This window comes from Saccharopolyspora elongata (assembly GCF_004348985.1).
GTDB lineage: Bacteria > Actinomycetota > Actinomycetes > Mycobacteriales > Pseudonocardiaceae > Saccharopolyspora > Saccharopolyspora elongata.
Genome location: NZ_SMKW01000050.1, coordinates 1 through 57671, shown reverse-complemented (window position 1 = coordinate 57671; position 57671 = coordinate 1). Strand labels below are relative to the sequence as shown.

35 protein-coding genes and 2 pseudogenes (1 of these 37 running past the window's edge) are annotated in these 57671 nt (G+C 67.3%); 14 read left to right on the top strand and 23 right to left on the bottom strand.

Annotated features, from left to right (window positions below):
- A protein-coding gene (locus E1288_RS30265; RefSeq protein ID WP_132491115.1) for a scabin-related ADP-ribosyltransferase crosses the window boundary here: on the top strand, window positions 1-15988 show its 3' portion. The gene continues 5405 nt to the left of window position 1, outside the view; 15988 of the gene's 21393 nt are visible here — the last part of the coding sequence; its start codon lies off the left edge, out of view; it ends in the stop codon at window positions 15986-15988.
- A 314-nt stretch (window positions 15989-16302) separates the two neighbouring features.
- Here E1288_RS30265 and E1288_RS30260 read toward each other — a convergent pair whose 3' ends face one another.
- The 3 genes from E1288_RS30260 to ribA form a co-directional block, all read right to left on the bottom strand.
- Entirely contained in the window at window positions 16303-16932 is a 630-nt protein-coding gene (locus tag E1288_RS30260; RefSeq protein ID WP_132491112.1) for a response regulator transcription factor, read from the bottom strand.
- Between the two features lie 104 nt (window positions 16933-17036).
- Window positions 17037-17750 carry an NADPH-dependent F420 reductase gene (npdG, locus tag E1288_RS30255; protein WP_235883899.1) on the bottom strand — a complete coding sequence of 238 codons (714 nt, stop codon included), beginning with the start codon at window positions 17748-17750 and terminating at the stop codon, window positions 17037-17039.
- Window positions 17738-18388: a GTP cyclohydrolase II gene (gene ribA / locus E1288_RS30250; RefSeq protein ID WP_328592504.1), complete on the bottom strand. Its 651-nt coding sequence runs from the start codon at window positions 18386-18388 to the stop codon at window positions 17738-17740. The genes npdG and ribA overlap by 13 nt, the downstream gene beginning before the upstream one ends.
- Before the next feature lie 174 nt (window positions 18389-18562).
- On the opposite strand from ribA, the gene E1288_RS30245 reads away from it, so the two are divergent.
- The 5 genes from E1288_RS30245 (at window position 18563) to cofH (ending at window position 24832) form a co-directional block, all read left to right on the top strand.
- Window positions 18563-20122 (top strand): AMP-binding protein, encoded by a 1560-nt coding sequence (locus tag E1288_RS30245; protein ID WP_132491106.1) that lies wholly within the window; start codon window positions 18563-18565, stop codon window positions 20120-20122.
- Window positions 20123-20132: 10 nt separating this feature from the next.
- Complete coding sequence (locus E1288_RS30240; protein ID WP_132491103.1) at window positions 20133-20924, top strand: nitroreductase family protein; 792 nt, start codon at window positions 20133-20135, stop codon at window positions 20922-20924.
- Between the two features lie 71 nt (window positions 20925-20995).
- Complete coding sequence (locus E1288_RS49090) at window positions 20996-21334, top strand: hypothetical protein (RefSeq protein ID WP_235883898.1); 339 nt, start codon at window positions 20996-20998, stop codon at window positions 21332-21334.
- Window positions 21322-22302 carry a 2-phospho-L-lactate transferase gene (cofD, locus tag E1288_RS30235; protein WP_235883897.1) on the top strand — a complete coding sequence of 327 codons (981 nt, stop codon included), beginning with the start codon at window positions 21322-21324 and terminating at the stop codon, window positions 22300-22302. Before E1288_RS49090 ends, cofD begins: the two co-directional genes overlap by 13 nt.
- 160 nt (window positions 22303-22462) lie before the next feature.
- A complete protein-coding gene (cofH, locus tag E1288_RS30230; protein WP_132491097.1) occupies window positions 22463-24832 on the top strand; it encodes a 5-amino-6-(D-ribitylamino)uracil--L-tyrosine 4-hydroxyphenyl transferase CofH in 2370 nt (789 codons plus the stop codon).
- Between the two features lie 68 nt (window positions 24833-24900).
- Here cofH and E1288_RS30225 read toward each other — a convergent pair whose 3' ends face one another.
- The 3 genes from E1288_RS30225 to E1288_RS30215 all read right to left on the bottom strand — a co-directional run bounded on the left by E1288_RS30225 (window position 24901) and on the right by E1288_RS30215 (window position 28322).
- Window positions 24901-25602 carry a response regulator transcription factor gene (locus E1288_RS30225; protein WP_132491094.1) on the bottom strand — a complete coding sequence of 234 codons (702 nt, stop codon included), beginning with the start codon at window positions 25600-25602 and terminating at the stop codon, window positions 24901-24903.
- Between the two features lie 75 nt (window positions 25603-25677).
- On the bottom strand, window positions 25678-26034 hold the full coding sequence (locus E1288_RS30220; protein WP_132491091.1) for a response regulator: 357 nt from the start codon (window positions 26032-26034) through the stop codon (window positions 25678-25680).
- Window positions 26034-28322, bottom strand: a complete 2289-nt coding sequence (locus E1288_RS30215; RefSeq protein WP_165968327.1) for an ATP-binding protein — start codon at window positions 28320-28322, stop codon at window positions 26034-26036. The genes E1288_RS30220 and E1288_RS30215 overlap by 1 nt, the downstream gene beginning before the upstream one ends.
- Window positions 28323-28472: 150 nt before the next feature.
- Between E1288_RS30215 and E1288_RS47255 the strand changes: the two genes are divergently transcribed.
- Both E1288_RS47255 and E1288_RS30210 read left to right on the top strand, forming a co-directional pair.
- The gene (locus tag E1288_RS47255; protein WP_165968326.1) at window positions 28473-28763 is read left to right on the top strand and encodes a hypothetical protein; all 291 of its coding nucleotides are present in this window, start codon (window positions 28473-28475) and stop codon (window positions 28761-28763) included.
- A gap of 547 nt (window positions 28764-29310) precedes the next feature.
- A complete protein-coding gene (locus E1288_RS30210; protein WP_132491085.1) occupies window positions 29311-31548 on the top strand; it encodes a hypothetical protein in 2238 nt (745 codons plus the stop codon).
- Between the two features lie 32 nt (window positions 31549-31580).
- Here the strand turns inward: E1288_RS30210 and E1288_RS30205 are convergent, their stop codons facing one another.
- Window positions 31581-34283, bottom strand: a complete 2703-nt coding sequence (locus E1288_RS30205; RefSeq protein WP_132491083.1) for an AAA family ATPase — start codon at window positions 34281-34283, stop codon at window positions 31581-31583.
- Window positions 34284-34588: 305 nt separating this feature from the next.
- Between E1288_RS30205 and E1288_RS30200 the strand changes: the two genes are divergently transcribed.
- The 3 genes from E1288_RS30200 (at window position 34589) to E1288_RS30190 (ending at window position 41303) form a co-directional block, all read left to right on the top strand.
- On the top strand, window positions 34589-37165 hold the full coding sequence (locus tag E1288_RS30200; RefSeq protein WP_132491080.1) for a LuxR C-terminal-related transcriptional regulator: 2577 nt from the start codon (window positions 34589-34591) through the stop codon (window positions 37163-37165).
- Window positions 37166-37210: 45 nt separating this feature from the next.
- Window positions 37211-39670 carry a right-handed parallel beta-helix repeat-containing protein gene (locus E1288_RS30195; protein WP_132491077.1) on the top strand — a complete coding sequence of 820 codons (2460 nt, stop codon included), beginning with the start codon at window positions 37211-37213 and terminating at the stop codon, window positions 39668-39670.
- A gap of 1024 nt (window positions 39671-40694) precedes the next feature.
- The gene (locus E1288_RS30190; RefSeq protein WP_165968325.1) at window positions 40695-41303 is read left to right on the top strand and encodes a hypothetical protein; all 609 of its coding nucleotides are present in this window, start codon (window positions 40695-40697) and stop codon (window positions 41301-41303) included.
- Between the two features lie 437 nt (window positions 41304-41740).
- Here the strand turns inward: E1288_RS30190 and E1288_RS50490 are convergent, their stop codons facing one another.
- From E1288_RS50490 to E1288_RS30160, 6 genes are all read right to left on the bottom strand, one after another.
- Window positions 41741-42160, bottom strand: a complete 420-nt coding sequence (locus E1288_RS50490; protein WP_408014089.1) for an IS3 family transposase — start codon at window positions 42158-42160, stop codon at window positions 41741-41743.
- A 41-nt stretch (window positions 42161-42201) separates the two neighbouring features.
- Complete coding sequence (locus E1288_RS30180; protein ID WP_132491068.1) at window positions 42202-42459, bottom strand: transposase; 258 nt, start codon at window positions 42457-42459, stop codon at window positions 42202-42204.
- Window positions 42460-42621: 162 nt separating this feature from the next.
- Complete coding sequence (locus tag E1288_RS30175) at window positions 42622-44133, bottom strand: AMP-binding protein (protein WP_132491065.1); 1512 nt, start codon at window positions 44131-44133, stop codon at window positions 42622-42624.
- On the bottom strand, window positions 44130-45371 hold the full coding sequence (locus E1288_RS30170; protein WP_132491062.1) for a thiolase family protein: 1242 nt from the start codon (window positions 45369-45371) through the stop codon (window positions 44130-44132). The genes E1288_RS30175 and E1288_RS30170 overlap by 4 nt, the downstream gene beginning before the upstream one ends.
- Entirely contained in the window at window positions 45368-46252 is an 885-nt protein-coding gene (locus E1288_RS30165; RefSeq protein WP_207954643.1) for a fumarylacetoacetate hydrolase family protein, read from the bottom strand. The genes E1288_RS30170 and E1288_RS30165 overlap by 4 nt, the downstream gene beginning before the upstream one ends.
- 91 nt (window positions 46253-46343) lie before the next feature.
- Window positions 46344-47135 (bottom strand): cyclase family protein, encoded by a 792-nt coding sequence (locus E1288_RS30160; protein WP_165968324.1) that lies wholly within the window; start codon window positions 47133-47135, stop codon window positions 46344-46346.
- A 220-nt stretch (window positions 47136-47355) separates the two neighbouring features.
- Between E1288_RS30160 and E1288_RS30155 the strand changes: the two genes are divergently transcribed.
- Window positions 47356-47967, top strand: coding sequence for a TetR/AcrR family transcriptional regulator (locus E1288_RS30155; protein ID WP_165968323.1), 612 nt, complete (start codon window positions 47356-47358; stop codon window positions 47965-47967).
- 456 nt (window positions 47968-48423) lie between these two features.
- On the opposite strand, the gene E1288_RS30150 is transcribed toward E1288_RS30155, so the two are convergent.
- Complete coding sequence (locus E1288_RS30150; protein ID WP_132491050.1) at window positions 48424-48873, bottom strand: GNAT family N-acetyltransferase; 450 nt, start codon at window positions 48871-48873, stop codon at window positions 48424-48426.
- Window positions 48874-49455: 582 nt separating this feature from the next.
- On the opposite strand from E1288_RS30150, the gene E1288_RS49085 reads away from it, so the two are divergent.
- Entirely contained in the window at window positions 49456-49710 is a 255-nt protein-coding gene (locus E1288_RS49085; protein WP_235883896.1) for a hypothetical protein, read from the top strand.
- A gap of 249 nt (window positions 49711-49959) precedes the next feature.
- Here the strand turns inward: E1288_RS49085 and E1288_RS30140 are convergent, their stop codons facing one another.
- From E1288_RS30140 to E1288_RS30135, 3 genes are all read right to left on the bottom strand, one after another.
- A complete protein-coding gene (locus E1288_RS30140; protein WP_235883895.1) occupies window positions 49960-51084 on the bottom strand; it encodes an integrase core domain-containing protein in 1125 nt (374 codons plus the stop codon).
- A 103-nt stretch (window positions 51085-51187) separates the two neighbouring features.
- Complete coding sequence (locus tag E1288_RS47250; RefSeq protein WP_165968322.1) at window positions 51188-51343, bottom strand: hypothetical protein; 156 nt, start codon at window positions 51341-51343, stop codon at window positions 51188-51190.
- 183 nt (window positions 51344-51526) lie between these two features.
- Entirely contained in the window at window positions 51527-52627 is a 1101-nt protein-coding gene (locus E1288_RS30135; RefSeq protein WP_165968321.1) for a hydantoinase B/oxoprolinase family protein, read from the bottom strand.
- Window positions 52628-52779: 152 nt separating this feature from the next.
- On the opposite strand from E1288_RS30135, the gene E1288_RS30130 reads away from it, so the two are divergent.
- Window positions 52780-53619, top strand: coding sequence for an acyl-CoA thioesterase (locus E1288_RS30130; protein ID WP_132491045.1), 840 nt, complete (start codon window positions 52780-52782; stop codon window positions 53617-53619).
- An 82-nt stretch (window positions 53620-53701) separates the two neighbouring features.
- Here the strand turns inward: E1288_RS30130 and E1288_RS30125 are convergent.
- The 6 genes and pseudogenes from E1288_RS30125 to E1288_RS30105 form a co-directional block, all read right to left on the bottom strand.
- Window positions 53702-53848: pseudogene (locus E1288_RS30125) on the bottom strand (acyl-CoA dehydrogenase family protein); the annotation flags it as partial.
- Between the two features lie 197 nt (window positions 53849-54045).
- Entirely contained in the window at window positions 54046-54207 is a 162-nt protein-coding gene (locus tag E1288_RS47245) for a hypothetical protein (RefSeq protein WP_165968320.1), read from the bottom strand.
- A 44-nt stretch (window positions 54208-54251) separates the two neighbouring features.
- Window positions 54252-55070 carry an SDR family NAD(P)-dependent oxidoreductase gene (locus E1288_RS30120; RefSeq protein WP_132491042.1) on the bottom strand — a complete coding sequence of 273 codons (819 nt, stop codon included), beginning with the start codon at window positions 55068-55070 and terminating at the stop codon, window positions 54252-54254.
- Between the two features lie 98 nt (window positions 55071-55168).
- On the bottom strand, window positions 55169-56035 hold the full coding sequence (locus E1288_RS30115; protein WP_132491039.1) for an SDR family oxidoreductase: 867 nt from the start codon (window positions 56033-56035) through the stop codon (window positions 55169-55171).
- 86 nt (window positions 56036-56121) lie between these two features.
- Window positions 56122-57237 carry a CaiB/BaiF CoA transferase family protein gene (locus tag E1288_RS30110; protein WP_132491036.1) on the bottom strand — a complete coding sequence of 372 codons (1116 nt, stop codon included), beginning with the start codon at window positions 57235-57237 and terminating at the stop codon, window positions 56122-56124.
- 15 nt (window positions 57238-57252) lie between these two features.
- A pseudogene (locus tag E1288_RS30105) lies at window positions 57253-57552 on the bottom strand (acyl-CoA dehydrogenase family protein); the annotation flags it as partial.
- Window positions 57553-57671: the final 119 nt, after the last annotated feature.

The window sequence follows — 57671 nt, the reverse complement described above, 5'->3', positions numbered from 1 at the left end:
CGGGGCGAAGTACGAGGCTGGTTGGAAGGTCTCGGAACTCTCCAAGCAGTACAAAATCAGCGAAATGAAGATCTATGGCCTGCTTGACGATGCGGGTATCAAGAGGACGAGGTTCCGGAGTGCGCCCTCCACCGAGGGTGCGACGGCCGGTGCAGGTTCCAGAAAGCGGCCGAGAGCCAAAACCTCTGCACATCTTCCCCCGAAGGGAACCGTCGAGCGCTTGGACCTCGCGAAGAAGGTCAGTGCGGATAAACACAAGGGTGCCTCGTGGCGGGACCTTGCCGACAAGTACGAGATCAGCGAAAGAAGTCTGCAGAGACTTGTTGATGGGGTCCAGAAGCAGGGTTTCCAAGTAGAATCTGAAGCGCAGTTCGTCGAGGACGCGCCGGCTTCCGGTGGGAGCAGTTCGTTCGGGCCGGACCAGCCGATGGAGATCGGTGACTTCGGTGAGCACTGGAGAGCGGCCCTGAGGAAGGCGTTCGGTCGCGAGTTTACCGACGAGCAGTACGCGGCGTCGCAGAATTACGCACATGCTCGGGAGATGCGTGATGTGCTTGCGGCGAATCCTGCACGGTCTGCTGTCGGTGGTTCGCAGAACGTGCAGAGTTTGTTGCAGAGTGCTAGAGAGGCTGATGCGGAGCTGGCGGATGCGCAGGAGCAGCTGGATACCGCTAAGCACCAGCTTCAGGAGCTGCTTCCCGATCTGGACCAGGATGCGCTTTACATCGACCACCAGAATGAACGTGCCAAGTACTACGCCAGTCGCGGCCGTGCCCCTGGTGGGAGCCCGTGGCCTGTCGGGTCTCAGAGCGTCGATGCTGGGCAGCTGACCGGGGCCCCGGGGGGCGAAGCCGGGTCGTCGAACTACGCAGCGCAGTCCACGTTAGACACTGCTGCGAATCATCAGCTGGACTACGTGAGCATCGACATGGGCACGGACGCCATCGAGCTGCAGGAGCTTCACCACGACACCGCGCCCCCGGCGAGTCCGGAGACGCAGCACAAGCAGGACCTGGTGGCCACCAACCTGGTCAAGGCTAGCGATGTCGACGGGACGAGGCTGCGTGCCGACCTGGACAGCGCCATGACCGAGCTCGGGGTGGACGAGCGGACGCGGAATGCGTTCAAGGCGGCTTTCTCGGACGTGCAGCTCAAGGACGACTTCACCACGCTGTCCGAGGAGGGCGTGACCAAGTCGATCGGTCACGGCCCGGAGGCCGTCGAGGTCACCGTGCGCACCCGGCTGGTCGGCGAGGAGTCGCCCGTCGCCGGGCCGGTGCCGGGCGAATCGCAGCACGAGGTGGAAACCTCCGGTGACTACGGTAAGACCTCCGACGAGAGCGCTTCGACGGTGCGACGGGAGAAGGGCGTCGACCTCACCGGCATGTTCGGGCTCGGCACCACCAATCCGATGGGCGCGGTGGAGGCCGGCGGCAGTGTCAAGGCATCTGCGGTGCCGGGGTGGAAGTTCGGCACCGATTCGGCGCTCCAGCACTCGGCGGAGTTCGAGCTGTCCGCCAACACCCGCTCGACCCGACACGACCTGCGGTACGAGATCACCGTCACCTGCCACGACGGAACGTCCACCACGCGAAGCGGTACGCAGGAATCCGGGGTTGAACTGACCACGCCGGAGTCGCTGCGCACGGCAACCGAACCCACCCCCGCCACGGAGGCACGCGTCCCGCATCCGCAGCACGTGCACACCGCGCACGTGCGCGGCGACAACGGCCTCTTCGGCAAGATCACCGGCGCGCTACCAGAGAACTCCCCGCTGCGGCGCGAAATCGGCACCGTCGGCTCGACGGCACGCGGTCAGCTTCGCGAGGCGGTCAGCGGTGGCGGGCTGTCGCTGCGGGCCGGTGACCTGCTCGGCGGTCGGACGATAACCAAGACGCTGCAGTACGAACACCTTGGCCAGACGCGCACCGCCAACGTCCACATCACCGCCCGGCCGCACTCCCCGACGCGGCTGGACGCGTCCGATGTGACAGTCACCGACCGCAGCGGTGCGAAGACCGAGCACGCCGCATCGGAGCTGACCAAGCAGAGCACCGACGTCCGCTTCGGCGGTGGGGCTCTGGTCGCGATTCCTCGTGCGCAGGACGCGAGCTTCGCGGCCGGTGCCCGCGGCGACGTCAACGTGCAGGCGAAGGTCGGCGGCACCGGTAGCGACGAGCACACCGCGAAGAACACGACCGGTGTTGCTTCGGCGTCCGAGCACAGCGGCTCGCTGCGGGCCTACCGGACGGCGTTGGACTACGACGTCCACGTCGACTTCGATGATGGAAACAGCGTGCACGTCGGTGCGCACACCGTCGAATCGGGTGCCACGGTTTGGATGAGTCCTGAGCACGCCGCCGCCAATGGCTGGGATTCTCCGGTGCAGCACGCGGAATCGTCCGGTACGCGGTCGAATGCCCCGGAGTTGAGCACCATCACGCCGTTGAGCGTGTTCGGCAGCCGGATCGAGTTCGGCGGGGTGGACCAGATGGCCACCGAACTGCACCAGATCCTCGACGGCGACTCGCTGCCGCCGCACGATGGCCTGGGCCACCAGCCGCCGCACATCAGCAAGAACGTCGACCGGATCAACGCGCTCATCACCCCCGACTCCTTCGCCGCGCACGGCGCCGATCTCGTCGGCGACGGCTGGTCGTTCGTGCTGCCCCGCGAGACCCACCTGGGTACCTCCACCGGCACCGAACACGTGTGGGTCCGCATCCGGGCCATCCCGGGGCGCTACGAAGCGTCGCCGGTGCCGCTGCCCGACGGCGGCGAGCTCAAGGGAGAGCTGACCGCTTCCGCGCTCGACGAGCACACCGCCAAGACCAAGGGGAACTGGCTCGGCACCGGTGGTTTCGGCGGGGTGATCCCCACCGACCCGAACTTCCCGCTGCGCACCGCGCAGATCTCCGGCAGCTACACCCGCAAGATCGGCGACTTCGAGCGGACCGTGACGGTGACCGCCGGGCACGAGAACACCTCGTCCTGGCAGACCGGCACCCGCTACCAGAACACCCAGCGGGTGCACTACCACATCGAGGTGTTCGGACCGAACGGCCGCATCGGCGAGCGTTCCTTCGCCGCCGACGCGACCTCCGAAGTGCCCGTCGGATCGCGACCGCCTGGCGGACAGGCGGGGGAGCCCCCGTCCACGCCTGCCGCGGAGTTCCGCGACCACAACAGCTCCACCCCGCTGCGGCCGAACGGCTGGAAGCAGGCCGCGCTCTCCGACGACTACGCCGTGCACAGCCTCAACCTGCCGCACGGCATGGCCGAGAAGCTGATGCGCGAGATCAAGGCGTTCGACGGTCTCGGCGACGACGCGGCCGCCAATGACCCACTCGGGCACCTCGGCGAGGACGGGGTGATCGCTGCCAACCGGGTGCACACCTTCGCCGGGCCGACCGAGGTCGGGGCCAACCTCGACCGAGCGGTCACCGGCACCTACCACGCGCAGGTCGAGCGCTACCGGCAGGGCGAACTGGTCACCGGCTATTCCAACAGCCTCGGCGAGGCCGCGATGAACCTGTCGCTGAGCAACGCCAAGGTGATCGACTACGCCGAATCCGTCAGCCTGGAACTGACCGCGAAGAACCAGGGTTCGACCACTCGCAGCGAGTTCGCCAAGACCGCGTCGGACACCTCGCTGGACGGGAGGTCCAACGCGCGGCTCAACCAAACCGCAACCACGGTGCCGCAGTGGACGCATACCACCGCCGAAGAGTCCGGGGCGGGTAACGCGGCCTCCCACGCGCACGAGAGCGCCAAGACGCGCACGTACCGCGGGCCCGGCTATCTCGTCTCCTTCGACGCCAGCATTGTCCTCAGCGGACGAAACACCGAGCATGCTGTCGCGCTGGTGGGCGACTCCTACAGCAAGTCGCAGTGGACGCATTCCCAGGTGGACGCCTCAGACACGATCCGGGTGTGGGTGCCGGCCGACCAGATCCACCAGATCGGTTCGGACATCGAGTGGCACGTCGAACGCCCGCAGCACGACGATGCGCCGCTGCAAGTCGAGGGTGGGCAGTTCACCGAGCCCGACTACGCCAAGCTCGGCGACGGTTGGGTGAACGTGCGCCCCGAGGTGACCCGAAACCTGGTGTCCGGCCTGGCCGGCGCGCTCGGCACGCTCACCCACGACCAGCTCCCCGAGGCAGTCCGGACCAGCTTCGTCGCCACGCTCTACCACTCGGCCGCCAACCTGGTGTCCTCGGCGTACTCGTGGCTGATGGACCCGAGTGCGGGGCGGCTGGACTCGATGGTGCACTCGCGGCTGCTGCCCGCGCTCGCGCCGTCGGGGTTGAGCGCACTGCACGCCGACATCGTCGGTGGCGGGCTGCGCACCACCTACCACTACGTCGGACCGCTCGGCCGCAGTGACATCATGATCACGATCAAGGGCACCGAAAAGCCGGGTCGGGTCGAGGGTGTCTCCGACCACTGGACGCTGAGCGAGGAGTCCAAGAGCACCGGCAAGCTCACCGAGCAGCGCACCACCGCGACCACGCACACCGAGCAGGGCCAGGCGGTCTTCAGCGTCTTCCCGGAAGGGCAGATCCAGCGCAACCCCGGCACGGCCGCCGTCGGCGAAATCAGCCACAAGTCGCAGGTCACCGTCGAGGACTCCACCAGCACCGAGACCACGCACACCAGCGAGCGGACCGGGCGCACCGTGGCGTTCGTGCACGACCTGGACCTGACCATCACGATCGAGAAGACCTCCGGTTGGGGCCGCCTGCCGCAGAGCCTGTCCTTCGGCGTGCTGGACCGGCTGTTCCCGGCCACCACCGCGGAACCGATCAAGGTGGACGTCGAGATCAGCGACGCGGTGCGCCGCCTCGTCCCGGAATCGGACTCGCTCGGGCTCGAGCAGCTCCACAACTCCGGTATTCAATCCACAGTGGATTGGGCGGCGCCCAAACACGAGCTGTCGTCGGGGAGCCGCGCGATCGTTCGGGCGACGGGCGTTCGCGCGGAGATCGACGCGCTACTCGCCGGTGGACTGGGGGCGGGTTCGGAGGGCAGTCCGGCGCCGTCGCTGTCGGCCGGTGCGACCGACACCCGCCACTGGATTTCGGCGATGACCACGCAGAGCGCCCTGTCCGCGGACCTCGCGGCGGCGATGAGCGAGGGCGGCTACCGGATCGAAGGACTGGACGCGGACCGCTACTTCGAGGCGGGCGCGCTCAACCACGGCCAGCTCAAGTCGTTGACCCTGCACGCGGAACTGCGCAATCCGAAGATCACCGCCGCGCAGGAAGGCAGCTTGTTCGACAGCAAGCAGACCAGCAGCTCCGCCCTCAAGGTCGAGCAGAGCAAGACGCTCGCCGGTGGCACTGCGGTGCGCATCGGGATGGGTGGGCTGCTGTGGAACGCCAACCCGGCCGGCCCCGGCCCCGGGCAGATCGGGCGCATGGCCGGGGAGTTCGCCATCAAGGGCCCGGCGGCGCAGAAGGTGGTCACCGACACCAGCGAGGTCGGCGGCAAGACCGCCGAGCAGGAGCACTCCCTGGTCGGCAAGACCTACCTGGTCACCAGCGACGCGACCTGGTCGATCACCCCCGAGTACCGCGGCTCCAACGTGCCGGAGCACTGGACGGATCCGCGGGTGGTGCGCGAACCCGGCGGAGCGGTGTTCTGGACCGACGAAGCGGGCCTGCGCTCGCTGGGACTGGAACCACCGGAGCTGCACGCCGAGTCGCAGCCCCTGCCACACGAGGAAACCGCCGCTGAGGATGGGGCCACCAGTCAGGATTCGGACGATGCGGTGCACGAGGAGAACAAGGCCGATGGCGGCGAGCAGCCGCACGAAGTCGAGGACGGCAGCAGCGATCAGCAGCAGCCGGTGGAGCACGACTCGGGCGTGGTAGCCGAGTCCGCCGGCCAGCCGTCACTGATTTCGGATTCCTCCGATGCGGCGTCGACGTCGATGAGCGACTTCCTCGCGCCGCAACGCGCCGACGACGCATCGACCGGACAACCTCACGCGGACGAGTCGCCACAGCACCAGGTCGATCACGGACCGGAAGAGCACACCGCGGAATCGACCGCCGAGCACCAGTCCCAATCGAACAAGGGCAAGCAATCGTGGAACCCGGCTCAGGACGCGGATTCCACGCGGTCCGACGAAGCACCAGCCACTTCGGATCACGGCGGCTTGGTCGAGGCGGAGACCGGTGACGCCGCGTGGCACCAGTACCTCGAAACGCTAGGACGGGAACACCCGTCGGAGGCGGGGGCACCGGCTACCAAGGCCGCTGCGTGGGCCGCCTACGTCACCGCGATGGCCAAGCAGAACCTGGCTGCCTACGACCCCGCGTTGCGGGGTGTGGGCGGTTCGCACACCGCCCCCATCGAGATGGCGCGGGCTCAGCGCAGCGTGGCGCAGGCCGAGACCGACCTCGCGGCAGCCGAGCGCGGAATGCGGGCTTGGGGGCTCGATCCGCACACTCTGCTGGCGGAATGGGAAGCCACGCGGCAGAACCACGGCGATGTCCTACCGACGGGCTCCTCGTCAGTTCCGGACGAACCGCAAGGCCCGGCCGAGCGCACTGAGCAGGTTCCCGGCACCGACCACGTGCTCACCACCACGCTGCACGGTAGCCGCGCCGGGGAGTACGTCCTGAGCGATCGCGACGGCACCGTGCTGGTGCAGCGGTTCAACCTGTTCGAACAGGGGGAAGCCGCCGGTTATGTGGCCGTGGACCACCGGGGTGGAAGTCCCACCGCCTGGCTCTTCGCGGCCGATGACGCCAACCCGGTCGAACTCGGGTATTCCGAGGCGAATCACGATTTCGGGGCGACCTTCCGGCTGACCGAGCTCGCAACCGGTGATTTCCGGGAGTACGACCTGGCGACCCGCACCGTGGTGCACCAGTACTTCGGGCTGCGCGGGCAGGAGACCTTCGGCGGCATGTGGCACGACCTCAGGACCGGCCAGGTGATCGTCACGGACGGGCTCGGGCGGGCGCACGTCGGACTGGGACGCAAGCAGACCAATGGCAACATCTACGTCAAGCTTCCCGACGGGGATTTCGTGGCAGATCCCGGCAACGGCGCGGTGGTCGCACAGTACCTGAGCGACGCCGTGCACCTGGGCACCCCGAGCGAGCACCCCAGGCCGTTCTGGGCCGACGGCCACGATATCGACGTCGAACCGGCGGAGCGGTGGCAACCGGCCTTCGTCGATCCCCATGGCCGATTCACGCAGCTCAGCGCGGATTCGCGCTGGTGGCGATTCGTCGATCCGCAGGGACACGTGACGCTCTCCCAAGTCGTGCGCCCAGGCGAGCAGACCAAGCTGGTCGGCAAGCTGGTCCGGACGATCGAGGCGGTAGAGGACGGCGGACCGCCGGAAATCCACGTGAAGTACGAGTGGTACCGGGTCGACCTCGGCACTCCGGAAGCTCCCGCCACCGCCTTCGTCGGCGTTTCGGATGCCGGGGCATCCCATCCGCTGTGGCAGCACGAACCTACCGCGGCGCCTGAATTCGACCCGTTGCAGGCGGCGGTTCAGCGCCCGTCCGAGGCCACCCAGATCGTGCCGTCACCGCTGTGGCGCGCTGACCTCGACCTGTTGCGGCGCTTCGATCACCGGCCCTTCGAGACCATCTTCGAAGAGGGCTTCGCGCCCCTGCGGCCGGAGAACTCGTGGCCACTCGGAAATGGCCGCAGCACGGAAATCGACCTGGTGACTTACTCCGCGCAGAACCACGTCCGGTCGATGTTCGTCAGTACCACCCGGTGGCCAGAAGGGATCGAGGATCATCCCGGCACCCTCTACGACATCGACGCTCCGGGCGGGGTGGATGTGAACGCCACTTTGGGCGCGGCGTCGCGCTACCCGGAAGAATCCGAAATCGCTTTCCCCGGCGGGCTCAGGCGGCAGTTCATCATGGGCGCCGAAACCCCGGACGAACCGGAGTGGTACCTGGTCAACAAGCACTACGACCCGCTCGGTCCGGCCGCGCCGCTCTTCGGCGAGCCACCGATCATCCAGCTGGAGAACCTCGTCACCAGCGAAGGACCCGCCAAGCCGTCGACCGGGATCGAGGCGTGGGAGCAGTACGTGCGGGCCCGCGCCGAGGTGGATCGCTGGACGAACGATCCGGCGTGGCAGGAGGTCGGCGAGTCCAGCTCGGGTTCGGTCGCGAAGCAGCGGGCGCAGCAGGAACTGGACGCGGCGCGAGCCAGGTTGCGCGAGGCCGAGCAGAACCTGCGCTCGATGGGCGTCGAGCACCCGGACGCAACGCTGGCCGAGCAGCGGGCGCGGCAGGCCGAGGATCGGGCCGGCAGGGACGCGGCCGGTCATCCGGGCGGTGGCGCGAGCTGGTCGACCCCGGACCAGCGCTTCCACGTGCAGACCGATGAGAACACCGGGGCGACGCTCACCACGACCCTGCACGGTCGTCAGGCTGGCGAGTTCGCGCTGCGCGACGCCAACGGGTTGGTGCTGCAGCAGCGGATGAACCTGCTCGACGCCGGCAAGGAATCGATGGGGCACGTGGTCATGGACCGGCGTCCCGGGATGAACGAGGCAGTGCACTACCTGCCCGACGGCACCACGCGGACGCTGCGTTGGGAACCGTTGTCGCAGACGGAGTTCCGGCTGGTCGAGGCGGATTCCGGCGACTACCTGAGGTTCGACGCGCCGACCCGCACGCTGGTCGAGCAGCGCTCCGGCATCTTCCACGAGCCGAACCCCGAGTCGGTCCAGGAACAGAATGTTCCGCAAGCGGAATCCGCTCAATCATCCACCACCGATGGTTCCGATCGGCAGCCCGACAGCGCCCGGAATGATCACACCGCGCGGAACGAACGCACGCAGTTCCCGGATAAGCATGAGGCGAAACTGCGCGGCGGCTCGCGGGACGCGTGGCAGCCGCCGGGCGGATCTGGCCACGACGCGACCGGCGCTCCGGCCGAGTCGTCCGTTTCCCGAAGCCCGCAGCACACCGACATGGAGGTCGATCTCGTTCCGGCGTACGCCAAGGTCGATGACCTGTCCCGGTACGGGTTGGCAGACGGGGACGCGGAGGCCTTCGACTCGCTGTTCAACTCCGAGGACTTCGCCAGCAGCGAGTACGCGATCGGCAATTGGACGATTCGCGGTCAGTCGATCGACGACATCCATTTCTGGGGCGCGGTTTCCCAAGACGGCAGGTGGATCGGGGTCGTGTCCGACCAGCCGGGCTACTCCGTATGGCATTGGTACGAGCAGGACAAGGGCCTGGTGACCACCTCGCTGTTCTCGATAGGAGGCCCGGCCAAAGCGGAACTGGTGAAATTGGAGAACTCGTCGTCGAACACCTCGTCGACACCGCCGATTCCACCGACCGCAGCGTCATCGTCGGACCCCACGCCGGATGCGTCGTCTACGTCGGTCAATCCCGGTGAGCAGCACGACGATCCTGATTCGGACCCCGTCGCTGTCATGGGCACTGACCAGCACGGCTTGCAGTGTCCGCCGTTCGGTGGGGAGAAGAACCACCTCCTGCACCCGGTCGACGCTTCCGGGGGTTTCGTGCAGACCGAGCCCGGTATCACCGCATACCGGTGGCTGGACGAGCATCCGGCCTTGGCGTTGGACTACGGACTTCTGCCCAGGGACGCGAGCCGCTCCGACTCACTCAAGTTCCACGTCAACGGACTCGGCTACACGCAGTTCGTCTCGACCACGATCGATCCTCGTTACCACCACAACGATCGTCGCTATCGCTACGAGATCCACGCGTCGCAGCCCGGGATCGACGTTCGGAAAACCTTCGGCGCGCGCGACATCGACTGGTTCGCCTTGGAACGGGAGAAGGAGGTGGCCTTCCTCGGGCCGATTTCTCCGAAGGACATCGTTGAAGTCATCGAGATGGTCCGCGGCGACCACGGGTGGGAAAAGCACGTCGTCTGGACGGCGAAGGGCGATACCACGGACACCGATCCGACGACGCCGAACCAACGACCTGCGATCCGGAACCTCCGAGCGGGCTCGGACGAGGAAGCGATGACCCTCGCCAAAGACGTGGTCGAAATGGAGGTCCTGGCTTACCAGGCCGAGCGGCGGGCCACGAGGTCGGTGTTCATGGTGGACGAGTCGCAGCTGCCGAAGTTCCGCGAGGAACTCGCCGACGCCTTTCGGGGCGGTGATGGGGAAAAGATCGATCAACTGCGAATGCAGCTGCGCAATGCGCTGTACGGAAAGCGCACCGTCGCGGCGGAGTCGTTGCAGGGCGTAGGTATGGAGAGCAAACGGGCACGCCTCCCCGGCGCAGGACAGATCGAGTCGAAGGCCGCCCTGCAGGAAGTGGTGGAGCACGGGGAGCCCTCGCACCAGCAAGCCGCGGAATCCTCCGCAGCAGCGGCGAAGGCGGAATCGTTGAGCGACTCCCTCGCGCTGAAGCAGGAGGACGGCGGATCGTCCGGCGGGCACGGCTCGCAAGAGGTGATGTCCGAGAAGCGGCGAGGTAAGCTGCCGTGGACTCAGGTGCACGGGGGTAGCGAGCACGGTCTCGGCGGTGATCCGGCCACCGAATCCGCAGGGCACGGCACCGATGTGGACTCTTCGCCTCGCCGGACCGACCCCGGAACCGATGCCGCGACGAAGTCGACAACGGATGCGACCGGGTCGTTGTCCGAGGCCGAGCACGAGGCGATTGACGCCTTGGCCGACCTCGGATTGGATCCGCAGCGGGTCGCCGAGATCAGGGCCGAGTTCGTGGACCTGGCAGCCACCGGTCACCTGGAGGATCATTCGTCGCACCTCGCAGCCAACCCGGGGATTCGGGAGGCGTTGCAGGTCATCCACGCCAACCTCGACCGGATTCCGGAACCAGGTCGAGCCAGGGTGCGGGCCTGGGTGGCCGACGCGGTGCTGGCCACCTCGCTGGTGCCGGTCCGGGAAACCGCCCCAGCGGGACTGGCCGGGCTCGACCATGCTGCGGTGCGGCAGCGGTTCGCGGTGCGGGCGTTGACACCGGACCGCCTGGAGACCGCATTGGCGGAGATCGCCAAGAACTTGGAGAGCTGGAGCGACCCGTTCGAGACGGACTTCTCGTCGTTGCAGCACACGGACTACCAGCCGGAGGCGGGGCTGCCGCAGCGGCTGGCCCAGTTGTCGCTGGCCAACCTGACGCCGCAGGCGCGGCCGAAACTGCGGGACAGCGACCTGTACCAGCGGCTTCTCGGCGATGAGGACGCGCTGGTGGATTCGATGTTCGCGGCCGGTGGGCACGACACGCAGCATTTCCTGTGCACTTGCACGGCGGCGGCGCTCAACGCCGAGGTGTTGGGCAAGGTGCCGACCACGGCGGGGCTGCTGCTGGTTGCCCGCAACCTCGCTGACCAGGTGGCGCAACGGATCGCCGATCCCGCGAAGGAGCGGGCGCACCTGCTCGACGAACGCGACCAGCTGTTCGGCCGCACCATCCGCGAGTTGGTGTCCGACCGCGTCCAGGAGGCGCGCCGGGAATTCGACGACATCGAACGGCGCGCGTTGGAATTGATCGACAGCGGTCGGCGAGATCCTGGTGCCTGGGCAGATTTCAACCAGCGTTGGGGCCGCAGCATGCAGAAGCTGTCGGTCGTCATGGATCCCTCGCAGGGACCGGATTCCATCCCGGTACTGACCAACGCGCTGTTCCCCGGCCACTGGGGGTGGAGCGTCGGCATCTCAGCGCTGCTGATGGTGCTGGACAGGCCGTTCCGGAGGTTCGCGGGAATGGACGGTCAGGCGATGGCGGAGGCGCTGCGGAAGACGCTGCACCACGATGGCCGGATCCGGCAGGTGGAGTTCGCGAAGTGGGTCGATGAAGCCGGTGCGGCGCAGGCATGGCAGCGGGTGCACCGCAGCGGTGGCGTGCTGCTGCAGACCGCGACGCACACGCTGTGGCTGGAGGCGGTCCAACGCGACGGTCAGCAGGCGTTCCTGTTGCACGACCCCAAGAAGTCCCATCCCGACCACTACGGACCGCAGGCGATGCTGGACCGAGCAGGCCGGAGCAAGATGGTGGCGGAGCTCGTCGATCCGCCGTTCCGGCCGTATGAGGACAGCGGGTCCCCGCAGCTAACGGGCAGGAAGTCGCAGAGGTCTACATCGGACAATCTGTCCGCTGTGGCTGAGAGGTCGGATTCCGGCGCCGATTCCACTCACATCACGACCGGATCACCGGAGGAGCCGGGAGGATCCGGCCACACGCCGGCACAGCAGTTGGCCGAACACTCCGATGGTGCTTCGGAATCGGAGCCGCAGTCGACCGAGCAATCCGACGGCATGCAGGAGCAGCCGCCGGTCGAGCACACTGCCGGCATACCGGAGGTGGATGTGGCGGCCGAGCTCGCCGCCTTCGGGTTGGATGAGCAGCGGCTCGAGCAAGTGCGCGCGGAGCTGCGCGAGTGGGTGGGCGACGGCCGGGTCGAGGACTACACGGCCGATATCCTGTCGCAGCCCGAACTCGGGCTCGCCCTGCGGGAAATCCGGGCGAACCTGGACTCGGTGCCTGGTCTGGACGTCGCGCGGCTGAAGGCCCTGGTCGCCGACGCGGCTTTGGTGGCGGCGCTGGTGCCGGTGCGCGACGGTGTCATCCCCGGCTCGGCGCATCGCGGAACCGTCACCCGCAACGAGCGGCTGGCGGTGCAACCGCTGTCCCTGCCCGGGCTGCACGAGTTGCTGACCGACATCGCCAACGTCACCAGCGAAGGCAAAGACCCCTTCCGGGCCCGCGAATCGCTGCTGCGCCACTCCGACTATCAGCCCAAGCAGCGCGCGTCCCGGCGGCTGACGCAGCTGTCGCTGGTGAACCTCAACCCGCACGTCCGCCAGCAGCTGGTGCACGATGCGCTCTTCCAGCAGTTGCTCGGCAGCGAAACGGCCCTGGACAACGCCCTGTTCGGTGTCGCCGGCGACAGCTGGCGCGACCTGCTCGCCGAACACGGCCTGTCGGCCGGCACCATGCCGACCGCCGGCGGGCTGTTGCAGGTCGGGCGTGCGGTGCTGCGGCACCTCGACGACGAGCTGGCCGCGTTGACGGTGCAGGTCAGCCAAACCCCGGCAGGTCGGCCACGCGGCGGCAGCGGCGTCGACGAGTTCGTCCGCAGCAAGCTCGCCGAGGCGCGGGCGGCGTTCGACGAGATCGAGCAGATCGCGCAGGACTCCTTCGACAGCATTGAGCAGACGGCCTTGGCGTTCATTCGCTCCGAATCCGACGGCAACCCGGTCCACCACGAGCAGTGGGCCGAGCTGACCCGGGCCTGGAGCGGAACGATGCGCGCGATGCTGACGTGGGACGGGCCCGCGCTCGACGGCCTGCGCGGCGCGTTGTCGCAGGCGGCGACCGGAGGTGGGACGCGAGAGCCGGTGCGGGTCAACAGTGAAACCGACCCGGCCGGGCTATGGGAGCGGATGTTGCGCTGCGGCGGCGCGGTGCAGGCCAGGATCGGGGTGGATCGGCAACCACTGCTGATCCGGGTGGTCCGGCAGGGCGAGGAGCGCCTTTTCACCATCGTCGACGCCGAAAGTGGCGAAGCGCAGCAGCTGGGACTCGAAGCCTTCACCGGTTGGGCGCAGGAGCGCGACGCTGTTGTCACCGTTCCGGTGGAATCGACAACTGGTCAGGACGCGGGGACGTCCGATGTGGACCCTGTGACACAGGAGAACAATCCCGATTCGGGTTCCTCGGAATCCAGTGGCGAAACCGACACGGCGGATGATGCCGAGGAGCCCCCGCGGTCGATGCCGACGCGTGATGCTGCGCCCGCGTCGTGGACCACTGCGGAGTACCGGTGGTTCGGGACCGATCCCGTCAGTACCGGCCCAGGGGGCAGCACGACCAAGCAGCGGCTTGTGAATGGGCCGTTCGTGCATCGTGCGCCGGAGCAGATGATCGATGGGGGAGACCAGTCCTTCCCCCGGTTCCTCGCGGCGCGGCCGGCGTTGGTCGACGAGCATCCGCCGGTGCGGATCTCCGGGGACGGCACGCTGGCCATCGCCGCGCACGGTCACGGGGCCAAGGAGGTCTTCGCGACGCTGGAAGTGGTGCGTCGGGCGCAGGCCGACCTCGACCGGGTTGGCGGCGCGGTGCGGTTGCGCGTGGATGAGAGCAGCGGCATCGAGTTCGAATCGGGTGGGCGGACGAAGCGGCTCTACCGAGTGCTGCCGGACTTCGGGGACGGCGGGGTTTCGGACATCTCCAAGGAGTTCACCCGCGACGTGCTCGGCGCCTCGCCCACGCACGCCGTCCTCTACGACACCCGCCCGTCCGGCGCGGGCGGGACCGGCAAGCTCGCCACGGCGCAGATCAACACCACCAGCGACAAGGAGATCTCCGGTACCCACGAGCTCGCTGACGCGCTGGTCTCGGCCGCTGCCGAGCCGGAGCTCGCCGCCCCCGAGTGGGCCGCCGGTCAGGTGCGGCGGGGCTGGGACCAGCAGGAGCACGACTCCCCGACACCGGGGGAGGGCTACGGCCGGGCGTTCTCCCGCACCGGCTCGGGCAGCTCGGCGGTGGCCGCGAAGTTGGGCATCAACGAGCACGCTCGTCCGCGAGTCGGCGAGGGTTACCTGATCCAGCCGATCTCGCACGGCACCGACGACGACGGCGGCCGCCGGTTCTCGCTGGACTTCTCCGGTTCCGACGAGGGGCGCCGGGTCGAACGGATGCGGTTCTACCGGTTCGCGCCGGTCGTGCTGGAAAGCGCCGACGGGCAGCACCACATCGTGCTGGAGAACACCAGGCGGCGGGAGGCCGACAACAGGTTCCTGCGGACGGTGCTGGAGAAGAACATCATCCACTACGCAACGCGGGTGCACGAGCTCGAACAGGTCCTCGCCGAGGCGACGACGAACGAGGGTACCGGGCCCCGAGCGCTGTTCGCGGACAGCCTGCTGAAGGTGATCGAGCACCAGCAGCAGCTGGCTGAGCTCGGCGACCAGGATCCAGCGCAGATCGAGGGAGAACTCGCCGCGGCCAAGGGCAACGCGGTGCGTGCGCTGTCGGCGCTCAGCGGCGAGGAGTTCGGCACCAGCGGGGACCAGTGGTGGTTCGAGATGTTCGGCCGCGCGCCCGGCGAGTCGCTGTTCGAAAGCGACTCGCACCTCGGGGAAAAACCCAACGCACTGGTGCTGACGGTCATCCCGGACCACGACGACAAACGGATGCAGGTCGAGTTCGGCGCCGGCAGCACGCAACTGGACGAGTTGGCGACCGCGCAGACGCAGCGGTTCATCAGCAAACTCGCGGGCAACGCGGCGTGGCTGGCCAAACAAGGTGCGCCGCTGCCGCAGGTCCACATCACGGTGGAATCGCTGCCCGACGAACTGGGTGCGCGCGAGCAGCGCAGCGCGGCCGTCGTCCAGGAGTTGCGCAAGCACGCCGCAGCGTTGGGCTTGGACGTGGGCACGATGCCGGTGGTGATCGAACACCGCGTCCGCGATGTGGAGGCCTTGCGCGCGCAACGCAGTGAGTTCGGTTTCGACGACGATGAGCCGATCCGCACCGCCGTGCGGGTGCACGCGCAGCTGTCCGGGCCTGGTGCGGACAAGCCCGACCCGACGCCGCAGGAACTCGCCGAGCTGGCGCGTACCACGGGACTTCACCGGGCCCAGACCCCGCTGGGCAAGTACCTCGGCAAGCACACCGAGGTCACCACCGAGGAGATCGACCGGATGCGCGAAATCGTCCGCACCGCACGGCAACTCGACCCGGACCGGGGCGACGATCCGGACTGGCTGACCTCGGTCCGCCGCATCTCCGACCTGCAGCAGCGCAGCGGGGCGGCAGACCTCGATGCGCTCGTCCGGCAGGTCTTCGGCCTGGCCGACGACGCCGAGGTTCACCCGTGGGAACGGCGCCAACTGGCCGACCTCGTCCCGCACGCCAAGCGGAGCGGCCGCCCGGTAGCCCTATCGGACCTGATCAACGCCCGCAAGGCGCATCAGTGGCCGACCCCCGCCCCACCGCCCGAACCGGTCCCGAACGAGATCGCGTTCTAATGCCGCCCCGGACTCGGCCGGTCGGCCCGTGGCATATCCGGCACGGGAGGGTGCCAGTTTCAGTAGGGCGTTTCAAAATGGCTCCTGGCAAGCTCATCCCGAAGGCACTCGGAGCCCGATACCGACGCCGGTTTCGCGCGAAATCGCCACCCTGCCCTCACGTGGAGCGCCGGTTTCGCGCGAAAACGACGCCCTGCGTGCCAGGCGGTCGCGTCCCACGCGTGCCCGCGCACCATCCTGAAACGGCCCCTGATCGGGCAGAACCGACACCTGGACAGCGGCGCGGGCGGCAACGTCAGGTCAAAGACAGGCTCTCAGAGCAGGCCGAGGCCGCGGGCTTTGGCGATGGCTTCGATTCGGTTGCGGGCTTCCAGCTTCCGCAGCGTGTTCTGCATGTAGCCCTTGACGGTGTTCGGCGAGAGATACATCGCCGCGGCGATCTCCGTGGTGCTCTGGCCCAGTGCTGCTCGGCGCAGCACGTCGTACTCCCGGGTGGTGATCGGCCCGCGCTGGCGTCGCGGCGGCTGGGGCAGCCGGTCGCCGCGGGCGACCGCCAGCAGCGCGCGCGTGATGTCGCCGCGACCCGCGTCTTTGGGCAGCACGCCGTGCGCCCCGGCGTCCACGGCTGCGCGCACGACTGCGTGTTCTGGGACGGCGGTGAAGACGACCGTGCGGATGTGCGGGTCCCTGCGCCGCAGTTCGGCGATGATCTCGGGGGCGAGCAGATCGCGGAAGCGGTCGTCGAGCAGCATGACGTCCGGGTGCGTGCCGGCGCCCACCTCGATCGTTTCGCGCCCGCTGCCCACGCTGCCCACCAGCGTGAACGAGCAACTGCTGCCAAGCAGCAAGCCGATCCCGTACCGCACGACGGGGTGGCGGTCCGCGACGAGCACGCGGACCTGTGCGGAGTTCCTTCGTTCACCGACGTTTCGCGAGACGTCCATGGCAGCTCCGTTCCGAGCATCCGGGTGAACGGTCCGGCGAGGACGTGCCGGACCCGGCCGTACCGGGTGACCGGGTGGTCCGGCCACCCCTGATCGAGGCGGAATCAGTGCGCTGGAATCCCCGGGACATCGGTCACCCGCAACCCGGCGTGCACTCGATACCTGCGGTTGATCGAGATCAGGTTGGCGGTGAGCGCCTCCACCTGGCGGGAGTTGCGCAGCCGACCCGCGTAGATCCCGCGCATGCCCGGGATGGTGCCGACCAGCTCGATGACCGCATCGGTGGCCGCCCGGTCGTCGCCGACCACCATCACGTCCGTTTCCACCCGCGGCACCGAAGGATCCAGCAGCAGCGCCGCGGAAACGTGGTGGAAAGCACCGACCACGCGGCTCATCGGGCAGATCTGCTGGGCTTGCAGGCAGGCGCTTCCCTCCGGCACGTCGAGCGCGTGTGCACCGCGCTTGTCGAAGCCCATCGGGACCACGCAGTCGACGATGATCTTCCCGGCGAGTTCTCCGCCCACTTCGGACAGCAATGCAGCGTGGCTGTCCCACGGCACCGCCACGATGACCAGATCGGCGCGTGCCGCGCACTCGGTGTTGTCCATCCCGGTCGCGACGGGTAGATCGCGCGCGATCGAACGCGCTCGGTCCGCCGACCGGGAGCCGATCAGGACTTCGCTTCCGGCCAGGCCGAATCGGCGTGCCAGGCCGCGCCCTTGGTCCCCGGTGCCGCCCAGCACGCCGACCACCAGGTCGGCGATGTCCAGCTGGGCTTCCGCGGGGCTGCTCGGCACGGGGGCCTTCACCTTCTCCACTGGAGTTCCTTCCCGTTCTGGTCGGTGTGCGTGATCGGCAGGTCGAGGAGGTGCCCGAGGCGGTCCCGCTTCGCGGTCAGGTAGCCGATGTTGTGCTGGGTGGGCTGCGTTTGCAGGGGCACCCGCTCGACCACCGGGATGCGGTGTTGCTGGAGGGCGTCCTGCTTGTCCGGATTGTTGGTCAGCAGCCGAACGCCTTGAACGCCCAGCTCGGCGAGGATCTCCGCGGCGACTCCGTAGTCGCGGGAGTCGACCGGAAGTCCCAGGTGGGTGTTGGCGTCGACGGTGTCCAGCCCGAGCGACTGCTGGGCGTCGTAGGCCTGGAGCTTGCGCCCGATGCCGATCCCGCGCCCCTCTTGCCCTCGCAGGTACACCACGACACCCCGGCCTTCCTGGGCGATGGCGACCAGCGCGGCGCGCAGCTGCGGGCCGCAGTCGCAGCGCAGGGAGTCGAACAGGTCGCCGGTCAGGCACTCGCTGTGGATGCGGACCAGCACCGGCTCGCCACCGCGCACCTCGCCGCGGACCAGCGCGACGTGCTCGACACCGTCGGGTGCGCGGAAGGCGATCGCCTGGAAGACGCCGTGCGGGGTGGGAATCGCCGCTCGGCCCGAACACGCGGTTGCAGTGTTGTCCACCGCGGGATGGGACATCGTGCCGCCTCCCTGACCTGGGAACCCGGACGATGGCGCGCCCGGTGAGTGACTCTGCCGTGGATCACGGTAGGGACCGGCGGCGGCGAGATCGTCCGGACAATGAAATGTTGAGAATTACTTGATGTCGGTCTGATCTTGCCGGTCAACGCTGTTGCCGTGCTCACAACAACGCTGACCGCCGGCGACGGGCGGACGCTGCACGGCCTGCTGGCCTGGCACGCTACCTATGCACCGCGTCGCACGTTCCTGGCCTTCGAGCCGGAGCCCGGATGTGTGCGCACCACCAGCTACGGCGAGTTCTTCCTGCGGGCCCGGCAGGTCGCCGGGCTGCTCCGCGACGCCGGGGTCCGCCCCGGCGACCGGGTCAACGTGCACCTGACCAACCAGCCCGAGTTCTACGAGAGCTGGTTCGGCGCCGCGCTGGCGGGCGCGGTCCTGGTACCGACGAACCCGTTGGCAAGTGCGGACGAACTGGGCTTCGTGCTGCGGCACGCGAACTGCCGGGCGGTGATCACCGAGCCGGACCTGCGCCGGGTGGTCGCCGAAGCGGCGGCCGGAACACCGGTTTTCGTGGTCGGTTCCGGCGGTGCGGATGACTTCGACGCATGTGTCCGCGCCAGCTCCCCGCACGCGGTCGAAGGCACGACGTCGGAGCAAACGGCCAGCATCCTCTACACGTCGGGAACCACCAGCCGACCCAAAGGAGTGCTGGTCTCGCACGCGGCCTACGCCGCGGCCGGGGAGACGGTGGCCGGTCAGCTGCGGCTTGGGCCGGACGACCGCCAGCTCGTGGTGCTGCCGCTGTTCCACGGCAACGCCCAGTACTACTCGACGATGTCCGCACTGGTGACGGGCGCGTCGATCGGGCTGGCCCCGAAGTTCAGCGCCAGCCGGTGGTCGGCGCAGGCGGCAGCGCTCGAAGCTACGATCACCAGCCTGTTCGCGGCCCCGATGCGCATGATCCTGGCCGCGGAGCAGTCGGAGCACGACCGCGCGCATCGGCTGCGGGCGGGGATGTTCGCCCAGAACGTCTCCGAAGCTGCGCTGCGGGAGTTCGAAGGCCGGTTCGGCGTTCCGATGGTGCAGCTGTACGGGATGACCGAGACCGTTACGCCGCCCACCATGGGGCCGCTGCACGGGGATCGCCGCCCGCACAGCATCGGCCGCCCGGTCCCGGGAGCCGTGCTCCGGATCGTCGACGACGCGGGGCAGGACGTCGAACCCGGCGAGGCGGGCGAGCTGCTGGTCGGTGGCGAGCCGGGCCGGACGCTCATGACCGGTTACCTCGACGACCCGGACTCGACCGCGAAAGCGCTACGGGACGGGTGGCTGCACACCGGGGACACCGTGCGCGCCGACGGGGACGGCTACCTGCACTTCGTGGACCGCGCCAAGGACGTCATCAAGCGCTCCGGGGAAAACGTGGCATCCGCCGAGGTCGAACGCGTGCTCAACGAGCACCCTGCGGTCTTCGAATCCGCGGTGGTGGCTTTTCCCGACCCGGTGCGGGACGAAGCGATCAAGGCATTCGTGGTCCTGCACGCCGGCGCCGAAGCCACCGCCGAGGACCTGCGGCAGTGGTGCGCGCAGCGTCTCGCGAAGTTCAAGGTCCCCGAGTTCGTGCAGTTCGTCGACCGGCTGCCGCGCACCTCGGTGGGAAAGATCCAGAAACATCTGCTGCGCAACGAGTTTTCCGGCGATTCGCCGGAAAGGTGAAGGGAGAACCATGGAGTTCAAGAAGGTCGTCGGCGCACGGCGGTCGATCCGCTACTACCAGCCGTGGCGCCCGGTGGAATCGGCGAAGATCCAGAAGGTGCTGGAAGCGGCCCGCCTGCAATCCAACCACGGCAACGCCCAGCTGATCCGCAAGGCCGTCGTCGTGGTCCGGGAGGAGACGCCCAAGGAGATTTGGGACGGGCTCTGCGAGGCGCTGTACAACCAGCCGGCCGCGGCGCAGGCCCCGGTGCACATCTACTGGACCATCGACATGAGCGGCTGGGACAACCTGCGTCCCGAACTGCTCAAGCTCATCGAGGCCGGGGCGCTGACCTCCAGCTACGGCTGGAGCGAGCAGTTCGTCGACGACGTCGTGATGAAGACGCCGGACTTCAACGTGATGGCCGGTGACATTCGTTTCGCCGAATGGCTGAGCGCGATCGAGACGGGCCTTGCCATCGGGTCCGGCCTGCTCGCGGCCGTCGACGAAGGGCTGGGCACGGGCCTGCTGACCGGCAAGCGGGAGCGCATCCGCGAGCTGCTGGACATGCCCGAGCACGCCACCCCGGCGCAGATCCAGCTGCTGGGCTACCCGGCCGAGGACGCCGAGGCGGGCGGTCAGCGACCGCGCCCGGACTTCGAGGAGCTGTACTTCCGCGGCAAGTGGGGCGAGAGCTTCGAGCGCGACCCGGAGGTCGTGCAGGAGCTGGTCGATGCGGGTGCGATCCAGGCGTCCGCGCCGCAGCCGTGGCGGAAGGCGGAGATCCGCGCGCTGGCAGGGCTTTTCGGCCTGCCGGAGTGACGCGCCGGCGGCGATGTCGGGCCGTCGACATCGCCGCCACCCACCGCCGGAGTTCCACCTCGGGAGAGCCAATGTCACAGGATCTGTTCACCGACTTCGAAACCGTTCGCCGCTACGCCGACCAACTCGACTCCGACCTGACCGAGGACGAGCGCGCGGACCGCCTCGACACGCTGCGCAAGTTCGCGGAGTTCGTCGAGCGCACCCCGGACGAGATGGTCGCCGAAATCTTCAACACGCAGACCCGGAAGTACCGCAAGCGCGGCTTCTACGCGACGAAGATCAAGGAGTTCTCCGAGCAGCTCGACGTGCCCAGGGGACAGCAGGTCGCCAAGGGCAACGTCATCCGCGCGTTCTTCATCGCCAACGGGCGGCGCGTGCCGCCGGAGATGCCGGAGTGGTTGATTTGATCACGCTACTAGGAGGCGGGATCGGGGCCGCCCGGCTGTGGTGCGGCATCGCGGAGATCGCCGAAGAACCGCTGACCTTCGTCGTCAACACCGGCGACGACCTGTGGTTGCACGGCCTGCGCATCTGCCCGGACCTCGACACCGTTCTGTACGCGTTGTCCGGTCGCCAGGACACCGAACGCGGGTGGGGGATGGCGGACGAGACCTTCCGGTGCATGTCGGAACTCGGCGGGCTGGGGGAGCAGACCTGGTTCCAGCTGGGCGATCGAGACCTGGCCACCCATCTGCTGCGCACCGGAATGCTCAAGTCCGGCCGCACGCTCTCGGAGGCCACCAGTCGGCTGGCCGCCGGCATGGGCGTCCGCCACCGGGTGCTACCGATGACGGACGCCGAGGTCACCACGTTCGTCCGGGTGGCCACCGGCGAAACGATGCACTACCAGGAGTTCCTGGTGCCCCGCGGCGCGCGGGACACGGTCGAGGCCGCGAACTACCGCGGGATCGCCGATGCGCGCCCGGCCGCCGGCGTGCTGGAAGCCATCGAGCGCTCCAGGCTGGTGATCCTGGGGCCGAGCAACCCGGTGGCCAGCGTCGGCCCGGTGCTCGCCCTGCCCGGCGTCCGCGATGCGCTGCGCACGACCGCGGCCCAGGTCATCGCGGTGACCCCGGCGGTGTCCGGTGTCCCGATCACGGACCCGGGTGAGGCCGGCCGGGCGCGCAGCCGAGCGGCGCTGCTGGCCCAGCGCGGTCTGCGCCACAGCGCGGCCGGTGTCGCGTCGATGTACCGGGACATCTGCGACCTCTTCGTGGTCGACGAGGCGGACGCCGGCGAAACCGTGGAGATCACCGCGATGGGCATTCGAACCGCCACGATGCCGACCCTGGTGAACACGCCGCAGGACGGCGTCTCGCTCGCCAGGCAGGTGCTGGAGATCTCGGCCGACGCTGGGGCGCTGGCGGTGACGTAGCAACCTGCGGCTCGCCCGAACAAGGTCCTCGACGAAGAGCCCGTGCGGCATGGGGTGGTTGGCGATTTCGCGCGAAATCGCCAACCTGCAGGCGTGCGGAGCGGCGATTTCGCGCGAAATCGCCGCAGAACCGAACCGCGCAATCGCGAAGGAGTATGGAATGGACGGAACGGCGCGCGACCTGCTGCGGCTGCCGCTGGCGGAGTTGCAGGCGATGGCGCGGGAGCGGCGGGACCGCACTCGTGGAACCACGGTGACCTACTCGCCGAAGGTCTTCATCCCCCTGACGAAGCTGTGCCGGGACCGCTGCGGGTACTGCACTTTCGCAACGGGGCCGCGGAGCCTGCGCGCCCCCTACCTCACCCGGGAAGAGGTCCTGCGGATCGCGGTCCAGGGTGCTGAGGTGGGATGCCACGAGGCGCTGTTCACCCTGGGGGAGCGGCCGGAGCTCCGGTACCCGGGAGCGCAGCAGTGGCTGACCGAGCACGGCTACGGATCCACTGTGGACTACCTGGTCGCGATGTGCGCGACGGTCCTCGCCGAGACGGGTGTGCTGCCACACGTCAACGCCGGTGCCCTGACCGGTCCGGAGATGGCCGTGCTGCGGCCGGTGTCCGCGAGCCAGGGGATGATGGTGGAGTCGCTGGTCGAAGACCTGCCGGCGCATCGCGGGGCCCCCGACAAGGTCCCGGCGCGCCGGATCGCGACGTTGCGCGCGGCCGGAGAACTCGGAATCCCCTTCACCACGGGCATCCTCGTCGGCATCGGGGAACGCGACGACGACTGGATCGCGGCGTTGCAGACGATCGCCGAGATCCACCATGAGTACGGCCACATCCAGGAAGTGATCGTGCAGAACTTCCTGCCCAAGGCCGACACCGCCATGCGTGATGCTCCGCCGTGCTCCGCCGAGCGGCACCAGCGCGCGATCGCCCTGGCGCGCATCCTGCTGCCGGACGAGGTGCACCTGCAAGCACCGCCGAACCTCAGCGACGACCCGGGTGCGCTGCTGGACTGCGGCATCGACGATTGGGGCGGCGTATCGCCGATCACCTCCGACCACGTCAACCCGGAGCGCCCGTGGCCGCACCTCGATCGGCTGACGAGCGTGACCGAGGAACGTAGCCACCGCCTGGTGCCCCGCCTGCCCGTCTACCCCGAGTTCGCGGCGGACCCGGAGCGCTGGTTGCACGAAGACCTGCACTTCCCGGTGCTGGACAGGTCCGACGCGGTCGGGCTGGGCCGGGACGACCCCGGGCCGATGTTCCCGGAGCGGGTGGCCGCCGCCAAGAACGTCGGCGACGGAGCCGAGGTCGTGCTCATCGGGCGTCGCTCGGGCACCTGGGTCAGCGGCGGCACCGTCGACCCGCCGGTGTTGATCCCGGGCCAGCGGGGTGCTTCCCCCGCCGCGGCGGTGCGGGAGGTCCTCGACGGTCACGCCGCGGGACAGGAGCTGGGGGTCGACGAGCTCGTCTCCCTGCTCACCGCTCGTGGACCGGACGTCGCTGCCGTCGCGGAGTACGCAGACCACCTCCGCGCCGAAGCGGTCGGGGACGACGTGACCTATGTGCGCAACCGGAACATCAACTACACCAACGTGTGCACGTTCCGCTGCCGCTTCTGCGGTTTCGCCAAGGGCCAGTCGTCGCTGAACCTGCGAGGGAAGCCCTACCTGCTCGGCCTGGACGACATCGCCGAGCGCACCAGGGAGGCGTGGCAGGCCGGGGCCACCGAGGTCTGCCTGCAGGGCGGCATCCACCCCCGGTTCGACGGCGACTACTACATCGACGTCACCCGCGCGGTGAAGGAAGCGGTGCCGGACATCCACGTGCACGGGTTCACCGCGCTGGAGGTCTTCGAAGGCGCCCGACGGCTCGACGAACCGCTGCGCGACTACCTGCGCAGGCTGGCGGACGCTGGATTGCGCTCGCTGCCCGGAACGGCGGCCGAGATCCTCGACGAGCCGGTCCGCCGGCTGCTCTGCCCGGACAAGATCTCCACCGACCAGTGGCTGGAATGTCACGAGACAGCGCACGAGGTGGGCCTGCGGTCCAACATCACCATGATGTTCGGCGCGATCGAGCAGCCGGTTTCGTGGGCTCGGCACTTCATCGCGACCCGGGACGTCCAGCGCCGGACCGGCGGGTTCACCGAGTTCGTCGGGCTCCCGTTCGTCCACATGGCGGCACCCATGTACCTGCGCCGCGAGGCCAGGCGCGGGCCGACCTGGCGGGAAGTGGTCCTGGTGCACGCCGTGGCCCGGATCTTCTACCACGGGTTGATCGACAACGTGCAGGCGTCTTGGGTGAAGCTGGGTGCGCCGGCGCTCCGCCAACTGCTGCAGGCGGGTGTCAACGACCTCGGTGGCACCTTGATGGACGAGAACATCAGCCGCGCCGCGGGTGCTGCGCACGGGCAGATGATGAGCGAAGCTGATTTCACGGCGCTGCTCGCGCCGCTGGGGCGTGACCTGGTGCAGCGCACGACGCTGTACCAGCGGATCCCCGCCGGACTCGCCGTGGGCGCCTGAAGTTGCTCGCGGAACAGCTCTGGACCGGCTGCGGACCGGGATGATCCGCAGCCGGCCCAGAGCCGGCCCTACGGTTCGAAGCGGTACCCGACCCCGCGAACGGTCCGGATCCGCCGCGGCCGGGACGCGTCGTTCTCGATCTTGTGCCGCAACCGGTGGATGTGCTCGGTGACCGTGGACTCGGCCTGCCAGTCCGGCGCGGCGTGCCACACCGCCTGCAGCAGTTGCCGCCGGGAGAAGACCTGCCGGGGAGCGGATGCCAGGTGTGCCAGCAGGTCGAACTCCTTCGCCGTGAGCTCCACGACCTCGCCGTTCACGATGACCTCGCGCGTTCCTCCGTCGATCACCAGGCCGTCGAACTCCAGCCGCGATCCGCCGCGCTGGTCGCGGCCGCTCCTGCGGAGCACGGTCCGCACCCTGGCGACGAGTTCGCGGGAGGAGAACGGTTTGGTCACGTAGTCGTCGGCGCCCAGCTCCAGGCCCAGCACCCGGTCGGTCTCCCCGCGCCGCGCGGTGAGCAGGATGATCGGGATGTCCCCCTCGCCGCGGAACTGGTGCAACAGGTCCAGGCCGTCGACACCGGGCAGGCCGATGTCGAGCACCACCAAATCCGTCCGATTCAGCCGGACGTGCTCGAAAGCCGCCCTGCCGTCCCCGGCTTCGCTCACGTCGAACCCGCCTTCGCGAAGGGCTTGGGCGGCCAGCCGCCGGATGCGCTCGTCGTCATCAACGACCAGCACGGCGTGGCCGGACGCGCGTGTGGGGAACATGTTCGGTGCGGTTCCTTCCAATAGATCGGTGTTTGTCGCGGACCAGTTCTCGTCCGACTGGTCGGACGTCTCGGGTCAGTTCCCGGGCAAGGGGCAGCGGAGTTCTCGAGCGAGGTCCTGCAACCTGAACGGTTTGCGCAGCAGCCCGGCGAAACCAGCCTCGCGGACCCGCTCTTCGAGGTCCGGGCTCGCGCTTCCCGTGCTGGCGATCATTGGAATCCCGTTGTGGCACAACATGTCAGCCAGCGCGAATCCGTCCATTTCGGGCAGTCCGATGTCGACGATGACGATGTCGGGCCGGTGCGCGTCGACGGCCTGCTGGGCGCCCGAGGGAGCGCCCACGGCGAAGGCAACGCAGCGCAGCGCGGAGAGCTGGCGGACCAGCAGGTCGCGCATCCGGTGATCGTCCTCGATCACGAGTACGCGCTTCATCAGGTCGCGTTCGCTTCCCCTGGGATCGGCAGCTTCTGGTCGAAGATCTCCAGCAGCTCGGAAAGGTCGACCGGGATGCGGAGGAAGTGCGGCGCGCCGATGTCGTCGGGCATTGTCTCCGCAGTGGTGTCGGTAAGGCACACGACCGGCTTCTCCGCGGTCAGCGGATGCCGGCGGACGAGGTTCAGAAGGCTGCGCGACCTGCCGGCGTCGTCGAGGTCGATCACCACCAGGTCGGGGCGTTCGAAGCGGATCAGTTCTTCGACCTCGCCGTAGAACTGGTACACGCACCGCAGCCGGATGCGCGGGCGCGCCCGTTGGGCTTCCGCGATGGCCTCGATGCTGTGCAGGTCGCTGTGCAGGTACAACACCACGGGATTCTCACCGCAGCGCTGCGCCGGGACCCACGGCGTGCGCACCCCTTCGAGAGTCTCGTCGTGCCGCGGAAGTTCGACCCAGAACCTGGAGCCAACGCCCGGTTCGCTGTCGGCGGCCATGCGGCCGCCCATCGCGGTGACGAGCTTCTTGGCGACAGCCAGGCCGAGGCCGTGGCCGGGCGGGTCCCCGGGCTGCACACCTGGGCGCTGGAACGGGGCGAAGATGCGGGGGAGGTCGGCCGGTGCGATGCCGCGCCCGGTGTCCTCGACGACGAGCCGGGTGAACTCCCCGGCCGGCTCGATCCGCACCGTCACCAGGCCGCCCGGCCGGTTGTACTTGATCGCGTTGGTCAGCAGGTTCAGCAGCACCTGGCGCAAGCGCTGACGATCGCCGAGGGCGACGGGCTCGCTGCTCGTGGGCAGCACTCGCAGCGCGACAGCTTTGCGTTCGGCCACTGAGCGTGTGAGCGCCAGGCTGTCGTCGACGACCTCCGTCAGGTCGATCAGCTCGGACTGGATGGGCAGCCGACCGGCATCGGCGTGCGTCATGCACAGCGTGTCATCGATCAGCCGTTCCAAGTGCCCCGCAGCGTCCATGATGTGCCGAGCGCAGTCCGCGGCGTCGTCCGAGGGCAACCCGCCCTGGGTGAGCAGCTCGGCGTAGCCGAGCACTGCGGTGATCGGGGTGCGCAGCTCGTGGCTCAGTTGCGAGACGAACTCGCTCTTGACGAGGTTGGCGCGTTCGGCCGCCTCGCGGGCTCGGGTCTCGCGTTCGATGCGCAAGCGGTCGGTGATGTCGCGGAGTTGGAGGCACACGAACCGGGTGCGGTCCTCGGAGTCCTTGACCGGGGAGATGACCACGGTCGCGGAATGGAGCGTGCCGTCGGCGTGCCGGTACTCGTGCAACTTGAGGTAGCTGGTCGACGTGCCGGCGACCAGCTTCCGCACCGCGGCGCGCACTTCAGCGGAGCCGTCCCCGCTGATCAGGTCGGACACGTAGGTGCCGTGGAGTTCGTCCACGTCGTACCCGGTGTCGGTGCACAACGCGGCGTTGACGTGGACCAGCCGCCCTTCCCGGTCGCCCAACGCCATGCCGATGGCCGCGTCGGTGAAAGCGCTGCGGAACCGCTCCTCGCTTTCGTGCAGCGCGCTGAACAAGCGGTGGTGCTCGATCGCGACCGCGGCCAGATGGGTGAACCGCTCGACGACCACTCGCTCCTCGACGCTCGGGCGGTGCGGAGTGTTGTGGTACACCGCGAAAGTGCCGAGGACGTCTGAAGTCCGCGGGCTGACCACCGGGGACGACCAGCACGCCCGCAGGCCGTGGCGCATCCCGAGGTCTCGGAAGGCATCCCACCGCTCGTCTTCGAGGATGTCGCTGACGACGACCGGTTTACCCGCATATGCGGCGGTTCCGCACGACCCGGCCACGGGGCCGATGGACATGCCGTCGATCTCGGAGATGTAGCTGTCCGGCAGCGTCGGCGCCGCCCCGTGGTAGAGCCGGCTGTCCGAATCGAGCAGGAGTATCGAGCAGTGGGTGCCGGGCAGATGCTGTTCCATCCCGCTCGCGAGCCTGGCCAGTGTCGCGGAGAGTGGTGCTTTCCTGGCGATCAGTTCGAGGACGGCCGATTGACAGGTCAGCAGATTGGCCGCATCCAGGAGTTTGGTGTTGCGGAGGGTGATCGAACTCCGCAGTGCTCCGGCGCGTGAGATCGCCTCTGCGATCGTGCGGAGCCCTTGTCGCGCGGAGGCCGGAAGCTGTTCGCTCTGGGCCAGCAGTTCGGCTGTGCCGAGCGCCACGCCGAGTTCGTTGCCCATGTCGTGGAGCAACTGCCGATGCTCGCCGCTGCTCTCCGCGGGTGAGTCGGAGTAGCGTGGATGCCGCTGCGAGGACTTCCTCGTATCCATCGTTGCTGCTCCCCGATCATTCACACAACGTGACAAGAATGTACCGGCGCGTGGTTTGTTGTCACAACAGGGATCTGTCCAACTACGGTCCGTGTCTCGCGATGTGGAGGTCCGGCAATGCCGAAATCCGTCCTGAGGTGGCAGGAAGCGTTGGAGCGCAAGGTCGGCATGGACGATGCCGAGCGGCGCAGATGCCTGGCGGCCTTGCTCGAATTCTGCGCCGAGCACCACGTCGAACCGGACGAATTGCTCGAAAACTGGTTGAAATATCCAGAACTCACCGTGCGTCGCAGATTGGCGCCGGAGGAAGCGCGATCGGTGGCGAACATTCCGGTGGAGAGCTTTCTCATCCACAACGGTGTGAACGTCTTCGGTGATCTCGTCTGCCTGCCCGGTAGTCCGGAGGATCTCCGCGACCAAGGGTCCCGGTTCGTCGGCTGATGTCTTTCGTCCCATTGAGGTTTTCCAACCTCGTTTTGGGTGGCGGTGCGGGTGGCGGAACCTCCGAGGCTCCCTGGACTGTGGGGTCCCTGACTTATGTATGTCCAATACACGGCGTCAGGGCCGTCCCGCCCAGGAGTGCCCCAGGGGCACGGGCACAGTGAACCCGCGGCGGTGCGAGTGTCGTAGGTGGGTTATGCGCCTGCGGCGCATGCGACACCTCATCGACGTGCGGCTTTGCGACCCGCGGCTGCGGGCTGATCAGGATGAAAAAGGCTCATTCGGACGGATTCGATCTGGTGAGGATTACCCCTGCACGTTCCGAGCCGCCACCGCGCGGCGGGCGTTCCGGAAGGGCGGCGGCGGACACTCGGGTCTGAAACCGCCGTCCGGCGCCACCTCGTCGTGGCCGGGACGTCACCCGCACCGCTGTTGGTTGTCGCAGGGGGACGTGACGATGCGCACTTGGAAATCCACTCGGCGATCGAAGCTCCGGAAGGGACATCTGCCCGATTCGGGACTCGTCGTCGAACGACACGAGTCGGTCATGCACATTCGGCGCCCTGATGAGTCCGAGGCGGCGCTGAGCGGGTATCTGGACGTGCTGGCGAGGCAACCGGGCGTGGCGGTCGTGGCCGCTACCGAAGGAGCGCTGAACGTCCCGAGCATCCCCAGTGCGGTGCGCCAGGCCTGCGCTCTGGCAGTCGAGGAGGTGCTGGACGCCGGGAGTGCGGTTGTGCACGTGTGCCTCGCCCTGCCGGAAGCAGCGTCCCCTTCCCCGGGCGACGGACAGGTCTTCGCCCAACAACTGGCCGAAGAACTCGGTGTCGGGGTGATCGCCACCAACACCGGCATCGTGGCCGAGCCCGTTGGTTCGTTGTTCTCCGGAAGCGATCAGCCCGGGCACGGCTGGTACCGGTTCCGGCGGGGCTGGCCCGCGGAGTGGATCGGACACCGGTATCCGGCACCGGGGTGGGAAAACCTGCTGCCGCGCACCGACATCGCCGAGGGCGGACTGAGCCTCGTGCCGATCCCGGCCGGGCTGATGGTGTGCAGATCCGATGCGCTGACACCGGGGGCGGTCGAGGAGGCACGCGGTGTTCCGGTGCATCCCGGCAGACCCCGGCTGGTTCTCGGCCACCCGGCGGATGGCGAGATCAGCGCGTTGGCGGTCGCCGAGTTCCTGCGGAAGAGCTCGCCGCAATTCCTGGACCGCGTGCAGCTGGTGCCGACGGACCTGCAGACCTCGTCGGCCCGGTGGAACCAGCGCCTCGCCGACCTGCTCGGTCGGCCGGTGGTCGCGAGCACGGGCGTGATCAGCGACGACGGTGCCGGCGGCGCGATTGCGGTGGTGCACGACGGGGGCGGCGAACCGACCTGGCAACCGCCCGCGCTCGCTCTGCGGTACGCGCCGGGCAAATCGGCGGAGGTGGTGGAGACGGCACCGCCCCCGCGCGGCTGGTTGGTCTTCGATCCGGTGCATTACCGCCAGGCTCCACCGCCGGGAGCAGTGGCGGCGTCCGGAGGCTGGCTGGCGCGCGTGGTGCCGAGCGGCCTGGCGCTGCTACCCATCGGGCAGGATGCCGGCGAAGCCGATTCACTGCCGTTCGAGCCGAACCGGATGACCGTGACGGTGGCCTGCCCCGAGGAATGCGAGGTGTCACTGATGGGGCCGCTGCGCTCGCTGCTCGACGGGCTGCCCATGAGCAGTCGTGAGCGCATGCGGCTGGTCACTGCCGAATCGGTACCGCCGGGGCTGGCGGACGAGATTCGTGAGCTGGCCGATGTGTACGGCGCCCAGTTCGAACGCGGCACGCCCGCCGTCCCTGCGATCGGAACGTCTATCGAGCCCGCGGGCGAGCAGAGAACCCTTGTGATGGCGCCGGTTTCGGGCAAGGCGGCTCAATCCGGTGCGAACGCAGAACCGGGCCCGGGCGAGGCGAAGACCCGGATTCTCCCGGTTCCGGTTGCACCCGCGCTCCGGGAACCGGAAGCCGCACTCCTCCCAGCGCCAAGGAGTCCTTCCGCCCCGGGTGGAAGCAACGACTGTTCGGCCCTCGATCGGCAGGAATTCGTGCGCTGGTCCGGAAAGTACCTCGACGACGTTGCCCTACCGGTGGACATCACGTCCGCGACGAGCGCCGACGCCCGCATCGACTACGCGGCGGTCCTGCTCTACTTGGGGCGCGGCGAGTGGTCGGGCGCTGCGCTGAACAACGCTCTGCGTAGTTCTGGGACGGAAGTCCCGGCCCACTACGTCGCTTGTCTCACGGCAGGGCTGACGCGATTGCCGAGCCACTGCGGGGTGGTCTTCCTGCGCGTGACCGACCGTGCCGGGCTCGACTCCGCCTATTCGGCGGGCGATGTGCTCGCGGAGCCGGCGTTCCTGAGCGCGATGGGAGCCCGAACCCGAGCTGTAGCGGACGACTGCGGCGCGGAGTTGGTGATCTGGTCGCGAACCGCGCGCCGCACGGCTGCGGTGAATCCCGATCCGGCCGACGAGGTGGTGTTCCCGGCCGGGAGCAGGTTCAAGGTGCTGGCCGTCGACCCGCCGACCAACGACAGCGCCCGCATCGTATTCCTGGTCGAGCTGCCGTCATCCGAGATCGAGGTGCCGGGCGAACCGGACCTGGACCGGGTGCTGGTCGACGAGCTGCGAGCGGCGCTTCGGCGCGGGCGGCGAGACCATCCGGTCGAGATGACCGAGGCGCAGGCTGAGCGTTGCGACATCCCGGTCGGCCTGGTGCCGCGTCGTCGAACGGAGGTGGACTACGCGGGCGGGTGAGGCGGACGGGTGGCGGGCGCGGCGAATCCAGTTCACCGCGACCCGTTGCCCGATCCGGTCGGGAAGTCGCCGGTGAGCATCGCTGCTGCCAACTCGACGCGGGAGCGGAATCCCGATCTCGTGAACATGCGGGAAAGCCTTGCCGCCACGCTTTTTTCACTGGTTCCGAACACGGCGGCCAGCTGCCGGTTGCTCAGCCCTTCGGTCACGAGCACCGCCAGCAGTTGTTCGTTCTCCCGCAAGGTTTCGCTGCGGCCGGGCACGCTCACGTCGTGGTCCTGCATGTGCCGCCGCAGGCGCGCTCGCCACAGCAGGGCCCCCAACTGCCCTAGCAAGCAGTAGGCGTCCAAGAAGAGTTCCTGCGTCCGCAGGCCGGTTTGCGCGATCCGGCTGAACGCCACTGCCCGCTCGAACGGGGACGAACGTTCGCGCGCCAGCGCGATGGCAGCTTCGGCGCTGCGCGGATCGCCCAGCACGGTGGCACGGGCGACGAGGAGTTCGAGCCGCGCCTTGTCGGTGCCCAGTTCGTCCGCGACTCGAGCGAGCCGTCGAAGGCTGCGTTCGGCCTGCTCGTGTTCGTCATGCCTGGCTTGGTGGTATGCCATGTCGGCCAGCAGGGTTTCGGTGCCGAACACGATGGCCTCGGCTTCGGCGCGGTGCAGCCCCGACCGCAGCAGGTCGTAGGCGGAGTCGCCATCGCCGAGCAGCCGCACCACAGTGGCTTCGGCGTGATCCAGCACGTGCTCCAACTGGCCGCACCGGGCTTCCGCGACCAGGTTGCGCGCCCGACCCACCCAGCCTTGGGCCGTCAGCACCTGGATCGCGCCGTGGTGCAAGAACAACCTGCCGACAGGGTCTGCGCCGGGTTCACCGCCGATGCCGTTCCGGGCGATCCGCATCGCCTGGTCCCAGTTCCCGGCGCTCCACTGCACCTGGAAGCGGTCGGCATCGGACAGGCGGCATCCAGCGGAATCCGTCGGTTCATTTGCTTTCCGTGCGGGTGTACTTTCTACCAGCGCGAGCAATGACGAGTGATGCGGGGGCACGGCCCTGTCGCGTTCTGCTCCACACAGGATGGTTGCGGTGAAATCGAAAGAGCGGCCCCACCACGCCGCTGACGGGACCACCTCGGTCCACTGCGAGCGGTACCGCCGAAGTTCAGAACCTGCTTCCGCCCAGCGGTTCAGCAAGCACAAAGCGATCGCGCGAATCAGCCAGCGGTGCCGTCGGTCCGGCGGAAGCCAGTCGACGCTGAGGTCGATGATCCGCTGCAGTTCGGATTTCTCGCCGCACGAGGCCAATGCGAGGACGCGGTGGAGCGCGAGCAGAATCCATTGCGGCTCTGGAAGCGGTGGCGGTCCAGACTCGAAAACCGTCCGCGCACTGCGTTCCGCTTCGGCCATCCTCCCGTGACGAAAGCAGGCCGCGCAATGCTCGGCCAGCACGGCCGCTCGCTGCTGGCGCGTCGGTGCGAGTGAAGCTGCGGCGGCCAGCCACCGCATGACGCGGGGATCGTCGTCGAAGGATTCGTCGGTGGCGTGGCTCAGCAGCTCACCGATCGACCGCGCGGGATCCGCGAGAGTGCCTGCTTCCACGAGGAGGTCGGCAAGCACGCCATCGTTGCGCTGCGGGACGTCGCCGGTCCGCAGTGCGTTGACCGCCGATGATGCGAGCAGTCGGCGTTCGAAAGGACCGACGGCCGCACGCACGGCTTCGCGCGCTGCGGGAAGGGAAAAGCGCCACGATGGTCGTTCGTGATCCGCGGTGCGCGGTCGTCGGAGCGTGCGGTCGGCCTCCAGGTCCGCGAGGGCTTCCAGCACGCGGTCAGTGCTCGCGCTGAGCGCTCGACCGGTGAGTTCGACGGCGTCCGCGCCTAAGCTTTCGTAGGTTGCCATGCATTTGATGACTCGCCACCGGAACCCGTCGGTCGTCCGCAGACCGGGCACCGCATCGATGCTGACCGGCGGCACACTGCTTCCCCGGCGCAGCACGGCGTGCCGGTCCACGAACCGGATTGCACCGGTCTGCCGGCATGCGGCGGCGCTCGCGAGCAGCAGGGCCGGATTGCCGCGGCTGGCGTCGTGCAGGGCGGTGACCACCGATGCATCAGGGACGGCGCCGAGCACACGGGCAAGCGCGGCCGCGCTTTGCTGCGCCGTGAAGGGGCGGATCGACCGGCTACGGGCGAGACCGCGGCGGAGCATGCGGTCGAGGGCCTGGGAGCGTGCATCACGTGCGTGGTCGCGGCGCATGGCCGTGACGATCGTGCATTCCGCACCGGCCAGGTGCTCAGCCAAGATCGGCAGCAGCTCTGCGGATCCGTCATCGGCCCAGTGCGCGTCGTCGACGAGGATCACCAACGGAGCGAGCCGGCGCAGCACCATCGACATCGCCACCGCGAGCCGGCGTTCCGTCGCCTGCCCGGCTGTTCTCCCACCACTCTTGGCCAAAGCCGTCATCACGGATGAGGCCACGGCTCCGCTATGCGCAGAGGCGACGGAGGCCAGCAGGCGATGCGCGGCGCAGAAGGTGGTGAGCCGGTCGCCTTCGGCCAACCGCAAGCGCACCAACCTGGCGGGCCGCCCCCGAGCGCTCAAGGCTTCGAGCAGAGCGGAGCTACCGATTCCGGCCGTCCCCAGCAAGGCCATGACCGGCACGGAGTCGTCCGCTATTACGTCCAGCACATCACGCACCAGGTCGTCCCGCCCGACTAGGGACGGACGTTCGTCGGTCACCGCGGAACGGACGGCCGGCGCCTGGTCCGGTCGGTTCGCTGTCGTCGGGTACCCAACCAGCACGATCGATGACTCCTTCCCCAGTTGACAGCACGCACGCGCTTGCCAGCCCGGAGGAGACCCGCGCAGTCGCGAGAGTTCTCCCTACCCGAAGCATCGTCCATCTCAGTTCGCCGCCGACACCTGCTGTCGGGGGGTATTAAGACGTGGAGTGTTGCCACGCGTTCAGGCGCCTGATTCCGTTCTCCTGGAGACGTCCGGGTGGCAGTTGGTGGGCGGGTTCGTCGAGCGGGAGGAAGGGGACGATGATCCGGGAGAGCGGAGCGGTCGTCGGCCGGGACGGAGAGCGGGCCGCGCTGGCGGAGTACGTTCGCCGGGGCGTCGTGGTGGACGTCCGCGGTGACATCGGGGACGGCAGGACGTCGCTGTTGGACACGGCTTGCGCGGACTGGACTCGGGACGGCACTCCCGTCGTCAAGGCGACTGCCTGCGGCGAACGACCGTTGGGCACTGTGGATGCGCTGCTCGATGCCGTCCGGGAGCAGTTCGACCTGACCGCGAGCCCTCGTCTCCTCGAAAGCATCGCTGCTGCAACGAGCCTGCGTTCCCGGTTCCGGACGGTCGGCATGCTGGGGCTCGCCCACGAGGTCGGGCGGGCACTGGCCGAGGCGGTGGGCGGACAGCGCGGCGGGGTAGCCGTCATCGACGACGTGGACCGGGCCGATGCCGTCTCCAGGACCGTGCTGGCCACGATCGCCGCGACGGTTTGCTCTGCTGGAGCCGCGGTGGTGTTCTCTGCCCGCCGCGGTAGCACCACTCCGCTGGACGTGCTGGTTTCCGAAACCGTAGAACTCGTACCGCTTTCGGACGCCGACGTCCGCATCATGCTCGCCCGGCGAGTGCCGCGGTTCCCGCTCGACGTTGCGGTGGTCGATGCGCTGCGCACGGCACTGGGGCCGCTGTTCCGCAACCCCGGCACTGTCCTGCAGACCCTGCAAGCGATGTTGGCCGACCAACGGCTGGTAGTGGTCGACGAGCACTGGTGCCTGACCACCCGGGGCGGGGAAATAGCCGTACCCGCGAATCACTGGTTGGTCCGCCCGCTGCAGCAGGATGCGTTGGCCGCGATGCTTTCGGCACGGAGCCCCTTCAAGCTGGAGCACCTCTCGGACCTGGTAGACGTGGTGGGAGCGGATCTGGGGGAAACAGGTCTGCTGCTGGACGAACTGGTTGCCGCCGGGATTCTCGTCTTCTCCGAATCCGGGAGCTCGGTGTCGTTCGCGGTTCCGGCGCTGGCTGCCGCGGCACGGGCGGTGGCGGACGAGGGGCTCGTCGACGAATGCCGAGCCGCCCTGCGTGCGCGGTCGACCTCCCGGGCGGATCGAGCGCTGGTGACCGCACCGTCGCCGCGGGATCCGGGATGGTTGGGATCGTTGCGCGATCACGTTCAGGCGCGGGTCGCGGCGGCGAGGTTCGACGATCTCCACGCCGAACTGCGTCGGTGTCTCCCGGAAATCCTCGCGGCAGCACCTGATCCCACGCACCCCGATCGCCAGGCGCTGGACGAGGTCCTGGCGGCTTGGATCGGTGCGCTGTTGCACGAATGGCGCACGGACTTGCTGCCGGAGGTGGTCGCCCAGTTGCGGTCTGCTGGGGCGGCCTTGCCAGATGACTTCGCGGAATCCCTCCTAAAACCGGTTTCCAGGGCTGACTGGCGTACGGCGGCAGCCCGGCTCAAAACGATGTCGCCGTTCTGCACCACGGCTGCCGACTTCCTCGCGCTGTTGGGAGCGCTCACCGGCGACCACAGGACGTTTCTCCAGGCAACCAGCAACTGGCCCAGGCTCCGGAGGATGGCCGCCGACGACCTGCGCGATGCAGCCGCGCACGGCGATCTCGCCACTGTTCTGGAAAGCGCGCTCGGCATCCGGTACGGCTCCGTCGAGCACAGCGACGCGGCTGAGTACCAGCGGATGCTGCGGGCCTACCACGTGGGAGACCGGGAACGTGCGTTGTCGCTCGCGCGGAGGATGGAAGCGCGTGACCTCGGGCGTCGCGGCTCCCCGTTGAGGCAACTCTCCCGAGTGCTGGCCGGCGAGATCTGCGCCGACGCCGGCGACTTCGGCCGCGCGGCGCAATGGCTGCGGGGAGCTTCGCACCGGATGCTTGGCGGCCACCTGGCGAGCTGGGCGCGCTGTGGTCTGCGCTACCGTACGGGCAAGGCCGCGGCAGCGATCCACCACGGATGGCGGGAGTACCGCGAACACCGCAGCTGGGGACGCACGTCTGGGCTGGAGAAGCTCCTCGGCCGGCTGATCGACTGCTCGACCCGCGAAGGCGATCAGGACATGGCCGAGACCCTGCTCGACGAGCTGGAGGAACTCGACGAGGTGGTCCGGTCGGGTTCGACGCGCATCGCCGTGCTGCTCGCGCACGGACTCGTCCGGCGTGACCGCGGCAAGACCGTCGAATGCGTGCGCCTGGCGCGGGAGCGCGAGGACGCGCCGTCGGTGGCGCGGGCCTGCCTGCTGCTGAGCGATCTCAGCGAGGACCCGCAGCCCTGGTTGGCGGAGCTGTACGCGTTGACCAAGCGTCACGGTTCGTCCCGGAGTCGCGCGAACCTGGTCGGCGCGATGCGGCGGCGCGGAATATGGCTGCCCAGGCAGCGCAGCAGGGACGATTCCTTCGCGCACACCGAGGCCAGGGTGGCGCAGCTGGTCAGCGACGGCTGCACCAACCGGCAGATCGCCGCGGTCCTGGAAGTCAGCGAGAAGACCGTGGAAAGCCACCTGACCAGGATTTTCGCCCGAACCGGCTGTCGAACCCGGGTCGAGCTGGCCGCCGCCTGGCTGGAGGGGCGAGTGACGGAGACAACGGCGTGACAACCCGCGCCGCGAGCCGGCCGCGGCAGGAGAAGAGGACCGCAGATGATCTCGGTTTCCCAGGTGGTGCCGGGTGGTTTCCGCACGGTCTTGCAGGCCGTCAACGCGGCACCCGAGGGCGCGACGATCAGCGTGGCGCCCGGCCGCTACCGCGAGAACCTGGTGCTGATCAGGGACGTCACGATCGTGGCCGAGGACGGCCCGGGGACGGTGACGTTCAGTTCCGATGTCGGCGCCGTGCTGGAGGTGGCGGCCGCGGTGGCGCTCAGCGGCATCGAACTGCGGGGCAGCGACCCCGAACAGGCGCCGGTGGTGGTGGGATCCGGGCGCCTGGTGATGGTGGAATGCGCGGTCCGGGGTGACTCGTGGGCTGCGGCTCATGCCCACGGCAGCGGAAGTCTGGTGCTTCGAGACTCGCATGTCAGCAACCCGGCGGGGGCCGGTGTGGTGGTCACATCACGGGCCGGGAGTGCGGTGCACAACTCGACCTTCGAGGACCTCGGTACCTCGGCCGTCGTGGTGGCCGAGCGCGGCCTGCTGGACGTGCGCGGCAGCACCGTCCGGAAAAGCGGCGGGAACGGCTTCTACCTGAGCGGGAATGCCGAGTTCACGGCCGCGGATTCCGGGATAGTCGATTGCGGCGACAAACCCGCGGTAGCGGTGGAGGACCACGCCACGGCGGTCCTCCGGCGGATATCGGTTCGCGAGACGGCGGGCATCGGCTTCTTCCTGAAGACAACCTGCCCGGTCGAGCTCACCGAATGCACCGTCGAGGACTCTGCCGCGGAGGCGTTCCTCGCGGAGGGGACCGGTCGTCTTGCGCTGCGGGGCTGCGAGGTGCGCCGCAGTGCACGGCACGGCATGCGGTTCTCCGGTGCGGCGACGGCAACGTTGCAGAGCTGTCGAATGTCCGATGTGGGTGGTACTGGTGCGATTGTCGAAGACATGTCCACTGTGGAATGCGACGGACTCGAAGTGCGGGCCTGCGGGGAAAGCGGTCTCCAGCTGACGTCCAAGCAGGAGTCCGTGTGGCAGAGGTTGATGGTCCGCGAATGCGCGCACAACGGCATCGTGATCCACGGCGCCGACGTCCGCTTCGAAGCGCTCGAGGTCGAACGAGCCCAGCGGACGGGCTTGGAACTCGCCGCGGATGCGCATGTTCTGCTCCGGGGATGCACCGTGCGGGGCGCAGGTGGAGCGGGGGTCACCGTCTCCGGCGGGACGCTCACCGCAGAGGACGGCGATCTGCACGGCTGCGGAGGCGACGGGGTGCTTCTCGCCGACGGAGCCTCTGGGGTGCTGACCCGCTGCCGGATCCGGGAAAGCACCGGCCACGGTATCCAGGTCGCTGCCACGGCGAAGACGCGCATGACCGACTGCGAACTCCTGGGCAACGACGGCGACGGCATCCGAGTCGCCACGGACCGCGAAGTCGTCGTGCGCGACTGCTCGTTGCGGGACAATGGCGGAGCCGGGCTGCGCCAGCAAGTGGTATCGACGTCGATCACGTTCGAGAACACCAGAAGCAGCGGCAACGGCTTCGCGGACGCCTTCGGCACTTCGCATGCCGTGCCCGCAGTTGCCCCGGCAGAACATGCGGCACCAGGCGGTGGAAAATCGGTTGAGAGGCCGCCTGCGGAGGAGCTCCAGGCTCTGGTCGGCCTCGAAAACGTCAAGCGCGAAGTGGCAACCTTGGTCAACCTCAACCGGATGGCGAAACTCCGGGAGGAAGCGGGCCTTTCCGCCCCACCGATGAGCAGGCATCTGGTCTTCGCGGGAGCACCGGGAACCGGCAAGACCACCGTGGCCCGGCTCTACGGCGCGATCCTGGCCGAGCTCGGGGTGCTCGAGTCCGGTCACCTGGTGGAGGTCGCGAGGGCCGATCTCGTCGCTCAGATCGTCGGTGGCACGGCGATCAAGACGACGGAGGCGTTCCGCGAGGCGATCGGTGGCGTGCTGTTCATCGACGAGGCGTACACGCTCAGTTCGCAGTCGGGTGGCACCGGCCCGGACTTCGGGCGCGAAGCGATCGACACCCTGGTCAAGCTCATGGAGGACCACCGCGACGAGGCGGTGGTGATCGTCGCGGGGTACTCCCGTGAGATGGCGGACTTCCTGGCCACCAACCCGGGCCTGGAATCGCGGTTCAGCCGGACCATCGAGTTCTCCAACTATTCCGCGGAGGAACTGGTGACCATCGTGCGGCAGCAGTGCTCGCGGCACGACTACCAGCTCGACGAACGAGCAGCGGAACTGCTCGTGCGGTATTTCGACGACATGCCCAAGGACGCCACGTTCGGAAACGGGCGAACGGCGCGGAAGACCTTCGAACTGATCGTGGACCAACAGGCATCGCGCCTGGCGGCCTCGCCCTCGGTCGCCATGTCCGACCTGACCCGCCTGCTGCCGGATGACCTCGCCTTCGCGCAGCCGGCCCCGTCTCGCAATGCGCTCGCCGATGAAAGTAGGCGCAGCCCGGATTCTCGAGCAGCGGAGGCCCGGTGATGTCACGAATGCCTTGCTCCACCGAGCGAGTCGGATCGTTGGCCCGCGCATGCGGGGAGCTGGCGAGCAAGCCGCCGTTCTGACGGACTCCTTTACTTTGCCGAGTACACTGTGAAATGGCCTTGAAGAACAAGCTTGAGCATGCCGCTGACCTCTCGTGAACTGGGGGTCAAGGGGTCGCAGGTTCAAATCCTGTCAGCCCGACCGTGGAGAAGGCCCGCTGATCGGCACGTAAGTGCAGGTCAGCGGGCCTTTTCGAGTCCCGATGTGGACCTTGGGTGATCGTCTCGATGGGTGCCGTCTCGATTTTTTCGGCATTTTTGGGAGGATTTTGGGAGGATCGGTTTCGCGGGTGCGAAATGGGGTCGCATTGTGGGAGGAGCCGCTATTCACCCGCGTGGGTGGTTTCAGTGTGCGCTGGACGCTTGGCACTGATCGCGCAGAGAGTTGGGTCTGGCCCTCGATGACCATCGACCGGGCGAGCTGGATAGGTTGTTGGCCATCGGTACACCTGCCGATCGAGTGTGGTGGACGCTGATCTTGGACAAGCTCCATGGTTACAGGCGAGTGCCCGCCTGTGTCTGAGGGGCGAGTTGCACACTATCCACCCGCCTCGTTCTTCCTGGCGTCAGCTGACGAAAGCGAGAAGCTGCGTTCGTGGGGCTTGTCCCACCTGTCTCACCGAGCCGAGTTCTGCGACAGCTCGGTGGGAACAGGTGGAGATGCTCGATGACCTGCAAATTCCGTTGACAGAGGTGGCAGGACGGCTGGTGTCTGGGTGTCCAGAGCTGTCCAGGGACCGTTAACCAAGTGCGGATGACGATCGGTGGTTAGGGCAGCTGGACCCGCTTGATTCCTGTGCATTTCGTAGCGTAGCGATTTACTCTCAACGGATGACTAACCTGCCGACATTCGAGTGTAAACGGTCGCCGCCGATCTCACACTCTGCAAGATAACGGCAGATAAGTATCCTATCTACAAGCCCACCTAGCGCAGCTTGGCGGTATTATCTCTGACCTTTGGCGTGGCGGTGCAGTTGCCAGCCATGCAGTGGGACACAATGTGCAGCATGCGGAGATCAAAGCTGACGGTCGCGGCCGAAATGGCAGGAATCGGTGCCCTGGCAATAGCCATTGCCGCCCTAGTCGTGGTCGTATTCTTCGACACTGGCGTTAGAATGCCGTGGGATACCAACACAAGTGTCCAGTCGAATACAAGTGTCACATCCGCGCCTACTTCAGAAGTTCGCATCAATCCTAGCCAGAATCCAGTCATCGGCCCAACGCGTACTGCGCCAGAGGGTGAGAATAAGCCAAATGAAGGAAGTTCTGAAGATGAACATGAGCGAAGCCGTGCCGATTTCTGGACCAGCTGGATTGGACTATCATTTCTGGCTGCGGTTACATACTTAATCACGGCTGTCGCTTCCATTGTCGTCGGCTTCTTTATCGATGTATTATTTTCTCCATTGAATCCGGTCGCCGCCGGTGTTGTAATTTCAGTTCCGCTGACTACTATGGTCTACCTCTGGCTGCTTTGGCCATTCTTCTCCACCTCAGGGTTGATAGTATTCTTCATTGTGACCCTTATCGCCTCGATTGCTTTCTCGTTTCTAATGGAAGATTTCATCTAGTTGATCTATTTCAGATTGATGCTGAACTGCTTGATAATACTCGACCATGTTCGTTCGCTGGGCTGTTGTCCAACCGGCAGACCTCACCGTTGTGCAGGCAAGCGCGGCCGGAAGGTTTGCAGATCGTAGCGCCGCATACTTCCACTACCACACGCACGGCAGCACACAGTCCCGCTACAAGTGGGACGAAAGCCCGGCTCCCTCGCGTACCCGAGTTCGACAATCAGGCCACCCGGCCCGAAGACAACGGCGGGATGCGAGTGGCGCAGTCGGGGAGGAAGAAAGACCAGCGGCCAGCTGACTCGCTTGACGATCGAGGCAGCTAGCCGCTGGTTCAAGTCCCTGGGGAGTTGAACCCCCACGTGTCCGAGGGGGACTTGAACCCCCACCATTGGGAGGAATCCCCGAAGCGGGGATTCGTCTCCATGGCGGCGATGCTAGCGCTGGCGCTTTCGGCTGTTCAAAGAAGTGCACCGGCGAGTCGTACCGCAGTATCTCCTCGACGGCGGGGCCGACGAGTTCCGGGTTGGCGCAGCAACTCGTACTGGTCGGGGTGGCCGCGATGGGTGTCTCCGGTTTGGGGCGCAAGCGCTTGTTGCCGGGAGTCCTTTGATGCCAGCATGTTTCATCAAGAACTCAACGGCTCCGTGGCCGATCGCGATGCTGTGTCCGAGGGTGAGCTCGGCGTGGACGCGACGAGCACCGTAGGTGCCGCGGGAATCGGCGTGAATCTTGCGGATCAGGTCGGTCAGCCACGCGTGCCGCAATGTCCGCGCTGAGGGAGGGCGGTTGCGCCACTCGTAGTAGCCCGATTCGGACAGGTCCAGAACCCGGCAGGCGACCTGGACCGAGGCCATCATCTTGACGGCCTCGAATCGTCTTTTGAGGACACCCTCTCTCAGTAGCTCATTGGCCGTCGTGTGATGGCCAGTCCGGTCTCCAGTTCAGCGATGCGCCGTCGGGCGGCGACCAGCTCCGCGTGATCGGTACTGGTGATCCCAGGGAGCTGACCAGTGTCGATCAGCTCCTGACGGCGCCAGCTGTAGATCGTCTGATCGCTGATATCGAGATCGTGGTCGATCTGCGCGATCGGACGGCCGGCGGCGACCAGGTCAAGCACCTTGCGGCGGAACTCCGGCGGGTATCTCCGGGGCATGCGAGGCAACCTCCAGTCGGGGCACTGAGATGACGATCATCGAATAACCCGACTCCACCGACGCCGGGGCACGCACATCACTGGACTCGTTGCCCAAGGCGCTGCGGGCGGAGAGCATCGTGGTAGGGAGTGGTAAGGACGCCGGATCCTGCCGACAGAAGGCTAGGATTGTTCGCGGAGCTTCTTTTTGTCGATCTTGCCGAGTGCTGTGACCGGTAGCGAATCTCGGAGGCGAACCCGTTTCGGTGCCCAGATCGCGCCCTTGAGCTCACGGACGTGGTCGGTCAGCTCGGCGGGTGTGGCCGTCCGTCCGGGACGCAGGACCACCGTCGCGGTGATGGCCTCGCCCCAGCGTGGGTCGGGCATCCCGTAGACGGCGCTGGCCGCTACAGCTGGGTGCGTGCAGAGGGCGTCTTCGACCTCGCGGGGGTAGATGTTGAATCCGCCGCTGATAATGGTGTCCTTGATCCGGTCGACAATGGTTATCAGGCCGGTCTCGTCCAAGCGGGCGACGTCACCGGTGTGCAGCCAGCCGCCCGCCAGCGCCGCCGCCGTCTGCTCGGGCTTGTTCCAGTATCCGTCCATCACGAGCGGTCCCTGGACACACAGTTCGCCGGTCTCCCCGGCCGTCACTGCGCGGCCCTCGGGGTCGAACAGGGCGATCTTCACGCCGGGCATCGTCCGCCCGCAGCTGCCGAGCACGGCGGGATCGTCGCTGTGTTCGGCCGGATCGAGTACGGTCAGCGCGTTCGGGGCCTCTGCCTGGCCGTAGTGCTGGCTCAGGACTGGTCCGAACACCCTGCGTGCCTGGACGAGCCGTGTGGGGTCGGTCGGCGCGGCACCATAGAGGATCCAGCGAAGTCCCGACAGGTCGGCGCCGGCCAGCCTGGGGTGATCGAGCAGGGCGTACAGCATCGTGGGCACGAGAAACGAGGCGGTGACGCCGTGCTGCTCGATCGCGTCGATGAACCTGTCCACATTGAACGATGGATGAAGCTCGAAGCTGGCGCCACGGAGCAGGCCCGGTGCCACAAGAAGACCGGCCGCGTGCGACATGGGTGTGGTGATCAGGAGGTTCGTCTCCGGTGGCCACGCCCAGCTGGAACAAGCCCACGCGTTGGCGACCAACGACCGGTCGCGCAGCATCACGCCCTTGGGCTCGCCTGTTGTCCCGCCGGTGTAGAACAGGTACAACGCGGGCCCTCTAGGGTCATCCGCACCCGGTCGCGTGTCGTCGACGAGACGACCGAGTTCGCTGAGCGTCACCACGCGGGTGTCGGCGGAGTGGGCCCGGGACGCGAACCGAGTGTCGTCTACGAGGAGGAGGTCCGCGGCGCAGTCGCTCAGGATGGATCGGTCGGTGTCCACAGTGCCTAGCGGATGCAGAGCGGCGTAGCGCAGTCCGGCCAGGCAGGCTGCGACCATGACGGTGAACGCTTCAGGGCGCGGCCCGGACAGCAGGGCGATCGCGTTTCCGGGAGCGAGTCCCAGGCGCCCCAAGGCGGCTGCGGTCCGCTCGATCTGCTGCGCCGTTTCCTGGTAGGTCCAGGCGCGACGCATGCCGTCCTCCCCGGTGAACCGAAACGCGATGTGGTTGGGGCGCCGCCGAAGCGCGGACAGGATAAGATCCGCATACCCGGGGCTGGTGTGCGGGTCTGCATGCAGGGTGCTCATTCTGTCCTTTCCAGGATGGTCACGGCGGCCACCGCTTCCTCGATGCCGAAGAGACCGCCACCGTTCTCGGCGATCGCGATGCGAGCGCCGGGGACCTGACGGTCACCAGCTCTGCCGCGGAGTTGCGTCACGAGTTCGAATACCTGCGCCAGTCCTGTGGCGGACACGGGATGGCCGCGGGATTCGAGTCCTCCAGAGGGGTTCACCGGGAGAGCACCACCGAGCGTGCTGGCACCCGAGGCCGACCAGGGGCCGCCGTTCCCGATCGGGCAGAAGCCGAGGTTCTCGACCTGCTGGATCTCGCCGAAGGCGGTGGCGTCGTGCACCTCCGCCACGTCGACGTCTCCTGGCCCTACCCCGGCCTGCTCGTAGGCGGCGACCGCGGCGCGGCGGCCGATGTGCTGGTCGGCGTCGTCCGCCGCGCGGTCGGTGCCCGACAGCAGAACGCTGCTCAACACCGCCACCGCGGGTCGGCCAGTGCCGCGGGACCGCGCGAAGTCGGCGCTGGTCACCACGACGGCGGCGGCTCCGTCGCTGACTGGAGAGCACATGGGCACGGTCAACGGCCACGCCACCCGGCGCGCGGCCAGGACCTCGTCGGCGGTGAACCGCTTGCGGAAATGCGCTCGGGAATTGTGGACGGAGTGGGCATGGTTCTTCGCCGCGACTGCGGCGAGCTGGGTCTCGGTGGTCCCGAACCGCTGCATGTGCGCGCGAGCGAACGCGGCGTAGATCTCCATGAAGACCGACCTGTCACCGTCCACAGCCTCCAGTCCAGGAGGTGGTGGGCCGGCCAGCGCGGCGAGTGCCGTCAGCGCCTCCTCGCGGTGCGTCACGTCCAGCGCCCCGTCGAATACCGCCAGCCCTTGCGCGGAGTCGGCGCACACGAGCTTGTCCACGCCAACGGCCAGGGCGACCTCCGAGAGGCCCGCCTGCACGTGGGCGATCGCCAGCCACAGGGCCGTTGCGCCACCTGCGCAGGCGTTCTCCACGTTCACCACGGGAGCCCCCGAGAACCCGTGTGGTCGCATGGCGATCTGGCCCGGGATCATGTGCTGGCCGTCGATGGCTTTCTGGCTGACCGTGGCGTGGAAGATCGCGCCGACGTCAGCGGGGGAGAGCGAGGCATCGCTCAGTGCCTCGTGCGCGGCCTGGCCGGCGAGGTCGGCGGCGGTCCTGCCCAGGTGGCGGCCGAACGGGGTGGCGCCGACACCCAGGACGAACACCTCGCTGTTCATGCCACCACCCGGTTGCGCAATACGCCGAGCCCGGTGACCTCGAGCTCGACGATATCCCCGGATTCCAGGAAGCGGCCATGCTCGAACCCGCAGCCGGTGGGCACGGTGCCCGAGCACAGCACCTCTCCCGCATGCAGCCGGGTCGAGGTGGACGCGAACGCGATCATGTCGGCGAAGGTGTGGTGCATTTCGGCGCTGCTGCCCCGGCTGACCTCCTCGCCGTTGATGCGGGCGGTCATCCGGAGCCGGTAGGGATCGTCTATCTCGTCGGCGGTGACGATCCAGGGGCCCAGCACGTTCGAGTCGGCGAAGTCCTTGCTCTTGCTCAGGCCCAGCCCGGTGGCGATCTCCTCGAGCTGAGTGTCGCGGGCACTGAAGTCGTTGAAGATGGTGTAACCGAAGATGTGGGATTCCGCGTCCGCGACGGCGATGTCAATGCCTCCGCGGCCCAGCACGCAGGCGAACTCAAGCTCGTAGTCCCGCAGTGTCGAGTATCGGGGCCAGTGGACGTCGGTTCCGTGACCGGTCACGGACAGCCGATTGGCCACGTAGTACAGCGGCCGTTCGAGCTGGACGGCCGGTAATTCGACCTGGTCGACCGGGATTCCCTGAATCCGCGCCCTGGCGTTGCGGAAGTGGTCCATGAAGCAGCCGAAGTCCCGGATCTGTACGGGCCTGGGCAAGGGCGCCAACCAGCGGACTTCGCTCGAATCGATGACCGCCTCGGCCGGCGATGCCTCGGCGATACGTGCCAGGGCGTCTTGTGCCTGCGCCCCACCGTCGATGATGTCTTGCATGGTCGCGAGCACGGGGGCGTGCTCGCCGGTCACCAGATGATGAGCCTTGGCGAGCAGTAGCAGGCGCTCACCGTCGTCGAGCACGAGAGTGGTGTGCTCCGCGCTTCCGTACTCCACGGTTGCGAGTTTCACGGTGGTCAGTTCCCTTCGACGATTCGGATTCGCGGCATCGCGCTCAGGTGAAGGCCACGACTCGGGCCGGGGCAGCGCTCGCCCGGGCGATCTTGATCGGGAAGAACGCCACGCGGAATCCCGACGGAGGCAGCGCGGCGAGGTTCGCCATCTGCTGGACGATGAAGACCTCCCGTTCGCGGCCGGCACGATGTCCGTCCCAAAGCACCGAGTTGTCGCCGGATGCGCGGAACTTTCGCGCCATCACCGCGAAACTCAGGTCCCACCCTGCGGCATCGGTGCCGAGTACCTTGGCGCCGCGTTCGGCCAGGAACAGGGTTCCCTCCCGGCTCATACCGGGATATTGGAAGAACTCCAGGTCGGCCAGGGAGTATCGCTCCTGCCCGGTGCGCAGCAGTACCGCACCGCCTGCGGGGATCGGCGCCCCGTTCTCGGCCAGGGCCGACTCCAGCGCGTCCACGGAGATCGCGGTGTTCGCCGCGCATCGGCCGCGCAGGTCCAGCACGATCGCTTCGCACCACAATTCCTCCAGTGCGATGTCGGTGATGGTGCGGGCTGGTTTCCCTTCGCAGGTCGAGCCGTAATGCAGCGGAGCGTCCACATGGGTGCCCAGGTGGGTGCTGAAGTCGGTCAAAAGTTCCGATCCCCATCCTTCGCCGTCAGGAAGATCCTCGACCCGGCACTGCATCGCGGAGGCGAACTGCTCCCGGCCCGATCCCGCGGGATGCGCGTAGTCCACGTTGGGCGCGATCACCGGGGCCAGTGTGCGCAACGGTTCCGGGAGAAGGTCGCGATCGGCGGGGTCCAGCGTCCTGGTCAGATCGATCAGTGTCACGACTCGTATCCCTTCTTAGTTATTGGACGCTCATCCTAGAACTGGACGCTCAGCATAGGCAAGGGCGCTTGGCCACCGGTCTGACCTACGCGGTGAGGGCGAGCGGGGTGTGCGTGCGGGCTTGGCGCCTGGAGGAGGGCGCCCGTCCCGCGATGGGCACGTGACAGAATCGTCACGTCGGTGCCTCATGGGCGACCCGACGAACCTGGGAGGACACCGAATGGGAGCGACGCGGAAGCAGGAGATCTCCACGGAGACCCGGCGGCGGTTGGTGGCGGCGGCATGGGAGCTTGCCGCCGAGGGCGGGTCGGCCGCGATGTCCATCCAGGCCGTGGCGGAGCGCTCCGGAATCAGCCGCGGCTCCGTGTCCTGGCACTTCGGCTCGAAGGACGGATTGCTGCGGGCTGTGGTCGAGGAAGCGTTCCGGTGGGGTATGAACTTCATGCGAGAACGGCTGGCCTCGGCCGGGCCTGGAAGCGGCGTCGAAGCCTTGATCGAGGCGAATTTCGTGATGATGTCCCAGCCGGAGGCCCGCATCTTCTCGACCATTCTGATCGAAGCGGTGAGCCAGGATTCGGTCGTACGCGCGACCTACGCCGAGCAGTACGCGATGTTGCGCTGCTTCTACACCGACCACTTGCGTGCGCTGGCCGCTCCCGTCACCGATCCGGATTCCGTCGCGGTGGCCCTGCTCGGCGGCACGCTTGGCATCAACATCCAGCACCGGCTCGACCCCGAGCGGCTCGATCGCCGTCGCGCCGTCACGGCACTGGAGAGCATCTACGCTCACGGACTGGCCAACGCCCGGTCGAACTCTCCGGCCGAACCATGACCCGATTTCGGCATCGGTACGCCAACCGGAGCGGGCGCTGGGTGTGTTCTGCACTTGACCGCGACGACGGGTGCAGTTCTGGTACACGGCAGCTTTGGCGGGATCGATGATGCGACCGGCGTTCGGTCCCGCGGGTTTGCGAGCGGGAGCGTTGCGGTGTCAGACGAGGGTCTCCCGGATCGTTTGGTGCGGGATATGTTGATCCGCTGCCGACCCTGGATACTGTCCCTCAAGACGAGATCGTCCGATTCGTGTCGCCCCGCTCGCAACCTGTGGGGCTCGATAAGTCGTCGCCGCATGTTGAACGGCGCGTCGGCGTGCCGTGTTCCCACAGCCAGACCAGCACTGGTGGGCATCTACTTGATCATTACGGGACAGCTTTAGGGATTCTTGGCGAACCGCCTAGTCGAAAGCGACGTGCGCGAGGGACGGTTCCTGTCGAAGGCGGTGCCTGCCTCAGTGGGGCTGGGCGCGTTTTTCCATGCGAATATCTCCTCCCGGTAGCTCAGCAACGGTTTCCCATCCGAGTCGACGGTAGAAGCCGCTCGCTCGACTCGCGCCGTCAGTTTCGAGCCAGATGGTGTCGTGTGATTCGAAGAGATACGCCCCTGCCAGGGCGAGGAGGCGTCGTCCGATTCCGCGTCCTTCGAATGCAGTGCGAATGAACAGGGCGAATAGATTGCCATCGTCGGGATGAGCCACGGAAAACCCGACCGGCTCTCGATCGAACTCGGCGATCCAGGTTCGCGAGGAGGTCGAGGGGGCTAGATCCTCACGTACCGTTTCAGGGGTGATGCTCAGTGCAGCCATTTCCTGCATCGAGAGGTGATTCTCGCGGACCTCGGTGCGTATCGCGAAGATCGCGTCGACGTCTTCCGGGGCGGCGATCCTGATGTCAATCGTCATGTTGGTTCGTTTCCGCGAGTAGAAGGGCGGACATGTCAAGTTGGAGGCGGGAAAGGTGTTTGCGAAGTTGCTGGTAGTGGTGGGCTTCGCTCATTTGTGGTCCTGATCGGACCGAGGCGCATAGACGTGGCGCTAGGTAAGTGAGACTCCTAGTTCGTTTTCCATCGCGGAAGTGAGGATGCCTTCGACGCTTTGGCCTGGGAACTGGGCAGTGCGTACGGAGCGTTGGATGAGGGTTCCGTCCATGACGACCAGGATTCTCCACGCCGCGAGTTTTCGGTTCGGGTGCGTTGAAGACGCCGGCGTGGGCCGACGGCGTCAGCAAACTCGCAGACCTGATCCAAAGGGGCGGCGAGCGTGGCCAGCTTTGTCAGTGTGTTGGCAGCCGTGGCGGCTTCGTCGGGGTCGAACTTCTGGAGCAACCGGGTCAGGGCTGTGCGTCGGCTTGGTGTGATGTGTGTGCTCCCGGCAGTGGTCGTGCCGGCGGCCGTGGTCACGCGACTGCCGTCGGTTCCACCGGAGCGAGCCGGCTGAACGGCGGCCCGGCGCTGCTGCGGGTGCATCTGGGGACCGAGGGGCGAGATGGGTGTTCGGTTCGAGGAGATCGATTGGCGGGAGACGCCGATCGGTGCGATCAGCCTGCGCCGTCGGCGGGATCCGCTGCTCGACGTGGATGTCTACGAGGTCAAGCTCGACGACGAGTACCTGATGTCGAGCCTGTTCACCGTCGCGGAGGAGGAGCTCGCGGCTGGGCCTGGCCGAGTTGCCTGGCAGCGGTTTCGACGTTGTGGTCGGTGGGCTCGGGCTCGGCTGCACGGCGCGTGCCGTGCTGGATGATTCGCGGGTGCGGTCGTTGGCCGTCGTGGAAGGGCTTGGTGCGGTCATCGAGTGGCATCAGCGCGGTCTGCTGCCACTGGCCGAGTCGTTGACCGGTGACCCGCGGAACCGGTTCGTGCAAGGTGATTTCTTCGCCATGGCCGCTGTGGATTCCGGGTTCGACCCGGCGGCGCCCGGTCGGCGGTTCCACGCGATTCTGGTCGACATCGACCATTCACCGCGCTTGCTGGACTCCGGTCACGCCGATTTCTACACTGCGGTTGCCGAAAAACGGTCCGCGCAGGTCACGCGACGCGTTCGTACTCGTGAAGGATGCCGCCGAGGCGCTCGTGCCTGCGTATTTTGAGGCGGGCTATCTGGTCCAGATCGATGATCGGCGTGGGCAGTGGATTCAGCGGGTGGGTTCGCGATGCCCTGGTGGGGCCGGTGGGAGTTGTAGAACTGCTCGAACTTTCGTAGAGCGTGGAGCAGGTGGGTCTGGTTCCAGATCAAGGTGCGATCCAGCAGCTCGGGTCGGCAGGTCTGTATCCACCGCTCCATCATGGAGTTCATCCTGGGCATCTGGATGCCGGTGGTGATGACCTTGAGTCCGGCGTCGGTCAGCACCGCGTCGAAGGCGGCCGTGAACTTCGAGTCGCGGTCGCGGATCAGGAATCTTGCCCTGCTGCCTGCGTCCTCCAGGTCCATGACAAGGTTGCGTCCGAGCTGCACGATCCATTCCGCGGTGGGGTGTGCGGTGGTGCCCAGGATTCGGATGCGCCGGCTGGCGTGCTCGATGACCGCGAAGACGTACAGGCGAGCTCCGGTCAAGGTGCGCGTCTCGAACAGGTCACAGGCGAGCAGCGCTTGGGCTTGGCTGCGCAGGAAGCCGGCCCAGGTAATTCCGTCCCGTTCAGGGGCGGGCGGGATGCCGTGTTCCCGGAGGATTTCCCAGACGGTGGAGGCGGCAACCCTGATGCCCAGTGTCGCGAGTTCACCGTGGATCCGGCGATACCCCCACGAGCTGTTTTCGCGGGCGAGGCGAAGGACCAGCGCGCGGATCGAACGGATGGTGGGCGGGCGCCCGCGTCGCTTCGGCACGCAGGTCGCGGCATGGCGCTGTTTGAGCAGGTCGCGATGCCAGCGCAAGATCGTGTCCGGGCGTACCAGCAGTAGGAGGTGGCGCACCTTCTCTCTCGGGAGATGGTGGAGCAGGCTGGCGAGTATGACGCGGTCAGCGCCGTTGAACGCGGCCTTGCCGACTTGGCGTTGCAGGACCAGCAGCTGGTGCCGCAGGGCGAGGATCTCGATGTCTTTCTCGCGGTCGCGCATCGGCAGTAGGCGCAGGAGGGTGAGGGTGTTGGTCGCGGCGAGGTAGGCCAGTCGCAGCAGCACGACAGATCATGATGCCGTCCGCCCGCAGTCAACGTGAAGACACCGGGACGAGCGGTGTGTACGACCAGGGACAGTGATCAAGGTTGTGACCAGGCTGGATGACTTATCGGCACCCGCAGTCCTTGCGCATCGCGTATTCGATGTCGGAGACGCGGTTGTTGGCTTCTGTCTTGGTGGCGAAGCCGGTTTCGGTGCAGAGCTCACCGTTGAGGTAGTACCGGACGCGGAATCCGGTGCCGTGTTCTTCACTCCATGCCATGGGACGCAGCTCCGTTACGGACGTGTTCGTTATCGGCCGGTTGGCCGGGGGTGGTCAATGGACGCTCTGATGTGCGCAGAGAGCAAGCGGTATGTGTTCAGTCGCGGGCACGGGAGTTGTCGTGTGTCCGTTGAGGACTTTCGCTGCCGGGCTGCGAACGTCGCGGTAGTGCGACCTGCTCGATCAGGCTGAGCGGGCTGGATCTGCTGAGGGAGCACGCCCGCGGCGGATGATCTCGATGAGGTCATCGTCGGAGAAGCGGAGGTGTTTGCCGAGGAACGTGCAGGGGATGGCTCTGGCGCTGGCTTTGCGGCGTAGCCGGGATTCCTTCACGCGCCAGCTGTCGTCGACCGAGCACAGCGACTCCGCGCAGTAGGCACAACACCAGACCCGGCCTTGTGCACCGTTCGCGACAGTCAGCGAAACTCCGACCGTTTCGGGTTCGTCCTGCGCACGCGTTGGTTCTCGCCCGATCCGGTGCTTCCTGATCAGCGCCCGCTCACGTGCGGTGGCCGCCTCGTCGACGTCGCCGTGGTCGTCGAGGACAACGCCGTACACCGCTTCGGTGTGATGTAGCAGTCGAGCAGGTCTTCGGCGACAGCGTCGACCTGCCGCAACAACGGATCGCCGAGGCCGCCCCACCACCGCTGCGCATCCGCAACACGTCGCCGCGCGACAGCGAGACACCTCCTTGGTGCGACGGTCTGAACGGTTCGTTGCCATGCAGCAGCGTCGCGAGCGGATTGTGCCCCTCGGCCAGCACTTCGTCGAGGTTCGTGTGGTCGATAGTGCTCCAGGTTCCGGCAGACGCGGCGGAAGCCGCTGCCTGTCGCTGCCGTAAACCGCCCGCGCGCTCTCCATCGACAGACCGCCGCTGTGGACGCCTGGCCCACCGGAGTTCGCGTTCAGCGTGCGCCCCAGGTACAGGGCCGGCTGCGTACTCTCGTTGACCTCGATGCTCGGCAGCCCGATACCGGGGCTGATCGTCATGCCGTACAGGTCCAGCCCGTCGAACGAGGACTGCGCGCCGCCACCCGCACCGCCGCAGTGATCCATGAAGAACACCACTGTCGGCGCCTCGCCGTGACCGGTTCCGACCAGCGGAGACAGCCCGGACGCATGTATGTTTAAGAATCGAATCGGGGCTTCTGTGGCGCTAGTGAAAATGAGATCACGGCACCTTTGCGGCGGTAGATAGGCGGGGCTGGGGGAATGCGCGGTCGTGTTGCACGCCGTGGCTGGGATAACGGATCGTCGGCATCTGATCGCCTTGCGGTGGGCCACGTGCTGAACGTGGTCGGCTCGTGTTGCGCCGCCGCGGAAGATGAAGGCGATGTAGCTTCGGGATAATTCCTCTGTGAGGCCGATGCTTTGGGAAGTGTGATGAAGTCTGCTGGGGCGTGGGAGATTATGTGAACGCGGGGTAAGTTTTCAGCATGACTCCTGATCGTGTTGGTGCCGCACCGTTCACCGAGTTGATCGCGCTCGAGCGGGTGGAGGAGAACCTGTACCGCGGCACCTGCCATCCGGGTGCCCCGTTGACGGCGTTCGGCGGGCATGTGGCCGCGCAGTCGCTGATCGCTGCGGGGTCGACGGTGCCGGCTGAACGTGCGGTGCACTCCCTGCACGGATATTTCATCCGTGCAGGGAGAACTGACCGTCCGATCGTCTACCAGGTGGACCGAACCCGTGAAGGCGCCTCGTTCACCACTCGCCGCGTGGTCGCTGTCCAGGATGGTGAAACGATATTCAGTCTTTCTGCTTCGTTCCAGAGGCCGGAGGACAGCGAGGAGCACCAGGTTGACATGCCTGCGGTGCCCCAGCCGGACCAATTGGCTGCCGGGTGGAGTGTCGAAGAGGCGGCGGAGCACGAGATCTTCCAGGGAGCGTTGGAAACCCGGCGGGTCACCGACCTGAGCCCGGAGTTCGATACCGGGCTGGGGCCGCAGCAGAAGATGTGGGTACGCGTGGTCGGAGAGCTCCCCGATGTGCCGTTGGTGCATGCCTGCGCTTTGACGTACACCTCGGATCTCCGGCTGGCGTCGACCGCATACCTGCCCTATGCGAGCTCTCCTGTTGCGCCCCGGATGGCTTCGCTGGACCACGCGGTGTGGTTCCACCGGCCGTTCCGCGCCGACACCTGGTTGTTGTTCACGATGGACAGCCCCAGCTATGCGTCTTCCCGAGGGTTGACGCGTGGTCAGTTCTTCGCTCAGGATGGCCAGTTGGTCGCCTCGGTCGTGCAGGAAGTCTTGATCCGCCAGCGGCGAAGCTGATCCTCGATCTCGTCCGAGCTGGGCACCTCGCTGCGCGAGTCGCCTCGGGCAGCGAGGGCGCCGCTCGGTCGGTCCGGGGGTGTTACAGGGCGAGTGATTTTGCGATCGCGGTCTTCTGCACTTCGTTGGTGCCGCCGTAGATCCGCGAGACGCGGGTGTCCGCGTAGAGCCGGGCGATGGGGTACTCGCGCATGTAGCCGTAGCCGCCGTGGAGCTGGAGGCACTTTTCCTGTCGATCCGGTTGCTGCGGCAGGAGGCCGTAGAGGCGAAGAACGACCCGTTGTGACTACGCCCGTCAGGTACGCATTACATCCAGGCCCTGCTCCAGCAATGATGGGTAGGTTTTGGTTCGGACACTCAGTTAACCCATGAAGTCATAACCTTCGAATGGATCGAAGCTGGCTGTCTCGCGCTCTCCCCACCGGACTAGATCAGCTTGTCGGCAGTAACAGCGCGCTTTATCGCCAGCTGCACTTCGACCTGGATCTTCAACGGTGCTGCCGCCTGGGCAGTGAACACTGGGAGCGGCATCACCGCGCGATTTCTTCCGCCGCCTTGCGCCGTGAACTCCGCGCTGAGCCGCAGCATGCTCGAACGGTGGCCCGCGTCGTTCGAAGCGCGAGCGGGAGGGATCAGCCCTCCAGCCCGCCGCTGACGACGAGGATCTGGCCGTTGATGTAGTCGGACTCCGGGTATGTGAGTATCGCGACGGCTCCCGCAGCCTCGTCCGTGGTGCCGGCGCGACCGAGGGGGATCTTGCCGATCAGTGAGTTCGAGTGGTCTTGGTCGATACCGATGTTGAGCTTCCTGCCATCGAGTTCCACGGTCGTCGTCGTGGTTGCGGTCAGGCGCGTTTCGATGAACCCGAACGCGACGCCGTTCACATTGACGCGGTAACGGCCCCACTCCTTGGCCAGGGTTTTCGTCAGGCCGATGATCCCGGCCTTTGCCGCGGAGTAATTGGCTTGGACGGGACCGCCGTAGACACCCAGGATCGATGACACGTTCACCACCTTGCGGTGGACTACTTGCCCGGCGTCGTTTTCTGCCTTCACCGCCCGGCTGATTACGGGCTGCGCTGCGCGAAGGATGCGGAACGGGGCCTTGAGGTGGACGTCGATCATCGCGTCCCACTGTTCGTCGGTCATCCTCTGGATGGGATTGCCCCAGCCGTATCCGGCGTTGTTCACGATGATGTCGATACCGCCGAAGTTTTGCGTTGCGGCCCCGATCAGCTGCTCGGCGAACTCTGCTGCGCTCACACTTCCGGGACACGCCACTGCTTTCCCACCGGACAAGGTGATCTCGTCGACCACCTCGTTTGCGGGAGTGGCGTCCAAGTCGTTGACGACCACGCTCGCACCCTCGGCGGCGAGCTTGTGAGCGATGGCGCGTCCGATGCCGCGACCGGCTCCGGTGATAATCGCGGTCTTGCCTTCGAGCCTGACCATGGCCGCGTTACTCCCTACTTCTATTGTCCTGCAGGTACTCGCCCGGCATGCGTGAAACCCAGCCGTCCGCCCCCTCGTGGACGGCTGGGTCGGTTGGGTCAGTTCCAGTTAGCGGCGCTGATGTCCTTGATGGTCCACGCCTTGTCGGACTTGATGGACCGGATTGCATTCCAGCCCGTCAGTTCGTCGATCTGTCCACCCTGGACGGCGAAGACGCGGCCATTGATGTCGCAGTCGGCTTGGGCGAGGTAGGCGACCATGGGGGAGATGTTGGCGGGGTCCCAGACGTCGAGGCCGGTTTCGGGCTTGGCCATGAGGTCTTGGATGCCGGGGGTGGCCAGTGTGAGGCGGGTGCGGGCGCCGGGGGTGATGGCGTTGACGCGGACGCCGTAGCGCTCCAGCTCGGCGGCAGCGACCTGGGTCATGGCCAGGATTCCGGCCTTGGCAGCGGCGTAGTTGGTCTGGCCCGGCAGAACTTGCGTGGAGCCGGATGCGGAGGCGGTGTTGATGACGCTGGCGTTGACGGGGTGCCCGCCCTTGGAGCGTGCCTTCCAGTAGGCAGCCGCGTGGTGGAGCAGGCCGGCGTGGCCCTTGAGGTGGACGGCGATGACGTCGTCCCACTGCTGTTCGGTCATGCTGGCGATGAAGGCGTCACGCAGGATGCCTGCGTTGTTGACCACGACGTTGAGGTCGCCGAACTCGGTGACGGCCTGCTCGACGATGCGTTTTGCGCCGTCCCAGGTGGCGACGTTGTCGGCGTTGGCCACCGCGGTGCCTCCGGCCGCCCGGATCTCTGCGACTACCTGCTCGGCCGGTGAGGTATCGAAGCCGGCACCGTCGTTTGCGACACCGAGGTCGTTGACCACGACCTTGGCGCCCTCACGTGCGACCAGCAGCGCGTGCTCCCGACCGATGCCACGGCCGGCACCGGTGATCACCGCTACGCGGCCTTCAAGCGTTCCCATGGTTATTTCCCTTCGGTTATGTACGTCTGGGTCTGTGTGGGCAGGGGTGAGCGCCGCCCAACCCACGAAGACCGGGCTGTCGAGGGTCAGGACCAGAGCTGGCTGGCGTCGACCAGATCGACCTCGTCTGCGGGGTGCGGGGTGGTCGGGTCGGTTCGGGAGAATCGCGGTGCCGGTCGCGGCTGGTCGATGCCTGCCACGGTGTCGAATGCCTTGCGGGCCGACAGGTGCGAGTCGAGGAGGGCCTCGTCGTAGGTGAGCACGGGTGTCACGCACGCGTCGGTGCCGGTGAAGACCTCGGCCCACTCATCGCGGGTGCGGGACTTGAACGCGGCTTCCAGAGCTGCACGCAGCTCGGGCCACCGCGACCGGTCCCACTGTGCCGGCAGCTCAGCTCGGTCCAGCCCGATTCCTTGCAGCATCGCGGCGAAGAACTGGGGCTCCAGCGCACCGACGGCGACGTGCTTGCCGTCGGCACAGGTGTAGGTGTCGTAGAACGGCGTCGATCCGTCGACGAAGTTCACACCCCGGCCGGGGCTCCAGTTCCCGGTGCCACGCAGCGACCACATCATCTGGGCGAGCACGCTGGTGCCATCGACGATCGCACCGTCGACGACCTGGCCCTGACCGGAGCGGTCCCGCTCCCACAACGCCGCGAGGATGCCCACTACCAGGAACATCGAGCCGCCCCCGAAGTCGCCCACCAGGTTGAGGGGTGGCACCGGTCGATCACCGGCACGACCGAAGTTGTCCAGCACACCGGTCAGCGCGATGTAGTTGATGTCGTGCCCAGCCGCATGGGCGAGCGGACCGTCTTGCCCCCAGCCGGTCATCCGGGCGTACACGAGGCTCGGATTCTGTTCCAGGCAGGCATCCGGCCCCAGACCGAGGCGCTCGGTGACCCCAGGCCGAAAGCCTTCGACGAGCACGTCCGCTCGGGCGATCAACTCCCGGACTCTTGCGATGTCATCAGGGTTTTTGAGGTCGGCCCGGACGATGCGACGTCCACGAAGGGTCGCGTCCGGCGCGCCTGCGGTCCCGGGGATGAGTTCGGCTGAGCTGTGCCGTTCGACCCGGATGACGTCGGCCCCGAGGTCGGCCATCAGCATGCACGCGTGCGGCCCGGGACCGATCCCGGCCAGTTCCACGACCCGAAGCCCTGCCAGCGGGCCCGAGGTCTGGTTCGGTGACGAATCGTTCATGGTGCTCCCTCGCGCTCACAGGGTGCGCGCGATGATCTCCTTCATGATTTCGTTGGTGCCGCCGTAGATCTTCTGGATGCGTGCGTCGGCGAACATGCGCGCGATCGGGTACTCCCGCATGTAGCCGTAACCGCCGAAGAGCTGGAGGCACTTGTCGACGACCTGACACTGCTGCTCGGTGAGCCACCACTTGGCCATCGCAGCCGTACTCGCATCGAGCTGCCCGGCAAGGTGCTGCTGGATGCACGAGTCCAGGAAGACGCGTGCCACCTTGGCCGCGGTCGCGCATTCCGCTAGGACGAACCGCGTGTGTCGGGTAGGACCCTGACCTCTCGGCGCAGAGTCCCCCCTCAGAACCGGGCGTGCGACTTTCACCGCACCCGGCTCAAGCAGGCCCAAATGGCTACGCAATTTCCTGCATCTCCTTGTAGTCG

What these genes read in the sequence shown, in the direction of transcription:
- E1288_RS30260 (WP_132491112.1), bottom strand. Translation starts at nt 16,932, where the DNA reads ATGGACGTCTCGCGAAACGTCGGTGAACGAAGGAACTCCGCACAGGTC.
- E1288_RS30240 (WP_132491103.1), top strand. Translation starts at nt 20,133, where the DNA reads ATGGAGTTCAAGAAGGTCGTCGGCGCACGGCGGTCGATCCGCTACTAC.
- E1288_RS49090 (WP_235883898.1), top strand. Translation starts at nt 20,996, where the DNA reads ATGTCACAGGATCTGTTCACCGACTTCGAAACCGTTCGCCGCTACGCC.
- cofH (WP_132491097.1), top strand. Translation starts at nt 22,463, where the DNA reads ATGGACGGAACGGCGCGCGACCTGCTGCGGCTGCCGCTGGCGGAGTTG.
- E1288_RS30225 (WP_132491094.1), bottom strand. Translation starts at nt 25,602, where the DNA reads ATGTTCCCCACACGCGCGTCCGGCCACGCCGTGCTGGTCGTTGATGAC.
- E1288_RS30220 (WP_132491091.1), bottom strand. Translation starts at nt 26,034, where the DNA reads ATGAAGCGCGTACTCGTGATCGAGGACGATCACCGGATGCGCGACCTG.
- E1288_RS30215 (WP_165968327.1), bottom strand. Translation starts at nt 28,322, where the DNA reads ATGGATACGAGGAAGTCCTCGCAGCGGCATCCACGCTACTCCGACTCA.
- E1288_RS30210 (WP_132491085.1), top strand. Translation starts at nt 29,311, where the DNA reads ATGCACATTCGGCGCCCTGATGAGTCCGAGGCGGCGCTGAGCGGGTAT.
- E1288_RS30200 (WP_132491080.1), top strand. Translation starts at nt 34,589, where the DNA reads ATGATCCGGGAGAGCGGAGCGGTCGTCGGCCGGGACGGAGAGCGGGCC.
- E1288_RS30195 (WP_132491077.1), top strand. Translation starts at nt 37,211, where the DNA reads ATGATCTCGGTTTCCCAGGTGGTGCCGGGTGGTTTCCGCACGGTCTTG.
- E1288_RS50490 (WP_408014089.1), bottom strand. Translation starts at nt 42,160, where the DNA reads ATGGCCTCGGTCCAGGTCGCCTGCCGGGTTCTGGACCTGTCCGAATCG.
- E1288_RS30180 (WP_132491068.1), bottom strand. Translation starts at nt 42,459, where the DNA reads ATGCCCCGGAGATACCCGCCGGAGTTCCGCCGCAAGGTGCTTGACCTG.
- E1288_RS30175 (WP_132491065.1), bottom strand. Translation starts at nt 44,133, where the DNA reads ATGAGCACCCTGCATGCAGACCCGCACACCAGCCCCGGGTATGCGGAT.
- E1288_RS30170 (WP_132491062.1), bottom strand. Translation starts at nt 45,371, where the DNA reads ATGAACAGCGAGGTGTTCGTCCTGGGTGTCGGCGCCACCCCGTTCGGC.
- E1288_RS30155 (WP_165968323.1), top strand. Translation starts at nt 47,356, where the DNA reads ATGGGAGCGACGCGGAAGCAGGAGATCTCCACGGAGACCCGGCGGCGG.
- E1288_RS30150 (WP_132491050.1), bottom strand. Translation starts at nt 48,873, where the DNA reads ATGACGATTGACATCAGGATCGCCGCCCCGGAAGACGTCGACGCGATC.
- E1288_RS49085 (WP_235883896.1), top strand. Translation starts at nt 49,456, where the DNA reads ATGGGTGTTCGGTTCGAGGAGATCGATTGGCGGGAGACGCCGATCGGT.
- E1288_RS47250 (WP_165968322.1), bottom strand. Translation starts at nt 51,343, where the DNA reads ATGGCATGGAGTGAAGAACACGGCACCGGATTCCGCGTCCGGTACTAC.
- E1288_RS30130 (WP_132491045.1), top strand. Translation starts at nt 52,780, where the DNA reads ATGACTCCTGATCGTGTTGGTGCCGCACCGTTCACCGAGTTGATCGCG.
- E1288_RS47245 (WP_165968320.1), bottom strand. Translation starts at nt 54,207, where the DNA reads ATGCTGCGGCTCAGCGCGGAGTTCACGGCGCAAGGCGGCGGAAGAAAT.
- E1288_RS30120 (WP_132491042.1), bottom strand. Translation starts at nt 55,070, where the DNA reads ATGGTCAGGCTCGAAGGCAAGACCGCGATTATCACCGGAGCCGGTCGC.
- E1288_RS30115 (WP_132491039.1), bottom strand. Translation starts at nt 56,035, where the DNA reads ATGGGAACGCTTGAAGGCCGCGTAGCGGTGATCACCGGTGCCGGCCGT.
- E1288_RS30110 (WP_132491036.1), bottom strand. Translation starts at nt 57,237, where the DNA reads ATGAACGATTCGTCACCGAACCAGACCTCGGGCCCGCTGGCAGGGCTT.